The sequence below is a fragment of the Halomonas sp. genome (genome assembly GCF_033549285.1).
Taxonomy (GTDB): domain Bacteria; phylum Pseudomonadota; class Gammaproteobacteria; order Pseudomonadales; family Halomonadaceae; genus Halomonas.
On sequence record NZ_JAWSUJ010000002.1, the window covers coordinates 53,706 to 110,837 of the forward strand.

A 57,132-nucleotide genomic window follows, 5' to 3' on the forward strand; every position below is an offset into this window, starting at 1 on the left:
CCCCCCCCGCTGGCCCTCGACGTGGGCTGGGAGTATCGCTGGGGGGACTCCCCTTTCCGGGCCGACGGCACCCCGGCCTGGGTCGACGACCCGGCATCCCAGGGCGAGTGGCAGCCGATCGCCTTCCCCTCCAACCCGCCCGGCCGTGGCGGCAGCAAGCACGCCTGGTTTCGCATTACCCTGCCCGAGGGGGAGTGGCGCGACCCGGTGCTCTACATCTACAGCGTCGACCTGATCACCCAGGCCTGGCTGGAGGACGAGCTGATCTACCAGTACGGGCACTTCGATGCCCGCGGGGAGGGCCGCTTCGAGGGGTGGCCCTGGCACATGATCAGCCTGCCCGAGGACTTCGCGGGCAGGACCCTCCACTTCCGCGTCTTCTCCGACTACACCGACATCGGCCTGTGGGGCGAGGTCAAGCTGATGGACCGCCTCGACCTGCTGCACTACATCCTCGAGCGATCGGCCGGGGACCTGGTGGTCAGCGCCTTCCTGCTGCTGCTGGCCCTGTTGGCCTTCATCTTCGCCCTCATCCAGGCCGACCGGCGCAGCTTCCTCGGCATCGGGCTCTTCGCCCTGGGGGCCGGCAGCATGCTGCTGGCCGAGACCCAGGCGAGCCAGCTGCTGTTGGAGATCCCCCTGCTGTGGGACTACCTGGCCGCCGTGGGCTACTACACCCTGCCGGTGGCCATGGGGCTGATGCTGGAACACTGGTTCGCCGAGCAACGCCCGACGCTGCTGCGGCGCATCTGGCAGCTCCACCTGGGCTACCTGGTGATGGCACCGGGGCTCGCCCTGGCCGGCGTCGTCGACCTCTCCAGTACCTTCCCGCCCTTCGATGCGCTGCTGCTGGTCACCCTGCTGGTGATGTTCACCACCATCGTCGTTCACCTGGGCGCCCTCAACGCCGAGCAGAAGCTGATCATCGCCAGCTACGGGCTCTTCGCCCTGCTGCTGGTGGTCGACATGGCCGTGGCCCACGGCCTGCTGCCCTGGCGCCGTGTCCCGGTCAGCGGCGCCGCGCTGGGCTTCGCGCTGGCCATCGTGATGATCTCGCTCTGGCACTACCGGCACACCCAGCGCGAACTGCGCCGCCTCAACCTCTCCCTGGAGAAGCAGGTCGCCGAGCGCACGCGGGCGCTGGAGCAGACGGTCGAGAAGCTGCAGGCCTACTCCTACCAGGACGCCCTGACCGGGCTGCACAACCGTCGCTACTTCGACGAACTGCTGCAGCACGAGGCGGCAGTCGCGCGCCGACACCAGACGCCGCTGACGCTGGCGATGATCGATATCGACCACTTCAAGCAGTTCAACGACCGCGAGGGGCACGAGGCGGGGGATACGGTGCTGGTCGGCGTGGGACGGGTGCTGACCCATCACTTCCGCGATGCCGACGTGGTCTGCCGGATGGGCGGCGAGGAGTTCGTGATCATCATGCCGGGGGCCACCGCGGCCATCGCCGAGGCGCGCCTTGCCGAGCTGCTGGAGGTGCTGAGCCGGACGCGTTTCCGTCACCGCGACCGGGTGCTCGGGCCGCTGTCGATCTCCTGCGGCATCGCCACCTACCCCGAGCATGCCGGCGACCCGCTGACGCTGATCGGGCTCGCCGACAAGGCGCTCTACTCGGCCAAGCACCGCGGGCGGGCGAGGATCGAGACCTACGCCTGAGGCCCCGTGACATCCGTCCCGAGGCATCCGATGGCCCAAGGCGTCGTGCCGAGCTCAGAAGCGCGCCACCTCCTCCTCGGTGAGTTCCCGCCACTCCCCGGGAGCCAGCTCGCCGAGGGAGAGCGGCCCGATCGATTCGCGGTGCAGGGCCACCACGTGGTGACCGATGGCCGCGAACATCCGCTTGACCTGATGGTACTTGCCCTCATAGAGGGTCAGCTCGGCCACGCGCGGTGAGCGCATCGCCAGTTCCGCGGGACGTGTCGGCTTCTCCTCCCCGTCGAGCAGCAGCCCTTCGGCGAAGCGGGCCACGGCGTCATCCCGCGCCGCACCCTCCAGCGGCTCGGCGAGCGTGACCGCGTAGACCTTGCCACAGCGTCGCTTCGGCGAGGTGACCCGGTGGGACCACTGGCCGTCATCGGTGAGCAGCACCAGGCCGGTGGTGTCGACGTCCAGCCGGCCCACCGTCTGCAGGCGCTCCACATGGGGCAGGTCGACCAGTTCGCGGACCAGCGGGTAGAGGCCGCGACGGGCGCTGCACTCGACGCCCTCGGGCTTGTGCAGCATCACGTAGCGCAGGCCGACCAGGGCCAGGCGCTCGCCGTTCCAGGTGACCTGGCTCTGCTCGTCGACCTGGGTGGCGGGGTTCTTGATCACCTCGCCGGCCACCCGGACCTCCTCGCGGTGCAGGGCCTTCTTGGCCAGGCTGCGCGTCAGGTCGGTGGTCTCGCAGAGGAAACGGTCCAGGCGCATCAGTAGCCCACCCCGTCGGCGAGGCCGAAGTGGTCGGCATCGCGCCAGGCGGGAAACTTCTCGCGGAAGCGTCGCAGTTCCTCGAGCGAGAGGCTGCCGGTCTTCAGGAAGGGGGTATCCCGGGGCTCGTCGATCAGCGTCTCGCCCTTGGGGTCGACCAGCATGGAATCGCCGGCATAGGCGAGTCCCTTGGCATCCTCGCCGACCCGGTTGACGCCGATCACCGGGCACAGGTTCTCGATGGCCCGGGCCTGCAGCAGCACCCGCCAGGGGTGGCGACGCGGCGCCGGCCAGTTGGCCACGCAGAGCAGGGCGTCATACTCGAAGTGCTCGTCGGGCCCGGGCTGCTGGCGCAGCCAGACGGGGAAGCGCAGGTCGTAGCAGACGCTGAGCAGGATCCGGAACCCCTTGAGCTCGACGATCACCCGCTCGTGGCCCATGGCGTAGCGTTCGTGCTCCCCGGCCATGCGGAAGAGGTGACGCTTGTCGTAGGTGACCAGGCTGCCGTCCGGGCGCGCCCAGACCAGGCGATTGAAGTAGTCGCCATTCTCCACCACCGCGACACTGCCGGTGACCACGCAGCCGCGGCGGGCCGCCTGGTCCTTGAGCCAGGCCACGGTCCGGCTCTCGGCCATGGGCTCGGCCATCTCCCGGGAGTTCATGGTAAAGCCGGTGGCGAACATCTCCGGCAGCACGATCAGGTCGGTGTCATCGGCGCCGAGCCCGCCCAGGGTCTCCTCGAGCATCCGGCAGTTGGCGTCGGGGTCTTCCCAGCGCAGGTCACACTGCACCAGGGTGATTCTCAGTTCGCTCATGGGGGGACTCCCGTCCAGATAATATGCCCGGACCCAGCCTACCCCACGAGCCCCGTCATCGTCAGCCGCCGCACGTGGCCCATGGCGGCGATGCCAATAGCCTGCTAAGGTCCAGGGATTTTGGATCGAGGCCTTCATGACCCACCACCCCACCTCTGCCCCGCAGCACGAGACCGGCAAGGGCGTCGCCTTCGGCCTGGCCGCCTATATGGCCTGGGGCTGCTTCCCGCTGTTCTTCGCCCTCTTCCAGGGCGTGCCCGCCTTCGAGATCCTGCTGCACCGGGTGATCTGGTCCTGCCTCTTCCTGGTCGGGCTGGTCACCCTGCTCGGCCGCTGGGCGCCCATCCGCCGGGCGATTGCCGAGCCCAGGCGCCTCGGCCGGGTGCTGGGTTGCGCCCTGCTCATCGCCCTGAACTGGGGGCTCTACATCTACTCGGTGGAGACCCGTCACGTGCTCCAGGCGAGCCTGGGCTACTTCATGACGCCGCTGGTCAACGTGGGACTGGGCATGCTGGTGCTGCGCGAGCGCATGGCGCGCCTGCAGGGTGTGGCGGTGGGACTCGCGGGACTGGCCATCGCGATCCAGCTGGTGATGCTGGGCGAGTTGCCCTGGATCAGCCTGGCCCTGGCCTTCTCCTTCGGCACCTACGGCCTGCTGCGCAAGCAGGTGCCGCTGGACGGCCTCTCGGGCCTCTTCGTCGAGACCCTGCTGCTGCTGCCCCTGGCCCTGATGGCGCTGGGCTGGCTCACCCAGGCCGAGCTCTCCCACTTCCTCGATGATGGCCGCACCACCGGCCTGCTGGTGGCCAGCGGCGTGATCACCGCCCTGCCCCTGCTGGCCTTCGCCGGCGCCGCGCGCCGCCTGCGCCTGGCCACCCTGGGCTTCCTGATGTACCTCAACCCGACCATCCAGTTCTTCATCGCCCTGCTGGTCTTCCACGAACCCCTGGCACCGGTGCAGCTGACCACCTTCGTGCTGATCTGGACCGGACTGGCCCTCTACTCCTGGTCGGCCTGGCAGTCGCGTCCCCGGGAGGCGAGCACGCCGGCGCCCTCATCGCGTTGACCCGCCCCGGGCGCCGCGGCCTGTCAAGCCGGGCGCCCGTGTCGCCTGACCCGCGCCTTTCCGCTACCATCGCGGGATGACTCCCACACCTCCTCGCGCCGGACGACCCCACCTGCTGCTGGTCGGCGCCGGGCATGCCCACCTGTACCTGATCCGACATCGCCAGCGTCTCGAGGGCGCCGAGGTCACCCTCGTCGACCCCGGCAGCTTCTGGTATTCGGGGCGGGCCACCGGCATGCTCGGCGCCTACCACACCGCCGCCGAGGATCGCCTGGACCCGACCCGCCTGGCGAGCCACTTCGGCGTGCAGGCCCTGAGGGGCCGCCTGGCATACCTCGACCCGGAGGCCCGAGTCGCCCGGCTGGAGGACGGTCGCGAGCTCGATTTCTCGCTGCTCTCGCTGAACCTGGGGTCGCGTACGCCCTCTCCCCCACGGCGCACGCCGGGGCCCCGTGTCTGGGCGGTCAAGCCGATCCCGCGCCTGCTCGCCCTGCGCCGCTGCCTGGAACAGGAGTTCTCCCGTGGGCTCACCCCCCGGCTGGTCGTCGTCGGGGGTGGCCCGAGCGGCGTGGAGGTGGCCTGCCAGCTGCGCGAACTGGCTCGTCGCCATGGCACCCGCCCCGAGATCCTGCTGGTGAGCCGCGGCGAACGACTGCTGGAAGGCGCCCCCGTGGGGGCCATACGTTGGCTGATGCGCCAGCTCGAGCGCCGCGAGATCCGGGTCCGCTTCGGCCTGGACGTCAATGGCCATGCCGCCGGCGGCGTGACCTTCGCCACCGAGGCCAACGCCTGGGGCGAGGACAGCCTGCAATGGCTGCCAGCCGACCATGTCGTGCATGCCACGGGGCTGGCACCACCCGAGGTGGTCGAACGCCTGGGCCTGCCGCTGATTCCCGGGCGCGGCCTGGCCGTGGAGGCGACCCTGCAGAGCCCCGGCCATCCCGACATCTTCGCCGCCGGCGACTGTGCGGCCATGTTGCACCACGCGCTGCCGCGCCTGCGCATCCACGGCCTCCGCCAGGCCCCTGTGCTGCTCGACAACCTGGCGGCGCGCCTGGCCGGTGGTCCCCTGAGACCCTATGTTCCCCAGCGGCTGGCCCTGGCGATCCTCGACCTGGGCGCCGGCCAGGGGCTCGCCATCCGCGGCCGCCGCTGGTGGGGCGGTCGCCTGGCCCTGGCCTGGAAACGGCGAATGGATCACCGCTTCCTTCGCCAGTTGCGGCCCTGAGGGGGGGAAACGGCACCGACAGCGAGCATGGCATCGGGGAACGGGTAATCTGCACCAGACAGCAAGATCTCGATCACTGCAGGAGAGAGGCACCAATGGAGCCGGCACGTCGGGAAAAACGCAATGTGGCCATCCTGGTCAGCAGCCAGGTGCTGTTCATGGTGGCCTCGATCACCGTCATGACCCTGAGCGGCGTGGTCGGTCAGCAACTGAGCCCCGACCCGGGCCTCGCCACCCTGCCGATTGCCATCATGATGCTGGGCACCGTGGTCTCCACCCTGCCGGCATCCCTCTACATGAAGCGCATGGGCCGGCGCCGTGGCTTCATCACCGGAGCCACCCTGGGCGGCGTGGGTGGCGGGCTGGTCAGTTTCGCGGGCATCGCCACGGGCTCCTTCTGGCTGTTCTGCGTCGGCAACCTGCTGCTGGGTCTCTACCAGGGGTTTGCCATGTACTACCGCTTCGCCGCCGCGGATGTGGCGAGCCCCGCCTTTCGCACCCGGGCGATCTCCTTCGTCCTGGCCGGTGGCGTGGTGGCGGCCTTCCTTGGCCCCTGGAACGCCAGTGCCGCCCGGAACCTGATCGCTGGCGTACCCTCGGGTGGCCCCTACCTGGTGATCGCGCTGCTCGCCCTGCTGGCCATCGGCCTGCTGAGCCAACTCAGGGTGCCTGCCAGTGGAGAAGCGCAGCCCGGCGACAGTGCTCGCCCCATGGCGGACATCGCGGCTCGGCCGAGCTTTCGGGTGGCGGTACTGGCCGGGTCGCTGGGCTACGCCATCATGGTGCTGGTGATGACCGCCACGCCCCTGGCCATGCGCGCCCGGGGCTTCGAGATGGGCCAGGTCGCCGTCATCATGCAGTGGCACGTGCTGGGCATGTTTGCCCCGTCGTTCATCACCGGCAGCCTGATCGCCCGCTTCGGCGTGCCGCGCATCCTGCTGACCGGCACGCTGTTGCTCACCGGCTCGGTGCTGGTGACCAACCTCGGCGCCAGCCTGGCGCACTTCTGGGCGGCCCTGGTGCTGCTGGGCGTCGGCTGGAACTTTCTGTTCGTGGGCGGTAGCGCCCTGCTCTCCTCGGTCCACTCCGAGGTCGAGCGCGGCAAGGTGCAGGGCATCAACGACCTGACCATCTTCTCGCTGGTGGCCCTGGGATCGCTGATGTCGGGGGCACTGCTGCACCACCTCGGCTGGGAGGCCCTCAACCTGGCCATGCTGCCGGCCATCCTGCTGGTGGTGCTGGCCACGCTCTGGTTGCGCCTGGTCGCCGGCCGGCACTCGACATTCGATGCGTCTGGCAAGACCTGACCTGAAGGGTCATGGAAGCGGTGGCCTCCGGGCCCCACTGCCCGCTCGTCGCATCCCTTCACGGCGTTCGACCTCGAGCAGCGCGGCACGGGGGAGAGGCGACTGTCCGATACCGAATCAGGCCTGGCTGGCGGACAGGGCCTGCTCCAGGTCGGCGAGGATGTCGTCGACATGCTCGATGCCGATGGAGAGGCGCACCATGTCGGGCCTCACGCCGGCGGCCTTGAGCTCCTCGTCGTTGAGCTGGCGGTGGGTGGTGGCGGCCGGGATCGACGAACAGGTCTTGGCGTCGCCGATATTGACCAGGCGCAGGATCATGCCCAGCGCGTCATAGAAGCGCGCCCCGGCCTCGCGACCGCCCTGGATGCCGAAGCTGAGGATGCCCGAGGCACGCCCGCCCATGTAGCGCTGCGCCAGGCCGTGATCCTTGTGGCTCGGCAGGCCGGCATACTGCACCCAGGTCACCGCGGGGTGCCCCTCGAGGTACTCGGCCACCTTGAGGGCGTTGTCGCAGACGCGCTCGATGCGCAGCGACAGGGTCTCGAGCCCCTGGAGCAGGTTCCAGGCCGCCTGGGCGGAGAGTGCCGCCCCCATGTTGCGCAGCGGCACGACCCGGGCCCGGCCGATGAAGGCGGCCTCGCCCAGGTCGCGGGTGTAGCAGACGCCGTGGTAGGAGACGTCCGGCTCGTTGAGCAGGGGGAAGCGGTCGGGGTGCTCGGCCCAGGGGAAGCGGCCAGAGTCGACGATCACCCCGCCCACGGTGGTGCCATGGCCGCCGATATACTTGGTGGCCGAGTGGATGACGATGTCGGCGCCGTGCTCGATGGGCCGCCACAGGAAGGGGGTCGGCACGGTGTTGTCGACGATCACCGGCACGCCGTGGCGATGGGCCGCCTCGACCAGGGCCACCATGTCCACCACGCTGCCGGAGGGGTTGCCGACGCTCTCGCAGAACACCGCCTTGGTGCGGGCGTCGATCAGCGACTCGAGGCCGGCGATGTCGTCCTTGTCGGCGAAGCGCACCTCGATCCCCTGGCGCGGCAGGGTGTGGGCGAAGAGATTGTAGGTGCCGCCGTAAAGCTCGCTGATGGAGACGATATTGTCCCCGGCCTCGGCGATGGTCTGGATGGCGTAGGTGATGGCCGCCATGCCCGACGCCACGGCCAGCCCGGCGATGCCGCCCTCCAGGGCCGCCACGCGCTGCTCGAGCACCGCACAGGTGGGGTTCATGATCCGCGAGTAGATGTTGCCCTCGACCTTCAGGTCGAAGAGGTCCGCGGCATGCTGGGCGCTGTCGAACGAGAACGAGGTGGTCTGGTGGATGGGCACCGCCACGGCGTGCTGGTCATCGGGGGCATAGCCGTGGTGCAGGGCGAGGGTCTCGGGCTTCATGGCGTGTCCTTCTGCGTTGTCTTGGGGTATCCACTGTTTTACCCGATGCTAACCAACCCTGAACCCGGCGACCAATATCGTTTAGTCTGGTAGCCATGCCTCGGGTCCGCTCCCGTCGACCCTGCCACCGACATGGCGAGTAAGGATGCTCAAGCGCTACCTGCCGATCCTCACCTGGCTGCCCCACTACACCCGCCGACTGGCCGGTGCCGACCTGCTGGCCGGGGTGATCGTCACCGTGATGGTGATTCCCCAGTCGCTGGCCTATGCCCTACTCGCCGGCCTGCCGGCGGTGGTCGGCCTCTATGCCAGCATCCTGCCAGCCATCGCCTACGCCCTGCTCGGCACCAGCCGCACCCTGGCCATCGGCCCGGTGGCGATCATCGCGCTGATGAGCGGCGCGGCCCTCTCGGGGGTGGCCACTCCCGGCAGCCCGGCCTATCTGCAGGCGGCCCTGGTCCTCTCGCTACTTTCCGGACTGATGCTCACGGCCATGGGCCTGCTGCGCCTGGGCTTCTTCGCCAACTTCCTGAGCCATCCGGTGATCGCCGGGTTCCTCTCCGCCTCGGCGGTGCTGATCGCCGCCAGCCAGGCGGCCCATCTGCTGGGCATCCAGGCGAGCGGCTTCACGGCGCTGGACCTGCTGATGAGCCTAGGCGCCGAGCTGGGGCAGACCCACTGGCCGACCCTGCTGCTCGGCCTGGGCTGCCTGGCCTTCCTGGTCGGGATGCGACGCCACGGGGAAAAGATGCTGCGGGCCCTGAGGCTGCCGAAGGGGCTCGCCTCCCTGCTGGCCCGGGCCGGCCCGGTGATCGCGGTGGTGGTGACGACCCTGCTCAGCTGGTGGCTGGGGCTCGAGGAGTGGGGCGTGGCGGTGGTCGGTGCCATTCCCGGAGGACTGCCGCCCCTGAGCCTGCCGCCGCTGGACCTGCCGCTGTGGCGCGCCCTGCTGATTCCCGCCCTGCTGATCAGCGTGGTGGGCTTCGTCGAATCGATTTCCATGGCCCAGATGCTGGCCGCCAAGCGTCGCGAACGGATCTCCCCCAACCAGGAGCTGGTGGGCCTGGGCGGCGCCAACCTCGCCGCGGCCTTCTCCGGGGGGATGCCGGTCACCGGGGGGCTGTCGCGCACGGTGATCAACTTCGAATCCGGGGCCCGCACGCCCATGGCCGGGCTCTTCGCGGCGCTGGGCATCGGCGCGGCGACCCTGGCGCTGACTCCGCTGCTGCAGCACCTGCCCATCGCCACCCTGGCGGCCACCATCACCGTCTCCATCCTGACCCTGGTGGATATCCCCCTGGTGCGCCAGACCTGGCGCTACTCGCGCAGCGACTTCTCGGCCATGGCCGTGACCATCGCGCTGACCCTGGTGGAGGGGGTCGAGGCCGGCATCATCTCGGGCGTACTGCTCTCCATCGCCCTCTTCCTCTACCGCACCAGCCGTCCCCACAGCGCCCTGGTGGGTCGCATCGAGGGCACAGAGCATTTCCGCAGCATCCAGCGCCACGAGACCGAGACCGTCAGCCACCTGGCCATGCTGCGCGTCGACGAGAGCCTCTACTTCGCCAACGCCCGCTACCTCGAGGACACCGTCTATGCGCTGGTGGCAAGCCGCCCGGAACTCGAGCACGTGGTGCTGATCTGCTCGGCGGTCAACCTGATCGACGCCTCGGCGCTGGAGAGCCTCGATGCCATCAACGCCCGGCTCGAGGACTCCGGTGTCACCCTGCACCTGGCCGAGGTCAAGGGACCGGTGATGGACCGCCTCAAGCACAGCGACTTCCTCGACGACCTGACCGGACGGGTCTTCCTCAGCACCTACGCGGCCTGGGTCGAGCTCAGCCGTCCCTCCGGGACGGGCTGACGGCCGCGCCCTCAGCCGGCCTCCACCTGCTCCTTTACCTTGTCGACGATGTAGCGCCCGATGGGCAGTGCCGAGGTGGCCGCCGGCGACGGCGCATTGCAGACGTTGACGGTGCGCCGGGTGTTGACGAACAGGAAGTCATCAATCAGCCGCCCATCGCGGGAGACCGCCTGGGCACGCACGCCGGCAGGCCAGGGCTGGAGGTCATCGAGGGTCAACTCGGGACAGTAGCGGCGCACCAGCGCCAGGTAGCGGCGACGGGAGAAGGAGTTGCGCAGCTCCTCGATCCCCGGGCGCACGTTATGGGCCAGCATCCGCCATACCCCCGGATGGGTGAAGAGCCTTGCCAGGTCCGGCAGCGAGACGTCCGACTTGCGATACCCCTCGCGGGCCAGCGCCAGCACGGCATTGGGGCCGAGGGTCACGCCGCCGTCTATCAGCGGCGTCAGGTGCACGCCGAGGAAGGGCGTGGCCGGATCGGGGATGGGGTAGACCAGGTGGCTGACGATGCCGTCGCGCGTCTCCGGCAGGCGGAAGTACTCGCCGCGGAAGGGACAGATGATGAAGCCGGGATTGCGCCCCAGCATCCTCACGACGCGGTCAGACATCAGCCCCGCGCAGGAGATCAGGTAGCGGGAAGAGAATTCGTCATTGCGGGTCCTGACCACCACCTCGCCGGGGCGCTCGTCGATCCCTGTGACCTCCTGTTCGAAACGGAGCATCCCGCCACGCTGCTCGAACTCCTCGGCCATGGCCCGGGTGACGCGGGCATAGTCGACGATGCCGCTGGAGGGCACGAAGAGCGCGCCGACACCGCTGATCGACGGCTCCCGCTCGCCAAGTGCCTCGACGGAGAGCCACTCGCGCTCGAGACCATTCGCGCCGGTGCGCTCCCAGAGCCCCTGCATGCGCTGAAGCTCCAGGTCGTTGGTGGCCACCAGCAGCTTGCCGCAGGTGCGGGTCTCGATGTCGTGGGCCTCGCAGAACGCCCGGGTGGCCCGGTTGCCCTCGCGGCAGAAGCGCGCCTTGAGGCTGCCGGGGGCGTAGTAGACCCCGGCATGGATGACGCCGCTGTTGCGGCCGCTCTGGTGGAAGGCCGCGCCCGACTCCTTCTCGAGCAGCAGGATGCGGCGGTCGGGAAAGGTCTCGCTGAGCTGCATGGCGGTGGACATGCCGAGGATACCCCCGCCGATGATGATGAAGTCGTACAAGGCTCACCTCGGGATGACGGGCATGTGACCGCAGAATATCCATCATCCCTGGATGTTTCCATTTTTCGATGAGCCACGACACGATTCACCGCAGTGGCGATGATTGGGTATGATGGCACCACATCCGGAACGACAGCGCGCCATGGACACCACCTCGAAACAGAACCTGGGCGTCAGTGCCTACCACTGGCTGAAACGCGACATCATCCGCGGCGTCTTCACGCCCGGCGAGAAGCTGCTGATGAGCGGTCTCAAGGAGCGCTACGGGCTGGGCATCGGTCCCCTGCGCGAGGCGCTCTCGCAGCTGGTGGCCGAGAGCCTGGTGGTGGCCATCAGCCAGCGTGGCTATCGGGTGGCGCCCATGTCGCTGTCGGAGCTCGCCGACCTCTATGACGCCCGGGCCCAGCTCGAGGGGCTCATCCTGGAACTCGCCATCCAGCGCGGGGGCGACGACTGGGAGGCCGACATCCTGGCCAAGGCCCATACGCTGGCCAAGGTGACGGAGGTCAACAGCTCCGAGGAACTGCTCGACGTCTGGGACACCCGCCACAAGGCCTTCCATACCGCCATCGCCGCCGGCTGCAACTCCCCCCACCTGCTCAAGGTCCGCGATAGCCTGTTCGACCAGGTGGAGCGCTATCGCCATCTCTGGCTGCGCGAGACGGTCTTCTCCGCCGAGGCCCTGGAGCGCAAGCGGCGCGAGCATGCTGCCCTGGTGGAGGTCATCCTCTCCCGCGACGCCCCGCGCGCCGCCGAGATGATGCGCGAACACCTGATGACGCCGGTTCCCATCATCACCGAGGTCATGCGCCGGCGAGGGCTGGCCTGAGTCCGCCCCCGCCCAGGCGGGCTGAGCGATGTCATGCCGACGTCATCACCAGGCATGAAACTTCCCGACAGGCATCACCGGACGAGATGCCAATGTTACACTCAGGATACATTCCATGCGCCCGGGGATCCGGCGCCAGTCCCAGGAGAGAGACCATGCCCCACCTGCTGAGATTCCCCCGCGACCTGGAAACCCGCCTGGAGCGTGCCAGCCACCACACCGGCATCGCCAAGGCCGATCTGATCGAGCGCCTGGTGCAGGATGGCCTGGCCGACCTGGAGACCCAGCTGCTCATCGAGGGCGAGGCGCCCCGCGTCGAGCGCAGCATCGACCAGCTGCTGCGCGAGAGCGGCCTGGGCGCCTGATCGCGACTCAGTCGAAAATGGCGCGAAAGTCTCGGTAGGCCGCCAGGGCCTGCTCGGTCGCCACCGCCCTCAGTCGTACCTCCTGCCCCGGCAGGCACTGGGCCAGCCGTGAGCAGGCCAGCGGCGTGAGCGCTCCGAGCCGGGGGTAGCCGCCGATGGTCTGGCGGTCATTGAGCAGGGCAATGGGCTGGCCGTCCGGCGGCACCTGCACCGCGCCCAGGCCGATCCCCTCGGAGATCATGCTGGCCATCCGGCAATCGAGCCGGGGGCCCGTCAGGCGCACGCCCATGCGATCGGCGCGATCATCCACCCGCCAGGATGCATTGAACGCCTGGAAGAGACTCTCCCCGCTGAACTCGCCTACCTGGGCGCCCGGCAGCAGCGCCAGCTCGGCCGGCCGGCGATAGTCGCATGGCACCTCCCGGGGAGCCTCGCGGCCGACAGCGGCACGCCGCGGCGTGACCCGCAGGGTGTCGCCCTCGGCCAGCCGGTGACCCTGGCCATCATGGCCGCCCAGCCCCTCGCGCACCACACAGGCCACGCTGCCCAGCACCGGCGCCGCCGCGAAGCCACCGGCCACCGCCAGGTAGGCCCTCAGGCCATTGGCGGGTGCCGCGAAGGCGAGCCGCTGGCCCGCCTTCGCGGTGAACGAGCGCCAGCCGGCGAGCGGCTCGCCATCCAGGGTCGCGGAGAGGTCCGCCCCCGCCACGGCCAGCACCAGGTCCCGTTCGGCCACGAGCTCGAGGCCGCCGAAGGTCACCTCCAGGGCCGGGGTTCCCCAGGCGTTGCCCACGAGATGGTTGGCCCAGGCCCAGCCATGCAGGTCTACCGGCCCGCCCTGGGTCACCCCCAGCCGCCGCACGCCGAAGCGCCCGGCATCCTGGAGTAGCGCCAGGGGGCCGGCACGGGACACGCTCAGTCCGGCAATCGCCTGCGTCATCTCCCCTCCTCCATCGGTCGGGTATCGCCCCCCAGGCGCTCGAACTCGGCACGTTCGATGGGCACGAAGCGAACCCGGTCGCCCACCTGGAGCAGGCTGAAGCCCTCCCGATCCCGATCGAAAAGGACCGCCGGGGTCCGGCCGATGAGATTCCAGCCGCCCGGCGTGATTGCGGGATAGGCCGCAGTCTGGCGCCCGGCCACGGCCACGCTGCCCGCCGGCACGCGCCGCCGCGGAGTCTCCAGCCGTGGTGCCTCGAGCCTGGCATCGACGCTGCCCATGAAGGCGAAGCCGGGCGCGAAGCCCAGGGCGAAGACCCGGTAGCTGCGCTCGCTGTGACAGGCCACCACCTCCTCGAGGCTCATGCCGGCCAGCTCGGCCAGGCGCGACAGTTCGGGCCCCACGGAGGCGTCATACCAGACCGGCAGCTCCTTCACCGGTGCGTCCGCCACCTCCTCGTCGGGCTGTAGCCGCTCCAGGATCTCGACCAGGCGTCGCCTGGCCTCGTCGGGCGAGCATCGCAGCGGGTCGAAGACCACCAGCAGGGTGGTATAGGACGGCACCAGGTCGACCAGGTGGTCGCCGAAGGCCGTCTCGCACCCCCTCACCAGGGCGGTCAGCCAGGGCATGTTGGCCTCGTCGATAGCATCGAACAGCCGCACGATCCAGCCATCCAGCCCGGCGGACTCGAGGCGTGGCAGTCCCGGCGGAAACGTATCGCTCATGAGGCGCTCACCAGGCCGTCGAGCGCCTCGCGGATCGCCTTGATGGCGGCGATCGACTCGGGATTGTCGCCATGCACGCAGAGGGTATCGGCGGCCAGCACGAGGTCGCTGCCGTCGCTGGCCGTGAGCGGCTCGCCACGGGCGATGCGCTGCGCCTGGTCGACGATCACCTCGGGGTCGTGGTGCACGGCCCCCAGCTCTCGACGGGAGACCAGCCGTCCCTCGGCATCGTAGGCGCGATCGGCAAAGGCCTCGAACCACAGGGTCACGCCATGCCGCTCGGCCAGTTCCCGGGGCGCGCTGGTGTCCCGGGTAGCCATCACCATCAGCGGCAGGCGGACGTCATAGGCCACCAGCGCACGCATCACGGCATCGAGGATCTCCGGGTCGCGCATCATGTCGTTGTAGAGGGCACCGTGGGGCTTGACGTAACCGACCTCCAGGCCCTCGGCCCGGCAGACCCCGGCCAGGGCACCGACCTGATAGAGCACCAGGTTCTCGACCTCCTCGGCCGAACAGGCCATCGAGCGGCGCCCGAAGCCGACCATGTCCGGATAGGCGGGATGCGCCCCAACGGTAACGCCATGGCGCTTGGCCAGACGCACGGTCATGCGGATCACGTCCGGGTCGGAGGCGTGGAAACCACAGGCCACGTTGGCCAGGTCCACGTGGGGCATCACCTCGTGGTCCAGCCCCATGACCCAGGGACCGAAGCTCTCGCCCATGTCGGCATTGAGCAGCAGGGTCTTCATCATTCACCTCCTTCGGGTTACGCATTGAAGAGAATTTATCAACGTTTTATCGACAAGACATCGATCTTTAGTCTACACATCGTTGACCAGGCGTCGACCGGCCGCTTAACCTTCCTCGCGAACACTCGCTAGACTCATTCTTGACGGCCCGCTGTCCGACGACCCGCAGCGACAACAAGAACCCGACTCGAGGAACCGCACATGACTGCCCGCTTCCCCCTTGTACCTTTGACCTCGGCTGCCGCCATCGGTCTCAGCCTAGCCACCCTGGGCGGCACCGCCCAGGCCGCCACCGAATGGGACATGCCCACGCCCTATGGCGACATGACCTTCCATACCGTCAACATCCGGGAGTTCGCGGACGACGTGCGCGAGGCCACCGATGGCGAACTGGACATCACCGTGCACTCCAACGGCTCGCTGATCGGCCATGCCGAGATCAAGAACTCGGTGCGTCGCGGCATCGTGCCCATCGGCGAGCTGATCATGTCCCGCCTGGCCAACGAGAACGCGATCTTCGAGGTCGACTCGGTGCCCTACCTGGCCTCCAGCTACGAGGATGCCCAGGCCCTGTGGGAGGCCTCCCGCGAGGTGATCGCCGAGGAGCTCGCCGAACAGCAGCTGCGCCTGCTCTTCGCCGTCCCCTGGCCGCCCCAGGGGATCTACACCAACCAGGCCATCGAGTCCGGCGACGACCTCAAGAACCTCAGCATGCGCGCCTACAACACCGCCAGCGAGCGGATCGCCCAGCTGGTCGGCGCCGTGCCGACCCAGGTCGAGGTGCCGGACATCCCCACCGCCTTCAGCACCGGCCGCGTCGACGCCATGATCACCTCGCCGGCCACCGGCGCCGACACCAAGGCCTGGGACTACCTGAGCCACTTCAACCACGCCCAGCTGTGGCTGCCCAAGAACATGGTGATCGTCAGCGAGAAGGCCTTCTCGCGCCTCGACGAGGCCACCCAGCAGGCGGTCCTGGACGCGGCCGCCGAGGCCGAGACGCGCGGGTGGGCGATGAGCCGTCAGGAGACCGACGATGCCCTCGCGGTGCTCGAGGAGAATGGCATCGAGGTCAGCGAACCGACCCCGGAACTCGCCGAACTGCTCCAGGAGGTCGGCGAGACCATGACCGAGGAGTGGGCCGGCCGCGCCGGTGACCAGGGCGCCGCCATCCTCGAGGCCTACGAGGCCGCCCGCGACTGAACCCGCCACCCGCCGGAGCCTGGGTGCCTGTGCGACTTGGCGCTAATGCACTGCGAGACCGCCCAAGTCCAAAGGCGCCCCACGCTCCGGCCCTGCTTCCGGTTTCCGCCATGACCTACCGTCTGCGACCGCTCTACCACCTGGGCGGCTACCTGGCCGCCCTCTGCCTCTGCCTGATCTGCGCGCTGATCACCGCCCAGATCCTCGGGCGCATCATCGATCGCATTGCCACCGGGATCGGCGGCGACCGCATCGGCCTGGCGATTCCCGGCCTCTCGGAAATCTCCGGCTTCCTGCTGGTCGGTGCCAGCTTCCTGGGGCTCGCCTACACCTTCGTGCATGGGGGGCATATCCGCGTGACGCTGCTGATCGGACGGCTCCCCGCCGCGCCTCGCGCCTTCGTCGAGCTCTTCTGCCTGAGCATTGCCCTGGTGCTCAGCCTCTATCTCGGCTGGTACCTCTACTGGCTGCTGGACGACAGCATCGCCTTCAACGAGACCTCCTACGGCCTGCTGAGCATCCCGCTGTGGATTCCCCAGTCGGCCATGCTGAGCGGCGTGGTGCTGTTCTGCCTGGCCCTGGCCGAGGCCTGGCTGGCCACCCTGGTGACCGCCGTGACCCGGCCCTCCAGCTTCACCATCGACGACAGCGGCCAGGAATGAGCCCGGGAGACATACCATGCTCGTGATGATGACGGTTCTCTTCGCCACCCTGCTGCTGCTGCTGGGCAGCGGCGTCTGGGTGGCCTTCTCCCTGCTGGCGCTGGGCTGGCTGGGGCTCTCGCAGTTCACCTCGGTGCCCACCGGCGACGTGCTGGCCTCCAATATCTGGGGCGGGAGCTACAGCTGGGAGCTCACCGCCCTGCCGATGTTCATCTGGATGGGCGAGATCCTCTTCCGCTCGCGGCTCGCCGACGACATGTTCACCGGCCTCTCGCCCTGGATGCAGCGCATCCCGGGGCGCCTGCTGCACACCAACGTGGTGGGGTGCGGCCTGTTCGCCGCCGTCTCCGGCTCCTCGGCGGCCACCTGCGCCACCATGGGCAGGATGACCATCCCCGAGCTCACCCGCCGCGGCTATGACGAGGGGCTGGTCATCGGCACCCTGGCCGGCTCGGCGACCCTCGGCCTGCTGATTCCGCCCTCGATCATCCTGATCGTCTACGGCGTGGCCACCGACCAGTCCATCGCGCGCCTCTTCATGGCCGGTATCTTCCCCGGCCTGCTGCTGATCTCGCTGTTCGCCGGCTACCTGATGCTCTGGGCCTGGCGCTTCCCGGACAAGATACCGCCCGCCGAGACCGGCCTGCCGCTGGGCGAGAAACTGCGCCGGGCACGCCGCCTGATTCCCCTGCTGGCGCTGATCGTCGGCGTCATCGGCTCGATCTATGCCGGCCTGGCCTCCCCCACCGAGGCGGCCGCCGTGGGTGTCGTGCTCTCGCTGCTGCTGGCCAGCACCCAGGGCTCCATGGACGGCACGGTGTTCCGCGACGCCCTGCTCGGGGCGGTGCGCACCTCGACCATGATCGCCTTCATCCTGGCGGGTGCCGCCTTCCTCACGGCGGCCATGGGCTTCACGGGGCTGCCCCGCGAGCTCGCCGCCTGGATCGGCACCCTGGGGCTGTCCCCCTTCATGCTGCTCGCGGCGCTCACGGTCCTGTTCATCCTGCTGGGCTGCTTCCTGGACGGCATCTCGGTGGTGGTACTGACCACCTCCATCATGCTGCCCATGGTCGAGGCCGCCGGTATCGACCTGATCTGGTTCGGCATCTTTCTGGTGATCGTGGTGGAGATGTCGCAGATCACCCCGCCGGTCGGCTTCAACCTCTTCGTGCTGCAGGGCATGACGGGGCGCAATATCCTGTCGATCGCCTGGGCGGCCATGCCGTTCTTCTTCCTGATGATGCTCGGCGTGGTGCTGATCAGCCTCTTCCCCGGCATCGTCACCTGGCTGCCACAGGCCATGGGCAACTGAGCAAGCAAACCAGGGACAAGGAGCACCACGTGACAAGCGCAAGGACACCTCGCGGCCCCATCGTCTCCTCGGAGCACCTGTCGCGCAGCAGCCAGGAACTCTCGGAGTTCGAGTTCGGGCTGATCATCGCCGGCCATGCCTTCGACCGCTGGATGGTGCGCTGCATGACGGCCAGCGGCTATCCGGAGCTCGGCGCCCTGGACGTGCTGGTGCTGCACAGCGTCAACCATCGGGAGCGCGCCAAGCGCCAGGCGGACATCTGCCTGGTGCTCAACGTCGAGGACACCCACACGGTGACCTATGCGCTGAAGAAGCTGGGCCGCCTGGGGCTGGTGGCCGGCGAGAAGCAGGGCAAGGAGACCTTCTTTCGCACCACCGACGAGGGGCGTGAGGCCTGCAGCCGCTATGCCGAGATCCGCGAGGCCTGCCTGGTCGACTCGCTCTCCTCCATGGGCATCGAGCGCGAGGAGATGAGTCGCCTGGCGGGGCTGCTGCGGGCGATGTCCGGGCTCTATGACCAGGCCGCCCGATCCGCCGCCTCGCTCTAGCCGGATGGGGCTCCCGGGCTAGGCAGACGCGCGCGGGTAAAGCCGGCGGGCCCGCCACAGGCTGAACATGAACAGCAGGAAGCTCGTCGCCATCGACGCCGCCAGGGACAGGGCGAAGACCAGCATGCCCGGCAGGTGGCCCACGCCGAGATAGCTCACGGCGCAGAAGGCAAGCAGGCTCAGCATGCCGCGCTGGGTCATGCTGACGGTCATGCGTGCCACCTCGGCCCCATAGCGCTCGTGCAGCGCCCAGGCGATGGTCAGGATACCGACCGGAAACCCCAGAATGACACCGGACAGCTCGGGGCCTGACCTCGCCGCCAGGGTGGTCGCGAGGCTCACCACCGCCCCCGCCAGCAGCCCGCGCAGCAGCAGGTCGAGCCAGCCCGAGCTTGCCACCACCACCGGCTGCCCCAGTCGCTGCCAGCGATTGACGCCCTCTGCGACCAGCAGCACCGCCAGGTAGGCGGCAAGGGCAGCGAGCAGGCCTCCCGGCAGCTGCGTGAACAGCAACGCGCCGGGCACCCAGAGCAGGCTGGCAAGCGTCAGGCTGTGCAGGGCCGAGAGTCGCGCCGCGGTCAGCACGAAGCACACCGTGAACAGCAGGGTCGCCACCAGGGCGTGCAGGGTGGAAAGCACGGCGTCCTGCACGAAGCCCGCCGGTTGCTCGCGCAGCATGAAGAAGTAGCCAGGACCGAGGATCACCGGCGTGCCGGCGAGTATGCCGCCCAGCCGCGGCCCCATGCGGCCCACCGAGAGCGCCACGAGAATGACGATGCCGGCAGTCGCCAGCAGCTTGATCAGCATCAGCTGGAGCATGGATGACGATCGACCTCCCTGTCGGACCAGACCGGAGAGTCTACTCGCTCTCCCGGATCGCCGACAGCTCGGCCACCTGCCGAGGATTGCGCGGATAGAAGCGTTCGGGCTGGCGCTCGATATGGGCGAAGAAGCGCGTGTCCTTGTAGGGCATCTTCATGAAGCCCGACACCCCGAGCCCCTCGATCAGCCCCACCGCCTCGAGGATGTCATCCAGGCGGCGCCGGAACTCCGCCTCCCGGGAGGGATCGAGCAGCCGGTAGTGGCTGTGGATCTTGAGGTGCTGGGGCAGCGCCTCGAAGATGATCATCCCCGTGTGGTGGATCTCGTTGAGGGCCTCCAGCGAGGCGATGATCGCCTCGGGCAGGACCAGGAACTCCTCCGGGTCCGGACCATCCTCGAAGTAGCTGTGCAGGCGCGAACGGTCCTCCAGCTCGGGCACGGCGCTGACCTCGTAGTGCAGCCGCATCCCCGGCAGGATCTCGAAGGGCTGATCCACGCTCTCCCGGTCCAGGTGCAGGGTGTCGCGGGCATTGAACAGGCAGCTCTTGAAGATGCCACGACGGTGGATCGCCCGGGCCAGGGTCACCATGTTGTTGACCGCGGCGATGAAGGCCTGCTTCAGGGCCGGGTCGTGCAGGTTGAGCGAGGTGTCGATATAGACCCCTTCGGCCTCCCAGCGCACCGCCAGCCCGCCCACCACCGGGTACTTGCCGAGCCGGCTCACCGCCGCCAGGAAGGCCTTCTCGGTCTCGCCCATGTTCTGCATGAAGTTCTTGTAGTAGCGATCGAGCTGGACGTCGTTGACGTCGTTGAGGGTCTCGCGCCCGCCCTCCTCGCGCAGGAAGGACTTGCGCGAGCTGTAGACCACGGTGTCGATCTCGCGACCGGCCGGGCGACTCCATACCGGCACCAGGGGGGGCTCCTGGGGCGTGGGCAGGTCGAGCATCACCAGGCGGCCAAGCCTCGGCATCTCGCGGATGAAGTGGTCGCCGGCGCGCATGCGGGTGCGCGGGTCGGGATCGAGCATGCCATCGAGCATGCGCGCGAACTCCATGGGCAACCCCAGGGAGGTGGCGGGGATGGCACGGTGGCCGAAGCGACAGGACTGGGCCGAGGCCAGGGCGTAGAGGGTGGCCGCCGCGCCCTGCTCGTCGAAGCGCGGCGATGACAGCGCCCCGTTGAGCTGCTCCTCGCCGATGAAGTAGACATCCCCCAGCCGGGCGTTTGTCTGTTGCAGGTTGTCCGACATCAGCTCCATGACGTTGGTCGCCACGAACTGCAGGCTGGCGTCGAGCTGGGCGAACACCGAGGAGCCCCAGTCGATCAGCGCGATGGTCTCGTGGGTATCGTCGAAGACCAGGTTGGAGGGCTTGATGTCGCCATGCACCACCGGCCTGCCGGCCGGCCCGCTCTCGCGGCGCAGGGTGCGCAGGATATCGGCCAGCTGGTCGGCGATGCGCACCACCAGGCGTGGCGAGAGCCGCCCCGCGCGCAACGAGACCTCCTCCATGTTGAAGCCCGGGGCGCGCTGCATCACCAGGATCGACTGGCTGCGCACCCGCTGGAAGACGATCAGCTTGGGCACCCGCGGATGGTCGACCTGCTCCAGCATGAAGGCCTCCTCCTCCAGGCGGTCCTGGAGGTGCTGGGGCAGGTTGACGCGGGTGAACTTGAAGACGTACTGCTCGCCGACCCCGGTAAGCCCGGCGAAGACGAAGCCGTAGGCGCCCTTGCCGATCAGTTCGATGTTCCGGTAGCCCAGCTGTTCCAGCTGGGCCTGGCACAGCGCCACCCACGCCTTGAGCTTGCGGGCGTCATCGTGGCTGAGCAGGTAGATCGACTGCTCTTCCGGGATGTAGAACTGCTGCAGGGACGCCTGGGTCATGGGATCAGCCGAGATGCAGGAGCATCGTCTCCGGCGCTTCGAGATAGCCCTTCCAGGCGTTGCAGAAGCGGGCAATGGTGCCGCCATCGATCAGGCGGTGATCCCCCGCCCAGGTGACGGTCATGATCGCCCGCTTGACCACCCTGTCCTGCTCATCGAAGCGCGGCAGCCACTGGGTCTTGCCGATGGCGACGATGGCCACCTCCGGGGCATTGATGATCGGCGCCGCATAGGTCCCGCCCAGTGCACCGATGTTGGAGATGCTGATGGTCCCGCCCTTCAGGTCGGCTGCCGCCACCCGGCCCTCGCGGGCCTCATGGGTCAGCCGCTGGATCTCGCCGGCGATCTCCAGCAGGGTCAGCCGCTCCACCCCCTTGACGTTGGGCACCATCAGCCCCGCCTTGCCGTCCACGGCCATGCCGATGTTACAGGACGGCAGATAGTGGATCTCGTCACCTGCCTCGTTGAGGCGGCTGTTGAGGATCGGGAAGTCGCGGATCGCCAGCGCCATGGCCTTCATGAAGAAGGGCATCAGCGTCAGGCGCGCCTCACGGGCCTGGGCCTCGGGCTTGAGGCGCTCGCGCAGCGCCAGCAGCTCGGTGACATCGAGCTCCTCGCCGTACTGGAAGTGCGGGATCGTCGAGGCCGCGGCCACCATCTGGCGGGCCATGGCGGCCCGAACGCCGCGCAGGGGCTCGACGCGAACCTCCGCCTCGCCGGTCGATGGCCGCGCCGAGGGTGTCGCTTCCCCGGCAGGCGCCGGCTCCGCGGCGCTCGTGCCGTCGCGCTCCAGGAAGGCCTGAATATCTTCCTTCAGCACCCGCCCCTGCTTGCCGGACCCCGGGACCTGCTCGAGGCGCAGGCCATGCTCGCGCAGCAGGCGCCGCACCGCCGGACTCGCCGGGATCCGCCCGTGGGGCCCCAGCCCACCGGCCGGCGGGGTCTCGGCCCTCGATGTCGCGGCGGAGGCCGCGGGCGCTGCCGCCTCGGAGGGTGCAGGCGCGGCCGTGGCGGTCTCGTCCGTCTCCTCGACGTGCTCCGGGGCATAGGCGAACAGCGGGGCATGGACGCGGGCGATCTCGCCCTTGGGCACGTGAAGCCGGGTGACCCGCCCCGCCTCGGGGGCGGTGATCTCCATCATGGCCTTGTCGGTCATCACGTCCACGACCGGCTGGTCCTCCTCGATGGTGTCACCCTCCTTGATGCGCCACTCCACCACCTCGCATTCGACGATCCCCTCGCCGAGGTCCGGCAGGATGAAATCCTTGCTGGCCCCACTCGATGGCGGTGCCGCCTGAGCCCCCTCGGTGCCCCTGGACTCCCTGCCTGCCTCATCGCCAGAGCCGCCATGAGACGTGTCGGACTCGTCGGACGTCTCGCCCTCGGCCTCATAGGCAAAGAGCGGCGCATGCACCCTGGCGATCTCGCCCTTGGGCACATGAAGCCGGGTGACCCGCCCCGCCTCCGGCGCGGTGATCTCGACCAGCGCCTTGTCGGTCATCACCTCGACCACCGGCTGGTCCTCCTCGATGACGTCACCCTCCTTGATGCGCCACTCCACTACCTCGCACTCCACGATACCTTCGCCGATATCGGGCAGCTTGAACTCTGTCATCTTGTCTCTCCTGTCCTGAACCCGGTCGTCAGAAATTCACACTGGCGCGGATGGCCTCGACGATCTTCAGGTGATCCGGCAGGTACTCCTTCTCCAGCGTCAGCGGGAAGGGGGTATCCAGGCCGGTCACCCGGGCAATGGGGGATTCCAGGTACAGGAAGCAGCGCTCCTGGATGGCCGCGGCGATCTCGCCGGCGAAGCCCCCGGTGCGCGGCGCCTCATGGGTGACCACCAGCCGGCCGGTCTTCAACACCGACTCGGCGACGCTGTCCTGGTCCCAGGGCAGCAGGGTGCGCAGGTCGATCACCTCACAGGAGATGCCGTCCTTCTCGGCCAGCTCCACGGCGCGGTCGATCACCTCCATCTGGGCCCCCCAGCCCACCAGGGTCACGTCGGTGCCCTCCTTGGTCACCTCGGCCTCGCCGATGGGCAGCTGGTAGTCCTCCTCCGGCACCTCGCCGACCGCAGCCCGGTAGAGGCGCTTGGGCTCGAAGAAGATCACCGGGTCGGGGTCGCGGATGGAGGCCAGCAACAGGCCCTTGGCCTGGTAGGGGTCGCGGGGCACGACGATCTTGAGGCCGGGCGTATGCGTGAAGTAGGCCTCCGGCGACTGGGAGTGGTAGTGGCCGCCGGCGATGCCGCCGCCGTAGGGGGCCCGGATGGTCAGGCCGCCGACGTTGAAGAGATCGCCGGAGCGATAGCGGAACTTGGCCGTCTCGTTGACGATCTGGTCGAAGGCCGGAAAGATATAGTCGGCGAACTGGATCTCCGCCACCGGCACCGAGCCCTGGGCGGCCAGGCCGTTGGCGAAGCCGATGATGCCCTGCTCCACCAGCGGCGTATTGAAGCAGCGCGCGCGGCCGTACTTCTCCTGCAGATGGCTGGTGGCACGGAAGACGCCGCCGAAGCTGCCCACATCCTCGCCGAAGCAGAGTACCTTGTCGTCCTCGCCCATGGCGATGTCCAGGGCGTTGTTGATGGCCTGCAGCATGTTCATGGTCGGCATCTCACTCCCCTCCCTTGGCCGCAACGTCATCACCGGCGCGCACGTCCGGATCCAGGGAGCGCGCCCCCTTCGGGTAGGCCTCCGGGTACTGGCGGATATGGGTCTTCAAGGCGTCGAGCTGGCGCTGCAGCTCCGGGGTGACATCCGCATAGACATCGGTCACCAGGCTGTCCAGGGGCGGCGGCGGACGCTTCTCGGCACGCTTCATGGTCTCCAGTACCTCGCGGCGCAGGCTCTCCTGAAGGGCCTTCTCTTCCTCCTCGCTCCACCAGCCCAGGTCGATCAGCCAGCGCTGCATGCGCAGGATCGGATCCTTCTCGCGCCAGGCCTCCTCCTCCTTCTTCGAGCGGTAGCCGGAGGGGTCGTCCGACGAGGAGTGGGCGGCCAGGCGGTAGCTCATGGCCTCGATGAGCACCGGCTTGTTGTGCTCCACGGCGATCCGGCGGGCCTCCCGGGTGGCGGAGTAGACCGCCAGGATGTCGTTGCCGTCGACGCGGATCACGTGCATGCGATAGCCGAAGGCCCGCGGAGCCACACCATCGGCGGCGAACTGCTCGATGGACGGGGTGGAGATCGCATAGCCGTTGTTGCGGCAGAAGAAGATCACCGGCACCTCGTGGACCGCCGCCATGTTCAGGGCGGCGTGGAAGTCGCCCTCGGAGGCGGCGCCCTCGCCGAAGAACACCGTGGTGCACTGGCCGTCGCCGGCGAGCTTCTGGCCGTAGGCGTAGCCGGTGGCCTGGGGAATCTGGGTGGCCAGCGGCGAGGAGATGGTCATGTAGTGGAGCTTGCGCGACCCGTAGTGGATCGGCATCTGGCGCCCCTTGCCGTAGTCCAGCTCGTTGCCGAACAGCTGGTTCATGAACTCGTCGAAGGTGAAGCCGCGATAGACCAGGGCGCCCTGCTCGCGATACTGGGCCATGATCATGTCGGCATCATCCAGCGCCGCCGTGGCGCCGATCACCGCGGCCTCCTCGCCGGTGCACTGCATGTAGAAGGAGAGCCGCCCCTGGCGCTGGGCGGCGAGCATCCGCTCGTCGAGCACACGGGTGGCCACCATGGCGCGGTAGATGGCCAGCGCCTTGTCGTGTTCGAGGTCGGGTGCCGTGGCGCCCTCGTGGAGGGTGCCATCCTGCTTGAGCAGCCGGAAGGTGGGAATGCTGAACTCGTCACCGGCCAGGAAGGTCGGCTCGTGGATATCCGCTGTTGTTGTCATCGTCGTGATCCTTGCCCCTTTTGGGGGCAGTGTTGTCCTTAATGTTCCGATCCGCCAGGGGGTCACCCCGGGGCCGGTCAACGCAACATGATTGACGTTAACGTAAACTGATGGCGTTGACCAGACACCCGATACTGCAAAGGGAATCATGACTCACTGTAGGAGCGCTGCTCGCAGCGCGATTCGCGACGGGCACCCCCATCAGCAAAACCGCTAATCGCCGTGCAAGTCGAGGTCGAGGCGTCGAACCGACGGCTCCGACAAAACCTCCTTGCCCAGCCTGGCTCCGGAGACACCTTGTGGGGGTTCCCCCTCAGCAGCGGGAACCGGCCAGCGGCAACCGACTGAACAGGCTGTCCACGCTGATGGCCAGCAGCCCGATCAGCAGCGCCCCCTGCACCACATAGGCGGTGTTGCCGTTGACGATCCCCGAGATGATCGGGTCGCCCAGGTTGCTCGCCCCCACGGTGGCACCGATGGCCGCCGTGGCGATGTTGATGGTGACCGAGGTACGGATCCCGGCAAGGATCACCGGTGCGGCCAGCGGCAGCTCCACCTGGCGCAGGATCTGGCCGCCGCTCATGCCCATGCCACGCGACGCCTCCATCACCCCGGGGTCGATGCCCTCGAGCCCGGCCAGGGTGTTGCGCACGATCGGCAGCAGGCCATAGAGCAGCAGCGCCACGATGATCGGCAGGGTGCCGAAGCCCAGCACCGGCACCGCCAGCGCCAGCACCGCCACCGGCGGGAAGGTCTGGCCGATAGACGCCAACTGGCTGACCAGTGGCAGGAAGTCCCGCCCCCAGCGGCGGGTCGCGGCGATGGCGGCGCCCACCCCCAGCAGGATGGCCAGCAGCGCCGCCACGCTCACCACCAGCAGGTGGCGACCCAGCAGGGTCAGGAAGTCGGCACGCGCATAGATCACCTGGCGGCTGTCGGACTCGATCCAGCGAAACAGCCCCTCCAGCTGCCCCATGCCGAGCGTTGCCGCCAGCAGTAGCGCCAGCCAGCCAAGCGGCACGACCCAGCGGCGAAGCTCAGTCATCGTGGCGTGCTCCCACCAGGCGGCGCAGGGAGAGCTCGCCCACCGGCCGGCCGTCGTCGTCCACCACGGTGAGGCGCTCGGCATGACGCCACAGCATCACCGAGAGGGCCTCGCGCAGGCTGGCGTGCTGGCCAATCCGCTCGCCGCTGGAGGAGTGCGACCCCAGCGGCAGCATCCGCTGGCTGACCGGTAGCAGCGCCGCCTCCTTCAGGCCGCGATCCTCGCCTCCGAGCAGCGACTCGACGAAGTCGTCCGCCGGTTCGCGAAGCAGCTCCAGGGGCCGCCCCTGCTGCACGATGCGCCCCTGATGCATCACCACCAGGTGATCCGCCAGGCGCAGCGCCTCGTCCATGTCATGGGTGACGAAGACGATGGTCTTGTGAAGCCGGGACTGCAGCTCGCGCAGCTCCTCCTGCAGGCCCTCCCGGGTGATGGGATCCAGGGCGCCGAAGGGCTCGTCCATCAGCAGGATGTCGGGGTCGGCGGCCAGCGCCCGGGCGACCCCCACCCGCTGCGCCTGGCCGCCGGAGAGCTGGTGGGGATACTTGCCGGCGAACTCCGCCATGGAGAGCCCCAGCAACGCCATCAGTTCCTCGACCCGCGCCTGGATCCTCTCCTTCGGCCACTTGAGCAGCCGCGGCACCAGGCCGATATTGCGGGCTACCGTCCAGTGGGGAAAGAGCCCGGTGCTCTGGATCGCATAGCCCATGCGCCGGCGCAGGGTCTCCTCGCGGAAGCGGCGGATCTGCTGGCCATCGATGTGGATCTCGCCCTCGCTGTGCTCGATCAGCCGGTTGATCATGCGCAGCGTGGTCGACTTGCCGCAGCCGGAGGTCCCCACCAGCACACAGAGTTCCCCCTGGGCCACGCTCAGCGAGATATCGTCCACTGCGGTGGCGGCGCCGAAGCGCTTGGTGACATGGATCAGGTCGATCATTCGGCCCCTCCCGGGCGCAGGACGTCGGTCAGGGCGCCAAGCAGGGCATCCACCAGCAGCGCCATCACCAGGATGGGCAGGGCGCCCAGCAGGACGAGATCCATGGCGGCCTGGCCGAGCCCCTGGAAGATGAAGGTGCCGAGCCCCCCGGCACCGATCAGCGCGGCCACGGCGGTCAGCCCGATGGCCTGTACCGTAGTGATGCGGATGCCCTCGAGGATCACCGGCAGCGCCAGTGGCAGGCGCACCTGGCGAAGTACCTGGCCGCGGCTCATGCCCATGCCGCGGGCGGCATCGATCACCCCGGGGTCGACGGCCTCCAGGGCGACGAAGGTGTTGCGCACCATGGGCAACAGGCTGTAGCCCACCAGCGCCAGCAGGGCCGGCGCCCAGCCGATGCCGCTGACGCCCAGCGCCGACAGCCACGCAACGTTCGCCGACAGCCAGGCGAGCGGCGCCAGCAGCAGGCCGAAGAGCGCGATGCTGGGTATCGTCTGCAGGAAGTTGAGCACACCGAAGCCGGCCTTCTGCACCCCGGGCCAGCGGCGCATGGCCAGCGCCAGGACCACGCCGATTACCAGGCTCGTCCCCACGGCCACCCCGACCAGCAGCAGGTGCTCGCCGACGGCGCCCAGGAACTGGCCACTGCGACTGCGATACTCCTGCCACAGCGCCAGGGGCTCCAGCCAGAGGGCGAGGCAGAGCCCGGCACTGGCCACCGGGGGCAGCAGCAAGGCCCAGCCCATGAGCCGCGACATCATGAGGCGACTGCGCAGCTCGATCATGGCCAGCAGCAGCAGGAAGAGCACCACCCAGATGCCACCCCCGATGCCCAGCCGGGCCTGGGCGCCGTCGACCAGGGTGACGGCCGAGAGCGACAGCCAGGCCGGCAGGCCCGAGAGCATCACTACCACCAGCGCGAGCGACAGGGCGAAGCGACCCTGGCTGGGTCGCCAGGCGAGCCCCGCCAGTGCGAGCCAGGGAAGGCTCGTGGCCAGGGCGCCAGCCCAGCCGATGGTCTCGTCGACACGATAACCGGTGCCAGGCACGATGCGGTTGGCGGCCACGCTGACCGTGTCCAACCCCAGCCAGGCCGCCAGGGCGACCAGCGAGAGGCTCAGCAGGACGACGTTGGGACCGGTTGTCTCCGGGCGCAAGACGACCTCAGTCGTCCAGAGTGTCGAGGAAGTCGGCGGCGACCGCCGCGGGATCCCGACCGTTCACCGCCACGTCGCCATTGAGACGCTGCAGGGTCTCGAGGTCCAGGGCCTGGAAGACCGGTTCGAGCAGGGACTCGATCTCGGGGTAGCTCTCGAGTACCTCCTCGCGCACCACCGGCGCGGGCTGGTAGACCGGCTGCACCCCCAGGGTGTCGTCCATGACCACCAGGTCCAGGGCCTGCAGGCCACCATCGGTCCCGTAGGTCATGGCCGCATTGACGCCACTGGTCTGCTGTGCCGCGGCGCGCATGGTGGCCGCGGTATTGCCGCCGGAAAGCACCAGCAGCTGCTCATCCGAGAGCTCGAAGCCGTAGGCCTCCTGGAAGGCCGGCAATGCCTGGGCAGACTCGACGAACTCGGCGCTGGCGGCCAGCTTGAACTCGCCCTCGTCGTCGAGGTAGGCCGCCAGGTCCTCCAGGCTTGCAAGCTCGTGCTCGCGGGCGAGCTCGCCGCGCACGCTGATTGCCCAGGTGTTGTTGGCCTCGGCCGGCGTCAGCCAGACCAGGCCGTTGGCCTCGCGATCCTTCTCGCGTACCGTCTCGAGGGCCTGGTCGGCATCGTTCCACACCGGACTGTCGGCCATGTCGAAGAAGAAGGCGCCGTTGCCGGTGTACTCGGGGTAGAGGTCGATCTCGCCGGCGATCAGCGCCTCGCGCACAATGCTGGTTGCCCCCAGCTGAAGGCGATCCTCGACCTCGATGCCACCCTGCTCGAGGCGCTGCAGGATCAGCTGACCGAGCACCGCCCCCTCGGTATCGATCTTGGAGGAGACCACCACGGGGTCCTGCGCCTGAGCCGAGAGGGCGATGAGGGTACCCGCAGCCAGGGCCGCGCAACGAGACACTGGGCTGGAAATCAGCGTACGGATCATCATGTTCACCTGGTTCCTTGTGAATGGATCCTGAGTATAAGGTCTGTACAGCGTGTCTGTCAGACCCGCCCTTCAACATCTGGACATCGCCATGGCCCCACCCGGAAGCGGACTCCTCGATCGCTGCTATCACCCGCTGGTTCGCGACCTCGCGTGGATCGTGCTGGCCCCCGACCTGATCGCGATGTCCTGGCCGGGGCGCCCGTCGCGCCGGGAGCTGGGCCTTGAGGATGACGACCGTCTGGCGGCCTGGCTCGAGGCGCTGGAAGCGGCGCCCGATGCCCTGGAGGCACACCTCGCCCCGGCGCTCAAGGGGCGCATGGGGCTCTACCACGAGCGGCTCTGGCAGTTCCTGCTCGAGGAGGCACCGGGTACCCGGCTGCTGGCCCACAACCTGCGCATCCACCAGGGCAAGCGCACCCTGGGCGAGCTGGACCTGCTCTACCGTGGACGGACGGACCCCAGCCTGGTGCACCTGGAGGTCGCCATCAAGTTCTACCTGGGCCTTCCCCAGGGGCCGGGAGCGGCGGACAGCCAGGCGCGCTGGATCGGCCCGGGCGGGGCCGACAGCCTGGCCGCCAAGCGCGAGCACCTGGACCGCCACCAGCTCAGGCTCGCCGGCTCCCCCGAGGCTCGCGAGGCCCTGTTACCGCTGCTGTCGCCCCATTTGCCTCCTGGGCAGGACGGGTCGGCGCCAACCATGGCCGTGCGGCTGGCGATCCCGGGGGTGCTCTTCTATCCCTGGCATGCCCCCCTGCCGGCCCCGCGAGAGGCCACTCCCGACCACCTCCAGGGGCGCTGGCTCTTCGCCCGGGACTGGCACCGCGTTCGCGACGGCCTGCCCCGGGGCACCCGAGGCGCCTGGCTGCACAAGCCCCACTGGCTCGCCCTCCCCCGGCGCGAGGCGCTTGCGCCGCTTCGTGACCTGGAGGCCAGGCTGGCACAGCACTTCAGCGCGCCGGCCTCCCCCACCCAGCTGGCCCTGTGGCATTCCGACATGGGCTGGCGGCGGGTGTTCGTGGTCGCCGATGACTGGCCGCGGCAGATTCCGCTACCGCCCTATCCCTGATGTCCAGGCGGTAGTCGGAGATCCGCCAGCAGCGCATCGATCAGTTGCTCCTCGTGGAGGGCCCGGCCGCGCTGTTCCATGGCAGGGCGTAGATGGGGATCCCAGCGGGCATCGACAGGCTTGCCCTCCAGCGGCTTGCCCGCGAGATGGGCACTGGCCTTCAAATCCGCTCTTTCCATCCGCCACGGCCGCATGGCAAAACGTTCCAGCAAGGCGTTGGCGATGCCGATACCCGCCCAATCGAAATCACCGTGATAGTGGAGCACGGCCCCGACGGCCTCCAGTTGCTCCAGCAAGGTAAGCACGGCGGCACCGGGCTGGCCCCAGGTGGCGATCAGCGGCGCGCAGTCGATCCTCAGCCGCTCGGCGGCCTCGGCCAGCACGGCGGGATTCTCGCAGACAAAGACATCCTGACCAGCACAGTCCCAGGCGGGGGGATGCCGCAGGAGTTGCCGCAGGGTCACCCAGCTGGGCTCTGCGTGATGGAAAAACTGGGACAGGGCTTCATCCAGCCCAGACCCGTGGCGCACGGGCAGCCGCAAGGTCAGCACCGCACTGGTGACCTCACCCCCCATCAGCACGCCGGCATGGGCCCAGACACTGCGTTCATCGGGATTCACTCGGGCAACCCCGCCCTGCCAGTGACGCGCCAGGGCTCGACGCACCAGGGCCGCTACAGGGCGACCGGCATCCAGGGCGTGGGCATCACCCAGGCAGTCGGCAGCCAAGGTGCTGAGCGTCATGCCCTGTGCCGGCAACCGTTCAAGCACAGCCAGCGATTGTTCCAGCAGGAGACGCCCCTGCCCTTCGCTAGCCCCCGCCAGGCGCTTCAGCTGTCCAGCACCGCGTAGATCCTCCAGCCAGGCACTGACTCCCAGCCGTTCCGACTCGCAACGATAGGCATCAAGCAGTTCGTGCCAGCGCTGTCGCGTCTCCTCCCGCTCGGCGCGGGCGTCCACCAGGGGGCCATCCAGGACCTCCAGCGCGCTCCGCAAATCCTGCGCCACCCCGGCCCTGGCCAGCGTCTGGGAGAGTGCCTCGAGCTCTATGCTCAGTGACCGCCCCTGGCGTGGGGCGCGTCCCACCAGTCTCTCGATGGCGGCGCGCTCGCTGTCGCTGACCCGACTGAGGATGAGCCGCCCGCCACCATCGCGCAGCAGCTTGCGCGCCAGCCGCTGTCGCAAGCGAGCAAGCTCTGGCCCTCCCAGCAGTCGCTGCAGGCGTAATAGATCCATCAGAACAGGCTGTCCATGCCACCCGGCGCTGAGGTGTCCGCGCTCTCTGCGACCGCCTGAGGCGCCTGGCTAACCGGCACGTCGTCTCGCACTCGACGCTTGCCATCCCACCGCCAACGCGTGACGTGGACCGCATCGACCCCTTCGCGGCGCACCAGCTGGGCGATGGCGAGCCCCGGCACGTCCGGGTAGCAGCCCCACTCCCGCTCCGAGGTCATCACGGCGTCCAGGTCGAACTGGGCCAGCAGGCCCATGCTCTTGGCCCGCGCGTCATCGTCGATACCGGCGAACACCTCGTCGAGCATCACCAGGCGCGGCGCCTGGTGATGGGCGCTGCCGTAGTGGCTGGCCGCGGCCGCGAACAGCGGCAGGGTGATCACCAGCGCCCGCTCGCCCCCCGAGGCAGGACCATAGGCCGGACGCCACTGGCCGTTCTGATGGCGGTCAACCACGAAGCGATGCCAGAAGCGGTAATCCAGGGCGCGCTCGAGGATCTCCTGCAGGGTGCCGCCCTCGTCGCTGGCCCGTGCCTCGTCGATACGCCGCCGCAGGAAGTCGCCCACTACCTGGCGATCCTCCGGCGACCAGGCATCCAGGGCCTGACGCCGCAGCCGGTGGCAGACGTCCTCCAGCCCCGCCGGTGCCGTCATGCCGCCAGCGCTCTGCCCCTCGGTCAGCGACTGCCAGCGGATGCGCAGCCGCATGCCGGTACTGGTGGGGCGACGCTCCAGCTCCCCATTCATCTCTCGCACATGGCGCTCGGTGTCGGTGATGCGCTCCTGGATATGGCTGGCCACCTCGTCGATCAGGTAGTTCTCGAGCAGCTCCCGCTCCCGGGCATTGAGCAGCGCCTGGCGCTGACTGATCTCGTCGTTGAGCTGGCGATGCAGGGCATCCGGGTCCTGGCGCCTACCCTGGAAGACGATGCGCACCAAAATCAGGTCATCCTGACTTTCTGCCTCACAGTTGTGCCCACCCCGAGACATGACATCACCCAGCACCTTGATATGCTCGTATAGATGCCCTTGGTGGCTACGCCAGCTCTCATCATCGGCATTGACGGCGGCGGTGGCCTGGGCGGCGGCCCGGGCCAGGCGCACGGCAGGATCCGCCGCCCAGGAGGTCGGGGTCTCCTGGTCCATGAATCGCTCCGGAGCGGCCACGCGCAACAGCCCCTCCTCCACCAGGGACCGGAAGTCGGCGATCCTCTCTGACCGACGTTCGTCCAGCTCGGCCAGGCGCTGTTCGCCCTGGGTCACTTTTTCGGCAAGGCGCGCCACCTCGCCGAGCAGCGTCTCGTAGCGCGAGGCGAGCTCACGCTGCTCCAGGGCCAACGCCTCGCTGCGCTCCTGAAGGGCCGCCAGCTGGCGCTCCAGTTCCTGCACCTCGGCGCCCATGGTGTCGCGCAGGGTATCCCGGCGCACCTCCGCCTCGCGAGCCTGCTCCTCGGCCTCGGCGTGTTCCCGCTCGGCCTGGGCCAGCACCTCGCCGGCTGCCTGGTACTCCTCCTGCCGCTCGTCATGGCGGCGCCTGGCCTGCTGCCAGGCCGTGATGGCCTGCAACAGCTCGCTGACAGCGAGCCGGTAGTCGTTGAGCGCGGCCTGAAGGCGGGCCAGGGGCTCGCGCTCGGCGGGGAGACGCAGATCCTCGGCGGCCAAGTAGAGCTCGCCGCGCTGGACCTCCAACACCTCGCGCGCCTCCTCCCGCGCCAGGCGCGCCTGCTCCAGACGCTCGGCCTGGGTATCCCGAGCGCGCCGCGCCGCCGCCTCGTTGGCGTGGGCATCGCGCAGCTCCTGGGCGCTGGGGCGGCGCTGCCACTCCTGGTCGGCGACCTGCTTGCGCGACTCGAGATGATCGAGCTCGGCGGAGATCTCGGCGGTCTCTGCGACAAGCCCCTCCAGCGCCTGCGTAATCTCCGCCAGCCGGTGCTGGCGTGCCGCTTCGCGGGCGGCGTGGCCGATATAGACCGCCTCGTCTTTACCCCACTGCCCGCTGAGCAGTCCCAGCTGCCAGGCGCCCTCGGGACTCACCCAGGCGAGGGCCTCGGAGGCCCTCAGACCGATGCTGGCCAATAGCTTCTCGACTACCGCCAGGCTCACCGGGGAGTCTTCGGAAAGATCGGGGCGCAGGACCTCGGCCAGGCTGGCTTCCCCGGGAGGTGCGGCGCCATCGGTGAGCGGCGCCAGCAGGGTGTCCCAGGTATCAGGAGCGAGCAGCTCGCCTTGCGGCAGCACCCAGGCGTCCAGCAGCCCCGAGGCCTCCAGGGCCGCCTCCAGCCCGGCACGCTGAGTCGCATTGAGGTCCGGCTGGAAGTCCACCAGCTGCCAGAGCGGGGCGCCCGGGCGAGCCGCGCGGCTCGCCTCGCCCCGAGTGTAGGGCACCGGCGGCACCCGCGACTCTCCGGCCTCCAGGCGGAGACGCTCCGCTTCCAGCTCGGCGCGCTGGGCGTCGAGTTCCTCTTGGCGCCGGACCCATGTATGGCGCATATGCCCCAGTGCTTCTCGCCGGGCATCCCGCGCCGCCGAAAGCCCAATCTCGGCCGGGTCATCGCCGCTCAGGTGATCGCACCAGGGAGCGAGCTCGGCGAGCAGCGCCTCGGGATCTTCCGGGGTCAGCTCCTCCAGGGCAGCAAGGTGCTCGCGCCATCCTGCCTGCAAGGTCTCGGCAGCTTCGGCACGCGCGCTTATCGCCTCCTGCCACTCCTCCTCGCGGCTCGCCAGGGTCTCCTCCTCCCGGCGCGCTTCATCTTCCACCCGGTGGTAGGCCCGCTCCGCCTTGTCGACCTCATCGAGGCGGCGGTTGAGGTGTGTGACACCCTCCTCGCGGCGGCGGTGAAGGTTTCGCAACGCCTGCTGCAGGGCCTCGACCTCCCGGGCATCGGGAGGCGTAGGCTCGTTCGTCTCGCCCGGCAGCCGGGCGGCGATTTCTCGGCGGTGGTCGCCCCCCACCCCCGCCGCATGGGCCAGATTATCGCTCTCCTCGCGGCGCGCCTCCAGGGTCGCGACGCTACTCTCCAGGGCAGTGTCGGCCTCCCGAAGGCGGTCCTCTGCGCGCCGGTCAGCCTCGCGCTCCCTGCCCAGCCGCTGGCCTTCCAGGTCGGCGCGGGTACGGCGCTGGCGCGCCAGCTCGTCGGCATTTCGCAGCGCCTCGGCCGAGCGCATGGCGTCGCTGGCCTCCAGGGTACGCTGGCGTGCCGTCAGCTCCCGTTGCTGCTCGGCAAGCGCCTCGCGTGACTCACCCAGCGCCTCCCGACTCGCCAGGGCCTCATCATGAGCCTGGCGATCACGGCCCAGTTGCAGGCGCACCTTCTCATAATCGGCGTGGGCACCGGTCAGAAAGTCGGCCCGGCGGCGCACCGCAATACCGGCATATTGGCGGTAGTGGCCCAGAAAGGCCTCTACCGCGCGGGCCGTTTCCTCAAGCCCCTGGATCTCCTCGCGGTAGACATCCAGGCTGCGATAGGCCTCGGCCACCTCGCCGATCAGTCCGCGACCCAGCGGTGGCAGGGCGTCGCTGAGCGCCTGGGAAAGGCGATTGGGGTCGGGCTTCTTGGCCAGCTGCGGCTGGCGCAGCTGCAGCAGCAGGTCGAGCAGGGCGCCATAGCGCTGCTCTCCCAGGCGGAACAACCGCTCGTCGATGGCACGCCGGTAGTCCACGGCACGATCATACAACTGCCCCTGATGTCCCAGCGCCTGACCAAGCCTTTCGCGATTGACGCTGCGACCACCCTCGATCAGGAAGAGGTCGCGCCCGACACGCTGCCGCGTGGTGAAGAACCAGGAGCGCACCGGTCGCCCCGCCACTGCCTTGAGTCCGCAGCCCACCGTGAAGGTCTCTGGCCCCTCCTCACCCAGGCGTCCGAACTCCAGCCAGGTGTAGCCCAGGCGCTCCTGGTACTCGCCCACCAGCAGGTTCCACTCCATGCGCTTGGCACTGTCACCGTCGGGCTCCACCCGGGAGGGAATCAACTGCCCATCGAGCAGAAACGGCAGGGTCAGCGCCATTACCTTGGACTTGCCGGTGCCGTTGTTGCCACGCAGCAGCAGCCGGCCATCGTGAAAGTGGAAGGTCTCCTCGTCGTAGTAGAAGATCTCCACCAGGCCGCAGCGCAAGGGCTGCCAGCGCTGGCCTTGCGGTTCGGGAAGCTCACTCATGGGACGACGCTCACTCATCGAAAGATGACTCGGCCAGATCGGGTTGAGAATTGACGGGCGCATCGGGAAGGTGGGGCGTGTGAACGCGAAAGCGTCCCAGCGCCGGCAGCGGAATGACGACCTCGCCCTGCCGTTCCACCAGGCGCAGCGAGGCCAGGCGGGCCAGGGTCTGCCGAGCCAGGCCATGGGCGGCGCCGGGCTCACAGGCGGACTTGCGCCAGTAGCGGCGGAACGATGTCTGCCACTCCCGAATCCAGCCCTCGGTCTCCTCGAGGGCGACGCCCTCGGGGCCAGCCACGGCCAGCCGCTCGGCCATCAGCAACGCCAGGTGGCCCTCGGTGCCCTCGGCCGGCATCTTCTCGTCGGTCAGCTCGCCGTCGGGATCCACCAGCGCCAGCCCCTCGGCGCGCACCTCGGCCACCAGCCCTGTGGCCTGATGCAGCCGGCGCAGCAGGGGCCCGCGCTGATTGACCAGATAGGCGACCTCGTCCTCGTCAAGGTCCTCCCGGTAGACCACCGGGTCATCCAGCAGCCGCCGCACCAGGCGGTGGCGCAGCTCGCGGTTGCGCCCGTCGGGGGTATCCGGCACGAAGGTTTCGCTCAAGGCATGCAGGCGCGCGTCCAGGTCGAGCTCGGCGTCGGCGCCGTTCAGCGCCACCAGGGAGGGCCCGCGGGCGGTGACCAGCAACGCAGCGAGCAGTCGGCGGTCCACGTCGTAGAGCACGTCGCCCTCCAGGCCGCGGCGCAGGAACTGCTCCTCGTCGCCGGCCACACGCACCAGCACCCCGAGCTCCATCAACAAGCGCACGACCACCACCAGATCCCGCCGCGCCTCCTGGTGGTCCAGCGAGAAGGCCAGGCCACGCTCGGCCAGGGCGGGATCGCTGACCGCCTGGCCCAGCCCTTCGCCCAGGCGCCCCAGGGTGATCTGGGCATCGCCGCGCTCGAGATCCGCCAGCAGCAGGCAAAACAGCGCATAGCGGCGTCGATTGAAGGTCTTGCGCTGGATTCCGCGTCCCACCGTCGCCGGACGGGTGGGGTCGTCACGATCGGCGGGACGCTTGTGCAGGCGCACGAAGTCACGCTCGCTCTGCAGGTGCCAGCCGGCCTCCCGAGCCAGCCAATCGCGAAGCATGGCCGCATGGCGGCGAATCAGGGGAAAGGCGCTGTCATCACTGCGGATCAGCGGTCGCGCCAGCAGGACGCGCAGGGCGCGGCGTTGCTCTTCCTGGCGCTGGCGCGTCAGGGCATCGCTCAGCTCCTCCATGTGTCCTCCTCCAGATCGATGATCTCAAGGCGGTAGTCGCGGCCGCTGAGTATCCCGGCCTCCGTGCGCAGCGTCGCGGTGGTCTCGGGCCCCAGTGGCGCCAGGGTGATACGCAGGCTGCCGTCCCCGGTGGTGGTGGTCACGGGGGTGTCATCGCCTGGGCTTGCCGCCAGGGCTTCGCCGAGCAGGTTGAGCAGCAGGCGGAAGGCACCGTCGTCCAGCTCGCCAAGCTCCGAGAGGCGCTTGGCGCGACGCTCCACCAGCTGACGCCGTGCGGCCCGGGCCGCACTGGCCTCCTCGGCCAGCTGACGGGCCAGCAGCTCTCGCTCCCGGGCACGGCTGCGCAGCTTGGGCGGCGCCCCGGGCTTCTGGTAGCTGCCGGTGGCGCGCAGCCGCGCCTGCACCTGCATGCCTGGTGCCTCGGCCCAGGGCGTGGCGGCCGGCACCGGGACCTGTTGCCACGCCTCGGCCGTCGCGACATCGATCACCAGGTGGCGGGCCGGCGTCAGGCCGAAGGCGGTCCGCCACAAGCGATGTGCCTCGCCGTCGCTGTCACACTCCAGGAACCAGCGCGCCAGGGTGCGGAAATCCGCGGAGCGGTCGCTGCGCGCCATGCGACGTTCGTTGAGTCGGCCGACCATCTCCAGCAGCTGGGTCACGGCGCGCCGGGCGCTGCTGCGCAGCAGGCGGGCCTGGGCCTGCCGCCCCGGCTGGTCGAGGAACCAGGCGCGCAGCCCTTCCCAGTGGCCGTGCCAGCGCCGCCACGCCTCGGCGAAGGCCCGGGCACGTTCCTCGTCATCGGGTGACTCCCCGGGGGCCAGGTCGAGAAGCTCGCGCTCGGCGGCCTGGCGCAGCAGTCGTGCCACCGGGGCCTCCCCCTCACCGGTTTCAACGCCAACTTCTCGGCCACCGTCACCCTCAAGGGCACGGATCAGCTCGGCGATCTCGCCGGAAGCGGTGGTCAGGTCGCCCAGGAAGCGCTCGATATAGCCGATCACGCGCTCCTTGTAGAGCAGGAAGGCATCGGCATCGCTGCCCCGCCCCTCCAGGGTGCGGTTCAGCCCGGTCATGAAGGCCCGGGCATTCTCGGCCAGGTCGGCGAAGACGCCGGCCAGGTCGCGCAGCAGCAGCTGACTCTCGGTGGCCGAGGGCGCCTCGCTTCTCGCCAGGGTCAACAAGGCGCGCAGGCGGGTGCGAATATCCTCCAGGGCCACGCTCTGCAGGGCACCACGCCTCCCCAGCGCCTGCTCGAAGGAGGCCAGAGCGGCCTCAACGGCTTCGCCCTGGCGGGTGATCTGGTAGACATAGAGGGCACGGTAGTAATCCTCGACGCTGGTCACCCGGGCGTTGTCTCGCTCGGCGGCCAGGTTGCCCCAGGTCACCAGCTGGGTCAGCGCCGCCTGCACGGTGGCAAGCTCCGGCTCACCGATCTGCTGCTGCACATCCTCCGGCCGCAGGTGGACCAGGAAGTGCGACTTGGCCTCCACGAAGGCGCCCATCACCCGCCGGTAGAGATCGGCCTTCTCGGCGGTGACATAGCTGAAAGAGGTATAGTCCAAGCGGGCTCCCGTTTATTCGGTAAGCTTAAACGCCTGCTGAAGCAGGCTGCGCTTGCGCGGCAGCAAGCTGACCTCCAGCCCCAGGGGTCGGAAGGTGCGATTCTTCAACTCCAGGGTGACATTGCCCTTGTCCCCCTCCAGATCCGACAAGGTGCGCCGACTGATGCCGACCAGGCTCGCGTACCGTGCCTGGGAGAGCCCCAGCACGTCCCGGCGCAGGGCGCGCAACAGCTGACCGTCACTGAGCTCACCGGCATAGAAGCGCTTCAGCAGTGCCACTAACGCCGCTTCCCGATCATCGACATTGCGGAGTTTCACAGCATCCCCCAGCGCTTGAGTCGCGTACCCAGCGAGCGCAAGCCTACCGACGGCATATCCAGAATGCGAGGGGGAACGCCTCGCGCGGCCAGGCGCTCATCCAACCCATCGAGGTCGGCGGCCAGCCGGCGGAACGTCTCCATCAACTGCTCGGGGTCCACAAGGTCTGACAGGGATTCGGCAATGGCATGCCAGTCATACTCCCTCCCGGCTTCAAGCGGCGGGCCCCATTGGGTGGTACGCGTGCCCCCATCAGGGTCGGCCCGCATGGGGGCAAAATCATAGACCGGCGCCAGCCCGATGCCTTCAGGGCGCTTGAGCAAGGCCATATTACGACCATGGTTATCGGAGTTACCAAAGGCGATATTGAGCAGGTCGCGCCGCACCCACTCGATCACGAAGGCTTGGGTATCGAAGGCTTCGCCGAGTTCGCGGACGCGATACTGCGCCTGCAGCAATCCCACTAGCCGGCGCAAGGTCTCGCCGTGGCGAAGAAAGGTGCCGGGTGCCGCCCCCATCAAGGAGTAGACAGACTCCAGGCCGTAGCGAGCCCAGGCGCCGTAACGGTAGTGCCTATCGAAGCGAGGCAGCCAGAGCGAAGGATATCGCTCACCCTCGATCAGCCGCATGGACGTTGTATCGATGGTATCGATGCCCAGGGCAGTCAGCTCCTGATAGTAGTAATACTCGGCACGCAGGATATCGCAGTCGTCAGCGGAGCGGCTGCCGCGCGGAAACTTGACCAGCATCGGCAGATCCGGTCGGTGAACCTCGTCCTGCCAGGTATCGATCCAGACCTGCTCATCACCGGCGAGCCTGAGCAGCAGTTTGGGGGCCTCCCCACCGGCGCCGGTCGCCCCCCCGCTGGCTGCCCCCATCTGCTGGGCATACTCCAGGAAGTCAACATCGCGTTCCACGACGCTCTGCACCGGAAAGCGGCACTCCCCCAGCACCTCCCTGAGGCTGTCGTCGGGTACTGCCTCCTTGATGCGCAGGTTGCCTACCGGCGCGATGGTGCCGCGGGCCAGCAGCTCCGCGTCCTGGCGCCCGACCGGAAGATCATGAATGCCGAGATAGTCCACCCAGAAGCGACGACTCGCCCCAGCCGGCATGATGTCTTCCAGGAAGCCGAACCAGCGTGGACACTCATGAGCCAGCATCAGCTCCACGGGGAGCAACAGACTGCTGGCATGCAGGTCGTCATGGAACATCCATTCGACGGCATAGTCGGCCGCATAACGCAGCCGAGACGCACCATGTATCCCCCGCTCCGGGTCTGGCAAGGAGACCTCGGCAGCATCGTGCCAGTGCTGATCGAAGTGTATTTGCAGCGTGAGTTTCATGGCAAACCTTGTGCATCATTCTGCTCATAAATGGCACTATGCCATGCAGTATGGGAAGTATTCTGCACACTTTCCATAGGTTTTTTATTTATTGAGCATAATAACGCACTTACTGAAGGGCTCTTATGCGTAGACGCCCGGCCCCCATGGAGGGACCGGGCGTCTGCTGGCTTTCAGCCAGGGGCTTCCAGGCTGCCGTCAGCCTTCCGGTTTCTCGAACACCCAGGTCGTACCCTCGCGGGCATCCTTGAGGATGATGCCGAGTGCTGCCAGCTCGTCGCGGATGGCGTCGGCGGCAGCGAAGTCCCTGGCCTTCTTGGCCGCGGCCCGTGCGTCGATCTTCGCCTGGATCTCCGCTTCCGAGAGCGGCAGGTCATCGGCGCCACCCTTGAGGAAGGCAACCGGGTTCTGCTGCAGCAGCCCCAGGACGGCGCCCAGGCGCCTGAGCTCGGCGGCCAACGCCGGCGCCTGCTCAGGGGCGTCCTTCTTCGTCCGGTTCAGCTCCCGGGCCAGGTCGAAGAGCACCGAGAGCGCCTCGGCGGTGTTGAAGTCATCATCCATAGCCGCGGTAAAGCGCTCATCGAAGCGACGATCCACCGTCCCTTCCCCAGGCTCGATGTCGTCGAGGGCCAGACCTTCGAGTGAGTTGTAGAAGCGCTCCAGCGACTTGCGCGCCTCGGCCAGGGACTCCGGCGCATAGTTGATCGGGCTGCGGTAGTGGCTGGCCACCAGCAGGTAGCGCACGACCTCGGGGTCGTGGTGCACCAGCACCTCGCGGATGGTGAAGAAGTTGCCCAGCGACTTGGACATCTTCTCGTGGTTCACCCGCACTGCCCCGGCGTGCATCCAGGTATTGACGTAGGCATGGCCGGTGGCCGCCTCGCTCTGGGCGATCTCGTTCTCGTGGTGGGGGAACATCAGGTCCGGCCCGCCCCCGTGAATGTCGAAGGTCTCGCCCAGGCAGCAGGTCGACATGGCCGAGCACTCGATATGCCAGCCGGGCCGCCCCTCGCCCCAGGGCGAGGGCCAGCTGGCCTCGCCCGGCTTGGCCGCCTTCCACAGCACGAAGTCCAGCGGGTCCTCCTTGTGCTCGTCCACCTGGATGCGGGCGCCGGCGCGCATCTCGTCGGGGTCGCGGTTGCTCAGCCGGCCATAGCGCTCGAAGCGGCGCACCCGGTAGTAGACGTCGCCGTTGTCGGCGGCGTAGGCGAAGCCCTTGGCGATCAGCGTCTCGATCATGGCGATGATCTCGCCGATATGCCGGGTGGCGCGGGGTTCGCGATCCGGGGGCAGCACACCCAGGCGCGCCTCGTCCTCGTGCATGGCCGCGATCATGCGCTCGGTGAGCGAGGTGATCGACTCGCCGTTCTCCTCGGCGCGCCGGAGGATCTTGTCGTCGATGTCGGTGACGTTGCGCACATAGGTGACGTCATAGCCACGGGCGCGCAGGTAGCGGGTGATGACGTCGAAGGCCACCATCACCCGGGCGTGCCCCAGATGGCAGAAGTCGTAGACGGTCATGCCGCAGACATACATGCGCACCTTGCCCGGCTCGATGGGCGTGAAGGGCTCCTTGCGGCGGGTCAGCGTGTTGTAGATCTGCATATCAGCCCTTCTTCTGTGCTTCTTGCTTCTGGACCTTGGCCCAAGTGTCCTTGAGCCCCACGGTGCGGTTGAACACCAGGCGGTCGCCACGGCTGGCATGGCGGTCGGCGCAGAAGTAGCCCACGCGTTCGAACTGGAAGCGGCTCTCCGGATCGCTACCGGCCAGGCTCGGCTCGCCGATGGCCTGCACGGTGACCAGCGACTCGGGATTGAGGTGCTCGAGGAAGTCGGCATCCTTGTCCTTGTCGGGCTGCTCCTCGAGGAAGAGGTTGTCATAGAGCCGCACTTCCATGGGCACGCCGTGCTCGGCGCTGACCCAGTGGATCACGCCCTTCACCTTGCGCCCCTCGGGGTTCCTGCCGAGGGTGTCGAAGTCCACGGAGCAGCGCAGTTCCTCGATCTCGCCGGCGGCATCCTTGACCACCTCGTCGCAACGGATCACGTAGCTGTTGCGCAGGCGCACCTCCTTGCCCGGTGCCAGGCGGAAGAACTTCTTGGGCGGCTCCTCCATGAAGTCATCCTGGTCGATGAAGATCTCCCGGGTGAACGGCACCTTGCGCACCGCCATGTCCTCGCGGGCGGGGTGGCCGGGCACCTCGTAGGTCTCCTCGAACTCCTCCGGCACGTTGGTCAGCACGACCTTCAAGGGCCTCAGCACCGCCATCGCGCGCGGCGCGTTGTCCTCGAGATCCGAGCGGATGGCATGGTAGAGCATGGCGATATCAACCAGGCCGCCGTCGGCGCGGGTGACACCGATCATCTCGCAGAACTTGCGGATCGAGGCCGGCGTGTAGCCGCGACGGCGCATGCCGGAGATGGTCGGCAGGCGCGGGTCATCCCAGCCGTCGACGATGCCCTCGTCCACCAGCAGCTTGAGCTTGCGCTTGGAGGTCAGGGTGTAGTTGAGGTTGAGCCGCGCGAACTCGATCTGGCGGGGCTTCGCCGGCACCGGCAGGTTGTCGAGGAACCACTCGTAGAGCGGGCGGTGATCCTCGAACTCCAGTGTGCAGATCGAGTGGGTCACCCCCTCCAGAGCGTCGGACTGGCCGTGGGTGAAGTCGTAGGAAGGGTAGATCTTCCACTTGTCGCCGGTCTGGTGGTGGCTGGCGTGGCGGATGCGGTAGAGGATCGGGTCGCGCAGGTTGATGTTCGGCGCGGTCATGTCGATCTTCGCCCGCAGCACCTTCTCGCCCTCGGCGAACTCGCCGGTGCGCATGCGCTCGAGCAGGTCGAGGTTCTCGTCCGCGCTGCGCTCGCGATAGGGGCTCGGCCGGCCCGCCTCGGTCAGGGTGCCGCGGTACTCGCGGATCTCGTCCGGCGAGAGGTCATCGACATAGGCCTTGCCCTCGCGCACCAGGTGCTGCGCCCAGGCATAGAGCTGGTCGAAGTAGTCCGAGGCGAAGCGCACCGGCCCCGCCCACTCGAAGCCCAGCCAGTGCACATCCGCCTTGATGGCGTCGATGTAGGCCTGCTCTTCCTTGGCCGGGTTGGTGTCGTCGAAACGCAGATGACAGTCGCCACCGAAGTGCTCGGCGAGCCCGAAATTCAGGCAGATCGACTTGGCATGGCCGATATGCAGAAAGCCGTTGGGCTCCGGCGGGAAGCGGGTCACGATCTTCCCGCTACGGCCGGCCTCGATCTCCTCGCGGATCTGGTTGCGGATGAAATTCGGCGCGCTGGTGGTGTCGGTGGACATGTCGAAAAAACGACCTCTGGTTTGGGAGGGAGGCGGGGCAGTGCTGCAGGAGACGCCTGCTCTGCTCGGGGCTGATCCGGCGACAAGCCCCCGGGGTGCCGGACCACCGAGGAGGCGCTGTGAACCCATCCCTGGGCGCTACCGACGCCATCCCTAGCGTAGGACCTCCTCTTCGGCTTATCCCCGGCGCCCCTGGCTGCAGGCCTCCGCAAACACCTCCGGTTCGAGCGGACTCGCTTCGCGCATGGAAGCAAAACCGTTATTATAGCGCCACAGCCATGGGCAACGCCAAGGCAACTCTCCTTTACCGCACAGGAACTTATCGATGATCGTACTGCAGACCAATTTCGGCGATATCACCATTGCCCTGAACCACGAGAAGGCGCCCAAGACCGCCGCCAACTTCGAGCAGTACGTCCGCGACGGCTTCTACGACGGCACCCTCTTCCACCGCGTGATCCCGGGCTTCATGGTCCAGGGCGGCGGCTTCGACACCGACTTCAACCAGAAGCCGACCCGTGACCCGATCGAGAACGAGGCCGACAACGGCCTGAAGAACTCCACCGGCACCCTGGCGATGGCCCGCACCCAGGACCCGCACTCCGCCACCGCGCAGTTCTTCATCAATGTCGCCGACAACGACTTCCTCAACCACAGCGGCAAGAACGTCCAGGGCTGGGGCTACTGCGTGTTCGGCGAGGTGGTCGAGGGCATGGACGTGGTCGAGAAGATCAAGGCCGTGCCCACCACCCGTCGCGGCATGCACGCCGACGTGCCCGCCGAGGACGTGGTCATCCAGAAGGCCTACGTGAAGGACGAGCCGGAGGCCTGATCCTCACCTGTCTTCCCACACGCCCGCCCATCGCTTCCCGATCGAGGCGGGCGTGCTTCGTTTCACCGTCTGAACAGGGCCGCCCATGACCACCCTGCTGATTTCCGACCTGCACCTGCACCCCGGCGCCCCCGAGATCACCGAGGGGTTCCTGCACTGGCTGGACGAGCGTGCCCGGGGCTGTGATGCCCTCTATATCCTCGGCGACTTCTTCGAGGCATGGATCGGCGACGACCTGCTCGACCTGGGCGAGCAGGACCCCACCGGCAACGCCATCCTGGCAGCGCGCATCGCCGCCGCCCTGAAGCGCCTGGCCGACGGCGGCACGGCCATCTACCTGATGCACGGCAACCGCGACTTCCTGCTGGGTGAGCGTTTCGCCAGCGAGGCCGGCGCCTCCCTGCTGCCCGACCCGAGCGTGGTTCGACTCGGTGGCACGCAGGCCCTGCTGATGCACGGCGACAGCCTCTGCACCCTAGATGAGGCCTACCAGGCCTTTCGTGCCCAGGCCCGCCACCCGCTCTGGCAGGAACAGGTGCTGTCGATGCCGATCCAGGAGCGCATCGCCCTGGCCAGGCAGCTGCGCGAGCAGTCCGGGGAGGCCAACTCCAACAAGGCCGAGGACATCATGGACGTGACTCCGGGCGAGGTGGCGAAGGTGATGGCCGAGCACAACGTCAGCACCCTGATCCACGGCCATACCCATCGCCCCGCGGTGCATGAGATAGAGGTCGATGGCCAGCCTGCCAAGCGCTATGTGCTGGGCGACTGGCAGCCCGATAAGGGGTGGGAGATCATCGTCGAGGAGGGTGGCGAGCCTCGGCTGCAGCCTTTTTCGCTCTCCTGAATCGCGCGGCAAGTCGAGACGTCGAACCGAGCGCTCCCGCAACTATCTCCCGTGCTTGGGCCATCGTGTGGGAGTGCTGCTTGCAGCGCGATTGTTTTTCTCCAAGCTGTATCCGCAAGCGATGGGGCAACGCTCCGAAATCACAGCGTCACTTAGGGGTCAGGCACTCCGCCAGCTTCGCTTCCAGCGCCTCGGCCGCCGGCAGGCTGCCCGCCTCGCCGATCAGCTCCAGTCGTGAATCCCGCCGCCAGGCGGTATCGGAGAGGCTGACCGTGCCCTCGGCGCGGTTGTAGAGCTTCCAGCCCTCAGTAGTATTCAGCTCGCCCTTCACGCGCAACCCGGCGGGCAATGCGCCCAGCAGCGTCGTGACCCGGTCGAGGTCGAAGACCTCGGCGGCATGCCAGCGCCACCCCAGGGTGGCATGTCCCAGCGAAGCGCCCTCCTCCCGCAGCGGCCTGCCGGGTGCCGGCTCGCGACACGCGACCTCGTCCAGCACCAGGTTCGCCGCCGCCGGACGGGCCGCCTGGTGAACGGACGAGGCAGCGCCGGTCGTCCTTGCATGCCGGCGGCTATCCAGCAGCAGGGAGAGTGGAAGCGCCCCGTGGGGCGCCTCGGCGATCCAGCGCTTGGGCGGCCAGAACTCGCCCAGCCAGGCGCGGGCCGCCTCACGCTGCTCGCGAGTGGCCAGGTCGGTCATGGTCAGGGCCACCCCGTCGGCCATGGCCAGCTGGTCACGGAAGGTCTCGTGATCCCGGGCGCGCGAGTCGTCCAGGCGCCGGGGATCGAGCAGCGCGATGATGTCCCGCACGTCCAGGACCCCGGCGAAACCCTCGCCGCGAAGCACGTCCAGCAGCCCCGCCGGATGGCCGAGCCCCGAGGGCTCGATGATCAATCGATCCGGCCGGTGGCGATGCAGCAGGTTGACCAGCGAGGCCTGCAACACGAAGGCCAGCTGGCAGCAGAGGCAGCCGCCCGGCAGCCCCTTGACCACCAGGTCGTCGCGCTCGGCAAACATCGCCTGGTCGATGCCTACCCGACCGAACTCGTTGATCACCACCGCCCAGCGCTCCCCGTTGGGCTTTTGCTCGATCAGACGGCGAATCAGGGTGCTCTTGCCGCTTCCCAGGAAACCGGTGACCAGGTGGACGGGGACATTGGCCAGGGGAGCGGGCATGGATGGCCTCCGGAAGTGGCGAAAGTGTTATAAGATAACATAATGAGCCAAGCGGCCAAGCGGCCAAGCGGCCAAGCGGCCAAGCGGCCAAGCGGCCAAGCGGCCAAGCGGCCAAGCGGCCAAGCGGCAAGACAGTATGATTAAACGCAAAAGGAGCAAGCCAAGGGATTTCCTTGTCGCTTGCTCCTTGTAGCTTGCAGCTGGCCGAAGGCCTTAGCGACGAATCTCAGCCTCCTCGCGCAGGTCGTCGAGCAGCCCCTGAATGGCGGCCTGGGCACGAAGCCGTTCCGCCATGCGGGCCACGAAGGACTCGATCTGCTGGTTGGGCTCGCCGGGCTGCACCTCGTCCAGGGCGATCAGCACCACGCGCTGGCCGTCCACGGCATGGCCATAGACCGGCGCGTCACCCTCGGGATGCGGCAGGCGGAAAGCGGCCTCGATCAGCGCATCGGCGAGGTCGCTCCCGCCCTGGCGGCTGACGGCTTCGGCCTGCTGCCACGCGATCTCCAGGGATTCGCCCGCGCGCAGGCGCTCGACGCGTTCCGCGGCCAGCTCAACCAGCGCCTCACGGGTCTTCTCGCGGCGCACCGCGACCTCGACCTCGTCGCGCACCTCGGCCAGCGGCAGGGTGGTCGCCTCGCGATGCTCGGCCACCCGCAGCACCAGGCGGCGATCCTCGTCGAGCTCGATCACCTCGCTGTTGTAGCCCTCCTCCAGCACATCGTCGCTGAAGGCCTGCTCCATCACGCCCGGCTCGGAGAGCACGCCGTCAGCGCCGCCGCGACCGACCCAGTCGCTCTGCTGCAGCTCCAGTCCCAGGTCCTCGGCCACGCTCTCCAGGTCCTCGGCGGCGAAGCTGTCATCGATCAGGCGCTGGGCCTGCTCGTTGAAGGCATCGGTGACCTGCTCGCGGGCCAGCTGACGCCGCAGCTGGTCGCGGCTCTCCTCGAACGCGGGACGGTCCAGCTCGGTGACCTTGACCAGGTGCAGGCCGTTGTCGGTCTCGACGATCTCGGACACCTCGCCCTCGCCCAGTGAGAAAGCCGCCTCCTCGAAGGCCTGGCCGAAGAAGCCGCGGGAGATGATGCCCAGGTCGCCGCCGTCGTTGCTGGTGGAGGTATCCTCGGAGACCTCGGAGGCCAGCTCGGCGAAGGCCTCGCCCTCGGCGAGGCGCTCCTGCACCTGCTCGAGAAGGGCCTCGGCCTCCTCGCGGCTGCGCGCATCGCCGAAGGTCACCATGATATGCGATACCCGGCGGTCCGCCTCCGCCGCACCTTCCTCCCAGGCCTCGCGAAGTGCCTCCTCGCTGACCTGGGCCTGCTCAGCCATTTCCTGGCGGTCGAGGACCACATAGTTCAGCCTGACCTGCTCGGGACGCCGGTAGTCCGCCTCGTGGGCGTCGTAGTATTCCTCCAGCGCCTGCTCATCGACCTCGGGCGGTGTCTCAAGGTCAGCCGGCACCAGGGCATGATGGCGGAAGCTGCGGGTCTGGCGCTGCAGCGCGGCCAGGCGCTCGCGCTCCTCCTCCAGGGTGAAGTCGCTCACCGCCAGGCCCTGCTGGAGCTGCTGGCGTTTCACGTCGACGCTGAGCTGCTGGCGGAACGAGAGCGGCGTGAAGCCGGCGCTGGCGAGGCGGTTGCGGAACAGGTCGCGGTCGAAACGGCCGTTGGCGTCCTGGAACTCCGGCAGGTTCACGATCAGCTGGTCGAGCTGCTCCTCGGAGACATGCAGGCCACCCTCCTCGGCATACTGGGTCAGCAGGCGGTCGGTGATCAGCATGTCGAGCATCTCGGCCCGCAGGGCGCGCTCCTGCTCGGGCGGCACCTGCCCGCTGCGGATCGCGCGCTGGACCTCCAGTTCCAGCTGGTGGCGGGTGATCGGCTCCCCGTTGACCTCGGCGACCTCGTCGCCACTGTTGCCCAGCAGCCCGACCAGCGATTCCACGCCGAAGAGCGCCATGGTCACGACCACGGCGCCGATGATGATCTTCGCGCCCCAGCTCCTGGAGCGGTCACGAATACTTTGCAGCATGCAGGCCTCTGCGGATCAAGTGAGTCGGGTCGCGCCACATTATACGCATCACCGGGCATCACGCGACGCCAGCAGCGGTGAGGGTGGGCGAAAAAGGGATAACCGACAAAAGAACAGGCGCACCGCCGGGGCGATGCGCCTGTTATGGAACCAACCGTCAGTGGTGCGGCAGGCGCCGTCGACTCAGTTGACGGAGTCCTTGAGCGCCTTGCCGGCCTTGAAGCTGGGCACCTTGGCAGCGCTGATCTCGATCGGCTGACCGGTCTGCGGGTTACGGCCGGTGCGGGCGGCGCGCTCCTTCACCTGGAAGGTACCGAAGCCCACCAGGGAAACGCTGTCACCCTTCTTGAGGCTGTCGGTCACGGTCTCGACCATGGCATCCAGCGCACGAGAAGCCGCTGCCTTGGGAATGTCGGCAGACGCGGCAATGGCTTCGATCAGCTCGGATTTGTTCACACTTCACCCCTTGACGTTTTCGTAAATTGGCTCTAATCGGCGAGACTTTCGGCTGACTGACGCGATCACAGCATGGCGGTAGTTTATAGCAATGCGGTGAAAGACCTGTCAAGCAACCTTCCTTGCCAAACCCCGCCATACCGGGATTCTGTGACCGGCATGGCGGGGAAATTATCGTTAGTGCGTACTGACCATCGACGCCGCGGAGGTGGAGTCTTCCGCTCTGGGTTCCTCCTTTTTCGGCGCCGGCTTGTCGGCCAGGGCCACCTCCAGGACATCATCGATCCAGCGAACCGGGCGAATATCGAGGGCTTCCTTGATATTGTCCGGAACCTCCTTGAGGTCGCGGCGGTTCTCCTCGGGTATTAGCACTGTCTTTATACCACCGCGCCTGGCGGCCAGCAATTTCTCCTTCAGCCCGCCGATCGGCAGCACCTCGCCGCGCAGGTTGACCTCGCCGGTCATGGCCACGTCGCAACGTACCGGCCTCCCCGTGTAGGCCGAGACCATGGCCGTGACCATGGCGATGCCCGCGCTGGGACCGTCCTTGGGCGTGGCGCCCTCGGGCACGTGGATGTGCAGGTCCTCCTTCTCGAAGCGATCCGGGTCGATGCCCAGCGCCAGGGCCCGGGCGCGCACCACCGTCTGGGCCGCGCTCACCGACTCCTTCATCACGTCGCCGAGCGAGCCGGTCTTGTCCAGGCGCCCCTTGCCGGGCGTGATCACCGACTCGATATTGAGCAGCTCGCCGCCCACCGAGGTCCAGGCCAGGCCGGTCACCCGGCCGACCTGGTCCTCCTGGTCGGCCAGGCCGTAGCTGTAGCGGCGCACCCCGGCATAGGGCTCGATGTCGGCCGCCGAGAGCAGCACCGGCGCCTGGGCACCCTCCTGGCTCTCCTTCTCGAGGCGCTCGCGCAGCACCTTGCGGCACACCTTGGCGATCTGGCGCTCCAGCTCGCGCACCCCGGCCTCGCGGCTGTAGTAGCGGATCAGCTCGAGCAGGGCATCGTCGGAGAACTCCAGCTCCTCCGCCTTGAAGCCGTTGGCCTTGAGCTGCTTGGGCACCAGGTAGCGACGGGCGATGGCAAGCTTCTCGTCCTCGGTATAGCCCGGCAGGCGGATCACCTCCATGCGGTCGAGCAGCGGGCCGGGGATGTTCATCGAGTTGGCGGTGCAGATGAACAGCGTCTCGGAGAGATCGTAGTCCAGCTCCAGGTAGTGGTCGCTGAAGGTATCGTTCTGTTCCGGGTCCAGCACCTCGAGCAGCGCCGAGGAGGGGTCGCCGCGGTGGTCCATGCCGATCTTGTCGACCTCGTCGAGCAGGAACAGCGGGTTCTTGACCCCGGCCTTGGCCATGCGCTGGATCATCTTGCCCGGCAGCGAGCCGATGTAGGTGCGGCGATGGCCCCGGATCTCGGACTCGTCGCGCACCCCGCCGAGGGCCAGGCGCACGTACTTGCGGTTGGTGGCCCGGGCGATGGACTGCCCCAGCGAGGTCTTGCCCACCCCGGGCGGCCCCACCAGGCAGAGCACCGGGCCCTTGAGCTTCTTGACCCGCTTGTGCACCGCGAGGTACTCGAGGATGCGCGCCTTGACCTCCTCGAGGCCGTAGTGGTCCTCGTCGAGCACCTTCTGGGCGTGCACCAGGTCATGCTTGATGCGGGTGCGCTTCTTCCACGGCACCGCCACCAGCCAGTCCAGGTAGGAGCGCACCACCGTGGCCTCGGCGGAGTTCGGCGACATCATCTTCAGCTTGCCCAGCTCCTGGAGCGCCTTGTCGCGGGCCTCCTTGGGCATGCCGGACTCCTCGATGGCCTGCTCGTACTTCTCGGCCTCGTTGGGCACGTTCTCGAGCTCGCCCATCTCCTTCTGGATGGCCTTCATCTGCTCGTTGAGATAGTACTCGCGCTGGGACTTCTCCATCTGGTCCTTGACCCGCGAGCGGATGCGCTTTTCCACCTGCAGCAGGTCGATCTCGGACTCGATCAGCGCCATCAGGTGCTCGATGCGGTCGCGCACCCGGTCCATCTCCAGCAGCTGCTGCTTGTCGTCGATCTTCAGCGACAGGTGCGCGCAGATGGTATCCACCAGGCGGCTGGGGTCCTCGATGCCGGAGAGCGAATTGAGCACCTCGTTGGGCACCTTCTTCGACATCTTCACGTACTGCTCGAACTGGTTGAGCAGCACGCGTACCAGCGCCTCCTGCTCGCGCTCGCTGAGCGGCTCGCTCTCGCGCAGGCTCACCTCGGCACGGCTGTAGCCGCCATCGACGGCGACGATCTCGCGGATATCGGCCCGGGACTCGCCCTCGATCAGCACCTTGACGGTGCCATCGGGCAGCTTGAGCAGCTGCATGATCTCGGCCACGGTGCCGATGGCGAACATGTCCTCGTTATCGGGGTCGTCCTTGCTGGCCTCGCGCTGGGCCACCAGCAGGACGCGCTTGTCGGCCGCCATGGCGGCCTCGAGCGCCTGGATCGACTTCTCGCGGCCGACGAACAGCGGGATGACCATCTGCGGGTAGACGACCACGTCCCGCAGCGGCAAAAGGGGCAGACTCAGGGTCTGTTCGGCGTTCTGCTGCATCGCAGACGTTCCTCACACGAAATCGGATGGATACCCAAGGAGTGGGGGCGAACCGGCGCCATTGCAAGGCAGCACGCACCGGCGCGCAAAAGAAGGGGAGCGGGTCCATCGCCCGAGGCGCCGACCGGACACCTCGCGGATGAAGCCGCTCCCTCATCGGGGGCGTGGCGCCCGTTGGTTCAGCCGTCGGTGCCGTCGACCCGCTGCGCTTCCTGCTGGGAGTAGATCAGCAGCGGCTCGCTCTCGCCCGCGATGACCGAGGCGTCGATCACCACCTTCGACACCCCCTCCAGGGAGGGAATCTCGTACATGGTATCGAGCAGCACGGACTCGAGGATCGAGCGCAGGCCGCGGGCGCCGGTCTTGCGCGCCATGGCCTTGCCGGCCACCGCCCGCAGGGCGTCCTCGCGGAACTCCAGCTCCACGCCCTCCATCTCGAACAGCCGGGCGTACTGCTTGATCAGCGAGTTCTTCGGCTCGGTGAGGATCTGGATCAGGGCATCCTCGGTGAGCTCGGTCAGGGTGGCGATCACCGGCAGGCGACCCACGAACTCGGGGATCAGGCCGAACTTGACCAGGTCCTCGGGCTCCACGTCGAGCAGCAGGTCACCCACGCCCTTGGTCTCGTCCTTGCTCTTCACCACGGCGTTGAAGCCGATGCCGCCCTTCTCGGCGCGATCACGGATCACCTTGTCGAGACCTGCGAAGGCGCCGCCGACGATGAACAGGATGTTGCCGGTATCGACCTGCAGGAACTCCTGCTGGGGGTGCTTGCGCCCGCCCTGGGGCGGCACCGAGGCGGTGGTGCCCTCGATCAGCTTGAGCAGCGCCTGCTGCACGCCCTCGCCCGAGACGTCACGGGTAATGGACGGGTTGTCCGACTTGCGCGAGATCTTGTCGATCTCGTCGATGTAGACGATGCCGCGCTGGGCCTTCTCCACATCGTAGTCGCACTTCTGCAGCAGCTTCTGGATGATGTTCTCGACATCCTCGCCGACATAGCCCGCCTCGGTGAGGGTGGTGGCGTCGGCGATGGTGAAGGGCACATTGAGCAGCCGCGCCAGGGTCTCGGCCAGCAGCGTCTTGCCGCTGCCGGTGGGGCCGATCAGCAGGATGTTCGACTTGCCAAGCTCGACGTCGTCGTCCTTGGCGCCGAAGCGCAGGCGCTTGTAGTGGTTGTAGACCGCCACCGACAGCACCATCTTGGCGCGGTCCTGGCCGATCACATAGTCATCGAGGGTGTGACGAATCTCGCGGGGAGCGGGCAGGCGCTCCTCGTCGGTCTCGGCATCGGCATCGAGCACCTCCTCGCGAATGATGTCGTTGCAGAGGTCGACACACTCATCGCAGATATAGACGGACGGGCCGGCAATCAGCTTGCGTACCTCGTTCTGGTTCTTGCCGCAGAACGAGCAGTAGAGCAGCTTGCCGCCTTCGTCCTTGCCTTTGCCGTCGGCCATTCGCGTACCTCTTTCATAGTGACGCCCCCACAGTATGGCTCATGGGGCGTCGGGTTCACCACGGCGGTCTCGGCCGCCGGGAAACGTCTCAGTGTGTAAAGCTCACTCGGGTGAAATTCACGCTATCAGGATGTCGGCCGCTGTTCCAGCACCGCATCGATCAGGCCGTACTCGGCGGCCTGGGGGCCGTTCATGAAGTTGTCGCGGTCGGTATCCCGGGCGATGGTCTCGATGTCCTGGCCGGTGTGATGGGCCAGTATCTGGTTCAGCTTGTCGCGGATGCCGAGGATCTCACGGGTATGGATCTCGATGTCCGAGGCCTGCCCCTGATAGCCGCCCAGCGGCTGGTGGATCATCATCCGCGAGTTGGGCAGGCAATAGCGCTTGCCGGCGGCACCGCCGGCCAGCAGCAGTGCACCCATGCTCGCCGCCTGGCCGATGCACACCGTGGAGACGTCGGGCTTGATGAACTGCATGGTGTCGTAGACCGACATGCCGGCGGTCACCGCCCCCCCCGGCGAGTTGATGTACAGGTGGATGTCCTTGTCCGGGTTCTCGGACTCCAGGAACAGCAGCTGTGCCACCAGCAGGTTGGACATGTAGTCTTCCACCGGGCCCACCAGGAAGATCACGCGCTCCTTGAGCAGGCGAGAGTAGATGTCGTAAGCCCGCTCGCCGCGCGCGCTCTGCTCGACCACCATAGGCACCAGGCCACCGGCGGATTGGATATCGAACGGGTTGCTCATCTGGGTGATGTCCTTGGATCCGATGAATGGAAGCGTAGGGTAAATTCCCGCCCGGCCGCGAGGCCGGGCAGGATGCGCCGCAGCGCGATCAGGCCTGCTTCTCTTCGCCCTGGGGCTCTTCACCCTGAGACTCGGCCTCGGCCTCTTCGCCTTCCTCGTCGGCCTCGCCCTGCTGCTGGGCGGCGGCGAGGGCCTCCTGATAGCTCATCTCCACGTCCTTGACGCTGGCCTGCTCGAGCAGGATATCGACGGCCTTCTCTTCGAGGATAGCCGACTGGACCTGGGTCTTGAGCTGGTCGTTGCCCATGTAGTACTCGACCACCTGCTCAGGGTCCTGGTACTGCTGGGCCAGCTCCTCGACCTTGGCCTTGATCTCGTCGTCGCTGGCGGCGAGCTCGTGGCGCTTGATCACCTCGGCCAGCAGCAGACCGACCTGCACGCGGCTCTTGGCCTGCTCGGCGAACAGCTCGTCGGGCAGCTGGCTGACGTCGAAGTCCTCGCCGAGGCCGAACTGCTGGGCCGCCTGGCGCTTGAGGCCCTCCGTCTCCTGCTGCACCAGCGCCTGGGGCACCGGGATGTCGTTGGCCTTCTTCAGGGCCTCGAGCACCTGCTGCTTGACGCGGTTGTCTATGGCCTGAGTCGCCTCGCGGGTCATGTTCTTCTTGACCTCGGCGCGGAACTTGTCCAGATCGCCGTCCTCGACGCCGAACTTCTCGACGAACTCGGCATCCACCTCGGGCAGGGCCTGGCCCTTCACGGCGTGGACCTTGACCCTGAAGGTCGCTTCCTGGCCGGCCAGCTGCTCGGCCTGGTAGTCCTCGGGGAAGGTGACCTTGAGCTCCTTCTCCTCGCCCGCCTTGGCGCCGACCAGCTGCTCCTCGAAGCCGGGGATGAAGCTGCCGGAACCGATCACCAGCTCGTGACCTTCGGCGCTGCCGCCCTCGAAGGGCTCGTCGCCCAGGAAGCCCTGGAAGTCGATCGTGACCTGGTCACCCTCCTCGGCGGCACGCTCGACCTCTTCCCAGCCGGCGTTCTGCTTGCGCAGGGTATCGATCATCTCGTCGACGTCGGCCTCGGTCACCTCGACCACCGGACGCTCGACCTCGGTGCCCTCGATGGAGGAAAGCTCGACCTCGGGATAGATCTCGAGGGTCGCGGTAAACTCCAGGTCCTTGCCCGCCTCGTTGACGGTGGCCTCGATCTGCGGATAGCCGGCCGGGTTGAGCTCGTGCTCGGAGATGGCACGCACGTAGCGCTCGCGCATCACTTCGCCCACCACCTCGTCGCGCACGCCGCGCCCGTAACGCTGGCGGATCACCGACATCGGGACCTTGCCCTTGCGAAAGCCGTCCATGCGCACGGTCTTGGCGGCATCCTTGAGACGGGCGGCAACGGCCTCGTCGACCTCGGCGGCCGGCACCTGGACCTTGATGCGGCGTTCAATCTGGGAGGTCGTATCGACGGAAACTTGCATGAAATGTCCTCTACCGACTGGGGCGTTCTGTGAAAGCGTGAAAGGGTCAACGGAGAGATTCTAAGAATCCCGCCCGGTACTGGCAAGCGCCGTGCCTGAACAGATGGGGGCCTGACGACACAATACAAGGGGCGTGACCGGGATTTTTCCGTGCTGGCGACTGCCGCGGGAGGCAACGGGAAGTCGGGCGCCATGGCACCGAAAAGGCATCAGGGGATGAACCGGGATAAGCGGGAACTGCTGAAGGAGGCAATGGGGTGGATGATGGGGATCGAACCCACGACCACCGGAGCCACAATCCGGGGCTCTACCACTGAGCTACATCCACCACTGCCTGGGGGTCATGTCGAGATGGGGTGGATGATGGGGATCGAACCCACGACCACCGGAGCCACAATCCGGGGCTCTACCACTGAGCTACATCCACCACTACGACACGGGTCTTGCTGAAGGCTCAAACGCGTCGGCCGAACCGCTACCGGCCACTCCATGGAACCCATGGCGCGCCCAGCAGGACTCGAACCTGCAACCTACGGCTTAGAAGGCCGTTGCTCTATCCGGTTGAGCTATGGGCGCATTCTACGTCTCAGAGCGCCTGACCGCAACCCGAAATGAGAAATAAAACTTCCCAATCAATAGGTTGTGGTCGGGGTGGAGGGATTCGAACCCCCGACATCCTGCTCCCAAAGCAGGCGCGCTACCAGACTGCGCTACACCCCGCCGGCTCTTGCACGGCCCTGACGCCGCCGCAGGGGCCTCGTCAAGCGCTGCGTATTCTACGGAACTTTCCCCTCGGGTCAAGCGAGAAGCGCGCCACTGCCGCCCGCCAGCTTTGCCTTGGGCCCCGGGCATGCGAAAATCCCCCGCCCCGACCACCCACCAGCAGAGGGAAGCTCGATGACCGCCCAACTGATCGATGGCAAGTCCATTGCCGCCCGCGTCCGCCAGCAGGTCGCTCGCCAGGTGCAGGCACGCCGCGAGGCCGGAGGGCGCATTCCCGGACTGGCCGTGGTCCTGGTGGGCGAGGACGCTGCCTCCGCCGTTTACGTGCGCAACAAGCACCGCGCCTGCGAGGAGGTCGGCATCCGCTCCTTCAAGTACCAGCTACCGGCGGACACCAGCCAGCAGGAGCTAGAGACCCTGGTCGACCAGCTCAACGCGGATCCCCGCATCGACGGCATCCTCGTGCAGCTGCCGCTTCCAGAGCACCTGGACGCCCGCCCGATCCTCGAGCGCATCCTGCCCCACAAGGATGTCGACGGCTTCCACCCCTACAACCTCGGCCGCCTGGCCCAGCGCCTGCCGCTGCTGCGCCCCTGCACCCCCAAGGGCGTAATGACCCTGCTGGAGGCGAGCGGCCTCGAGGTCCGCGGCCTGGATGCCACCGTGGTCGGCGCCTCCAACATCGTCGGCCGCCCCATGGCGCTGGAGCTGATGCTCGCCGGCTGCACCACCACCGTCTGCCATCGCTTCACGCAGAACCTGGAGGCACATGTCCGGCGCGCCGACCTACTGGTGGTCGCGGTGGGCAAGCCCGGCCTGGTCAAGGGCGAATGGATCAAGCCCGGTGCCATCGTCATCGACGTGGGCATCAACCGCCAGGAGGACGGCCGCCTGATCGGCGACATCGACTTCGCCCCGGCCACCGAGCGCGCCAGCTGGATCACCCCGGTCCCCGGCGGCGTCGGCCCCATGACCGTGGCCACCCTGCTCGAGAACACCCTGCAGGCCGCCGATATGCACGATGCCGAGCAGTAGCAAGGAGCGTCGTGCACCTTTCGTCGAATTCGGCTAAAATTGCCTGCCCATTTTTCCCGACTCGCGAGGTCTCCCGATGACCGACCAGAAGATGAACGTCGAAAGCTTCAATCTCGACCACACCAAGGTGAAGGCGCCCTACATTCGCCTTGCCGACATCAAGACCGGCGAGCACGGCGATACCATCCACAAGTACGACATGCGTATCTGCCAGCCCAATCAGGACCACATGGAGATGCCCGGCCTGCACTCCCTTGAGCACCTG

At 67.9% G+C, this 57,132-nt stretch carries 47 protein-coding genes and 4 tRNA genes (2 of these 51 running past the window's edge); 16 read left to right on the forward strand and 35 right to left on the reverse strand.

What is annotated here, in order from left to right; genetic code table 11:
* Positions 1-1,668: the 3' portion of a diguanylate cyclase gene (locus SCI24_RS00960; RefSeq protein WP_318723504.1), read on the forward strand. The gene continues 75 nt to the left of window position 1, outside the view; only the last 1,668 of its 1,743 coding nucleotides appear in the window; its start codon lies off the left edge, out of view; it ends in the stop codon at positions 1,666-1,668.
* Positions 1,669-1,722: 54 nt separating this feature from the next.
* Here the strand turns inward: SCI24_RS00960 and SCI24_RS00965 are convergent, their stop codons facing one another.
* Together SCI24_RS00965 and SCI24_RS00970 are read right to left on the reverse strand one after the other, a co-directional pair.
* Positions 1,723-2,421, reverse strand: a complete 699-nt coding sequence (locus SCI24_RS00965; RefSeq protein ID WP_318723505.1) for a pseudouridine synthase — start codon at positions 2,419-2,421, stop codon at positions 1,723-1,725.
* Positions 2,421-3,236 (reverse strand): amidohydrolase, encoded by an 816-nt coding sequence (locus SCI24_RS00970; protein ID WP_318723506.1) that lies wholly within the window; start codon positions 3,234-3,236, stop codon positions 2,421-2,423. The genes SCI24_RS00965 and SCI24_RS00970 overlap by 1 nt, the downstream gene beginning before the upstream one ends.
* Positions 3,237-3,372: 136 nt before the next feature.
* Between SCI24_RS00970 and rarD the strand changes: the two genes are divergently transcribed.
* The 3 genes from rarD (at position 3,373) to SCI24_RS00985 (ending at position 6,837) form a co-directional block, all read left to right on the forward strand.
* Complete coding sequence (gene rarD, locus SCI24_RS00975) at positions 3,373-4,302, forward strand: EamA family transporter RarD (RefSeq protein WP_318723508.1); 930 nt, start codon at positions 3,373-3,375, stop codon at positions 4,300-4,302.
* Between the two features lie 76 nt (positions 4,303-4,378).
* A complete protein-coding gene (locus SCI24_RS00980; RefSeq protein ID WP_318723509.1) occupies positions 4,379-5,530 on the forward strand; it encodes an NAD(P)/FAD-dependent oxidoreductase in 1,152 nt (383 codons plus the stop codon).
* A 95-nt stretch (positions 5,531-5,625) separates the two neighbouring features.
* Positions 5,626-6,837: an MFS transporter gene (locus tag SCI24_RS00985; RefSeq protein ID WP_318723511.1), complete on the forward strand. Its 1,212-nt coding sequence runs from the start codon at positions 5,626-5,628 to the stop codon at positions 6,835-6,837.
* A 117-nt stretch (positions 6,838-6,954) separates the two neighbouring features.
* On the opposite strand, the gene SCI24_RS00990 is transcribed toward SCI24_RS00985, so the two are convergent.
* Positions 6,955-8,229: an O-acetylhomoserine aminocarboxypropyltransferase/cysteine synthase family protein gene (locus SCI24_RS00990; protein ID WP_318723512.1), complete on the reverse strand. Its 1,275-nt coding sequence runs from the start codon at positions 8,227-8,229 to the stop codon at positions 6,955-6,957.
* Positions 8,230-8,374: 145 nt separating this feature from the next.
* On the opposite strand from SCI24_RS00990, the gene SCI24_RS00995 reads away from it, so the two are divergent.
* Positions 8,375-10,093 carry a sulfate permease gene (locus SCI24_RS00995; protein ID WP_318723513.1) on the forward strand — a complete coding sequence of 573 codons (1,719 nt, stop codon included), beginning with the start codon at positions 8,375-8,377 and terminating at the stop codon, positions 10,091-10,093.
* A gap of 11 nt (positions 10,094-10,104) precedes the next feature.
* On the opposite strand, the gene lhgO is transcribed toward SCI24_RS00995, so the two are convergent.
* Entirely contained in the window at positions 10,105-11,304 is a 1,200-nt protein-coding gene (lhgO, locus tag SCI24_RS01000) for an L-2-hydroxyglutarate oxidase (RefSeq protein ID WP_318723516.1), read from the reverse strand.
* A gap of 142 nt (positions 11,305-11,446) precedes the next feature.
* Here lhgO and csiR point away from each other — a divergent pair, with 142 nt between their 5' ends.
* Together csiR and SCI24_RS01010 are read left to right on the forward strand one after the other, a co-directional pair.
* A complete protein-coding gene (gene csiR, locus SCI24_RS01005) occupies positions 11,447-12,133 on the forward strand; it encodes a DNA-binding transcriptional regulator CsiR (RefSeq protein ID WP_318723567.1) in 687 nt (228 codons plus the stop codon).
* A gap of 155 nt (positions 12,134-12,288) precedes the next feature.
* Entirely contained in the window at positions 12,289-12,498 is a 210-nt protein-coding gene (locus tag SCI24_RS01010; protein WP_318723517.1) for a hypothetical protein, read from the forward strand.
* A gap of 7 nt (positions 12,499-12,505) precedes the next feature.
* Here the strand turns inward: SCI24_RS01010 and SCI24_RS01015 are convergent, their stop codons facing one another.
* From SCI24_RS01015 to SCI24_RS01025, 3 genes are read right to left on the reverse strand one after another with little or no spacing between them, the layout of a single operon-like run.
* Positions 12,506-13,438 carry a biotin-dependent carboxyltransferase family protein gene (locus tag SCI24_RS01015; protein WP_318723518.1) on the reverse strand — a complete coding sequence of 311 codons (933 nt, stop codon included), beginning with the start codon at positions 13,436-13,438 and terminating at the stop codon, positions 12,506-12,508.
* A complete protein-coding gene (pxpB, locus tag SCI24_RS01020) occupies positions 13,435-14,163 on the reverse strand; it encodes a 5-oxoprolinase subunit PxpB (RefSeq protein WP_318723519.1) in 729 nt (242 codons plus the stop codon). Before pxpB ends, SCI24_RS01015 begins: the two co-directional genes overlap by 4 nt.
* A complete protein-coding gene (locus SCI24_RS01025) occupies positions 14,160-14,915 on the reverse strand; it encodes a 5-oxoprolinase subunit PxpA (protein WP_318723520.1) in 756 nt (251 codons plus the stop codon). The genes pxpB and SCI24_RS01025 overlap by 4 nt, the downstream gene beginning before the upstream one ends.
* Positions 14,916-15,116: 201 nt before the next feature.
* Here SCI24_RS01025 and SCI24_RS01030 point away from each other — a divergent pair, with 201 nt between their 5' ends.
* The 4 genes from SCI24_RS01030 to SCI24_RS01045 all read left to right on the forward strand — a co-directional run bounded on the left by SCI24_RS01030 (position 15,117) and on the right by SCI24_RS01045 (position 18,640).
* The gene (locus SCI24_RS01030) at positions 15,117-16,118 is read left to right on the forward strand and encodes a TRAP transporter substrate-binding protein (RefSeq protein WP_318723521.1); all 1,002 of its coding nucleotides are present in this window, start codon (positions 15,117-15,119) and stop codon (positions 16,116-16,118) included.
* A gap of 110 nt (positions 16,119-16,228) precedes the next feature.
* Complete coding sequence (locus SCI24_RS01035; RefSeq protein ID WP_318723522.1) at positions 16,229-16,780, forward strand: TRAP transporter small permease; 552 nt, start codon at positions 16,229-16,231, stop codon at positions 16,778-16,780.
* Positions 16,781-16,796: 16 nt separating this feature from the next.
* Positions 16,797-18,092 carry a TRAP transporter large permease subunit gene (locus SCI24_RS01040; protein ID WP_318723523.1) on the forward strand — a complete coding sequence of 432 codons (1,296 nt, stop codon included), beginning with the start codon at positions 16,797-16,799 and terminating at the stop codon, positions 18,090-18,092.
* Between the two features lie 29 nt (positions 18,093-18,121).
* On the forward strand, positions 18,122-18,640 hold the full coding sequence (locus tag SCI24_RS01045) for a winged helix DNA-binding protein (protein ID WP_318723524.1): 519 nt from the start codon (positions 18,122-18,124) through the stop codon (positions 18,638-18,640).
* Positions 18,641-18,658: 18 nt separating this feature from the next.
* Here SCI24_RS01045 and SCI24_RS01050 read toward each other — a convergent pair whose 3' ends face one another.
* The 9 genes from SCI24_RS01050 to SCI24_RS01090 all read right to left on the reverse strand — a co-directional run bounded on the left by SCI24_RS01050 (position 18,659) and on the right by SCI24_RS01090 (position 29,260).
* Positions 18,659-19,459, reverse strand: coding sequence for a hypothetical protein (locus tag SCI24_RS01050; protein ID WP_318723525.1), 801 nt, complete (start codon positions 19,457-19,459; stop codon positions 18,659-18,661).
* A 40-nt stretch (positions 19,460-19,499) separates the two neighbouring features.
* Positions 19,500-21,347 (reverse strand): protein kinase domain-containing protein, encoded by a 1,848-nt coding sequence (locus SCI24_RS01055; RefSeq protein ID WP_318723527.1) that lies wholly within the window; start codon positions 21,345-21,347, stop codon positions 19,500-19,502.
* A 4-nt stretch (positions 21,348-21,351) separates the two neighbouring features.
* On the reverse strand, positions 21,352-22,962 hold the full coding sequence (locus SCI24_RS01060; RefSeq protein ID WP_318723528.1) for a dihydrolipoyllysine-residue acetyltransferase: 1,611 nt from the start codon (positions 22,960-22,962) through the stop codon (positions 21,352-21,354).
* A 28-nt stretch (positions 22,963-22,990) separates the two neighbouring features.
* The gene (locus SCI24_RS01065) at positions 22,991-23,968 is read right to left on the reverse strand and encodes an alpha-ketoacid dehydrogenase subunit beta (RefSeq protein ID WP_318723529.1); all 978 of its coding nucleotides are present in this window, start codon (positions 23,966-23,968) and stop codon (positions 22,991-22,993) included.
* 1 nt (position 23,969) lies between these two features.
* Positions 23,970-25,184: a thiamine pyrophosphate-dependent dehydrogenase E1 component subunit alpha gene (locus tag SCI24_RS01070; protein WP_318723530.1), complete on the reverse strand. Its 1,215-nt coding sequence runs from the start codon at positions 25,182-25,184 to the stop codon at positions 23,970-23,972.
* Positions 25,185-25,497: 313 nt separating this feature from the next.
* Positions 25,498-26,229 carry an ABC transporter permease gene (locus SCI24_RS01075; RefSeq protein WP_318723532.1) on the reverse strand — a complete coding sequence of 244 codons (732 nt, stop codon included), beginning with the start codon at positions 26,227-26,229 and terminating at the stop codon, positions 25,498-25,500.
* A complete protein-coding gene (locus SCI24_RS01080) occupies positions 26,222-27,166 on the reverse strand; it encodes an ABC transporter ATP-binding protein (protein ID WP_318723534.1) in 945 nt (314 codons plus the stop codon). The genes SCI24_RS01075 and SCI24_RS01080 overlap by 8 nt, the downstream gene beginning before the upstream one ends.
* Complete coding sequence (locus SCI24_RS01085; RefSeq protein ID WP_318723536.1) at positions 27,163-28,323, reverse strand: ABC transporter permease; 1,161 nt, start codon at positions 28,321-28,323, stop codon at positions 27,163-27,165. The genes SCI24_RS01080 and SCI24_RS01085 overlap by 4 nt, the downstream gene beginning before the upstream one ends.
* A 7-nt stretch (positions 28,324-28,330) precedes the next feature.
* Positions 28,331-29,260, reverse strand: coding sequence for an ABC transporter substrate-binding protein (locus SCI24_RS01090; protein ID WP_318723538.1), 930 nt, complete (start codon positions 29,258-29,260; stop codon positions 28,331-28,333).
* An 88-nt stretch (positions 29,261-29,348) separates the two neighbouring features.
* Between SCI24_RS01090 and SCI24_RS01095 the strand changes: the two genes are divergently transcribed.
* Positions 29,349-30,326: a DUF1853 family protein gene (locus tag SCI24_RS01095; RefSeq protein ID WP_318723539.1), complete on the forward strand. Its 978-nt coding sequence runs from the start codon at positions 29,349-29,351 to the stop codon at positions 30,324-30,326.
* Here SCI24_RS01095 and SCI24_RS01100 read toward each other — a convergent pair.
* The 8 genes from SCI24_RS01100 to SCI24_RS01135 all read right to left on the reverse strand — a co-directional run bounded on the left by SCI24_RS01100 (position 30,317) and on the right by SCI24_RS01135 (position 43,503).
* Positions 30,317-31,561: a TIGR02679 family protein gene (locus tag SCI24_RS01100; RefSeq protein ID WP_318723541.1), complete on the reverse strand. Its 1,245-nt coding sequence runs from the start codon at positions 31,559-31,561 to the stop codon at positions 30,317-30,319. The genes SCI24_RS01095 and SCI24_RS01100 overlap by 10 nt on opposite strands.
* On the reverse strand, positions 31,561-35,715 hold the full coding sequence (locus SCI24_RS01105; RefSeq protein ID WP_318723543.1) for a TIGR02680 family protein: 4,155 nt from the start codon (positions 35,713-35,715) through the stop codon (positions 31,561-31,563). The genes SCI24_RS01100 and SCI24_RS01105 overlap by 1 nt, the downstream gene beginning before the upstream one ends.
* Positions 35,716-35,725: 10 nt before the next feature.
* On the reverse strand, positions 35,726-36,982 hold the full coding sequence (locus SCI24_RS01110) for a TIGR02678 family protein (RefSeq protein WP_318723544.1): 1,257 nt from the start codon (positions 36,980-36,982) through the stop codon (positions 35,726-35,728).
* Positions 36,970-38,541, reverse strand: a complete 1,572-nt coding sequence (locus SCI24_RS01115; RefSeq protein WP_318723545.1) for a TIGR02677 family protein — start codon at positions 38,539-38,541, stop codon at positions 36,970-36,972. The genes SCI24_RS01110 and SCI24_RS01115 overlap by 13 nt, the downstream gene beginning before the upstream one ends.
* Before the next feature lie 12 nt (positions 38,542-38,553).
* Entirely contained in the window at positions 38,554-38,820 is a 267-nt protein-coding gene (locus SCI24_RS01120; RefSeq protein ID WP_318723546.1) for a helix-turn-helix domain-containing protein, read from the reverse strand.
* 35 nt (positions 38,821-38,855) lie between these two features.
* The gene (locus SCI24_RS01125) at positions 38,856-40,202 is read right to left on the reverse strand and encodes a type II toxin-antitoxin system HipA family toxin (RefSeq protein ID WP_318723547.1); all 1,347 of its coding nucleotides are present in this window, start codon (positions 40,200-40,202) and stop codon (positions 38,856-38,858) included.
* 198 nt (positions 40,203-40,400) lie between these two features.
* Entirely contained in the window at positions 40,401-41,807 is a 1,407-nt protein-coding gene (cysS, locus tag SCI24_RS01130) for a cysteine--tRNA ligase (RefSeq protein ID WP_318723548.1), read from the reverse strand.
* 1 nt (position 41,808) lies between these two features.
* On the reverse strand, positions 41,809-43,503 hold the full coding sequence (locus SCI24_RS01135) for a glutamine--tRNA ligase/YqeY domain fusion protein (RefSeq protein ID WP_318723549.1): 1,695 nt from the start codon (positions 43,501-43,503) through the stop codon (positions 41,809-41,811).
* Positions 43,504-43,828: 325 nt separating this feature from the next.
* Here SCI24_RS01135 and SCI24_RS01140 point away from each other — a divergent pair, with 325 nt between their 5' ends.
* Positions 43,829-44,335, forward strand: a complete 507-nt coding sequence (locus SCI24_RS01140; RefSeq protein ID WP_318723551.1) for a peptidylprolyl isomerase — start codon at positions 43,829-43,831, stop codon at positions 44,333-44,335.
* Positions 44,336-44,420: 85 nt separating this feature from the next.
* On the forward strand, positions 44,421-45,182 hold the full coding sequence (locus SCI24_RS01145; RefSeq protein ID WP_318723552.1) for a UDP-2,3-diacylglucosamine diphosphatase: 762 nt from the start codon (positions 44,421-44,423) through the stop codon (positions 45,180-45,182).
* Between the two features lie 148 nt (positions 45,183-45,330).
* On the opposite strand, the gene SCI24_RS01150 is transcribed toward SCI24_RS01145, so the two are convergent.
* The 11 genes from SCI24_RS01150 to SCI24_RS01200 all read right to left on the reverse strand — a co-directional run bounded on the left by SCI24_RS01150 (position 45,331) and on the right by SCI24_RS01200 (position 55,829).
* Positions 45,331-46,356 (reverse strand): CobW family GTP-binding protein, encoded by a 1,026-nt coding sequence (locus tag SCI24_RS01150; RefSeq protein WP_318723553.1) that lies wholly within the window; start codon positions 46,354-46,356, stop codon positions 45,331-45,333.
* A gap of 213 nt (positions 46,357-46,569) precedes the next feature.
* Positions 46,570-48,387, reverse strand: coding sequence for a SurA N-terminal domain-containing protein (locus SCI24_RS01155; RefSeq protein ID WP_318723554.1), 1,818 nt, complete (start codon positions 48,385-48,387; stop codon positions 46,570-46,572).
* A gap of 183 nt (positions 48,388-48,570) precedes the next feature.
* On the reverse strand, positions 48,571-48,843 hold the full coding sequence (locus SCI24_RS01160) for an HU family DNA-binding protein (RefSeq protein WP_106231210.1): 273 nt from the start codon (positions 48,841-48,843) through the stop codon (positions 48,571-48,573).
* A 177-nt stretch (positions 48,844-49,020) separates the two neighbouring features.
* Positions 49,021-51,429, reverse strand: coding sequence for an endopeptidase La (gene lon, locus SCI24_RS01165; RefSeq protein ID WP_318723555.1), 2,409 nt, complete (start codon positions 51,427-51,429; stop codon positions 49,021-49,023).
* Between the two features lie 179 nt (positions 51,430-51,608).
* The gene (clpX, locus tag SCI24_RS01170; RefSeq protein ID WP_318723556.1) at positions 51,609-52,889 is read right to left on the reverse strand and encodes an ATP-dependent Clp protease ATP-binding subunit ClpX; all 1,281 of its coding nucleotides are present in this window, start codon (positions 52,887-52,889) and stop codon (positions 51,609-51,611) included.
* 125 nt (positions 52,890-53,014) lie between these two features.
* Entirely contained in the window at positions 53,015-53,635 is a 621-nt protein-coding gene (gene clpP, locus SCI24_RS01175; protein WP_318723557.1) for an ATP-dependent Clp endopeptidase proteolytic subunit ClpP, read from the reverse strand.
* An 88-nt stretch (positions 53,636-53,723) separates the two neighbouring features.
* Entirely contained in the window at positions 53,724-55,109 is a 1,386-nt protein-coding gene (gene tig / locus SCI24_RS01180) for a trigger factor (RefSeq protein ID WP_318723558.1), read from the reverse strand.
* A gap of 253 nt (positions 55,110-55,362) precedes the next feature.
* Positions 55,363-55,437 (reverse strand) — tRNA-His (locus SCI24_RS01185).
* Positions 55,438-55,461: 24 nt separating this feature from the next.
* A tRNA-His gene (locus SCI24_RS01190) sits at positions 55,462-55,536 on the reverse strand.
* Positions 55,537-55,608: 72 nt separating this feature from the next.
* A tRNA-Arg gene (locus tag SCI24_RS01195) sits at positions 55,609-55,685 on the reverse strand.
* A gap of 67 nt (positions 55,686-55,752) precedes the next feature.
* A tRNA-Pro gene (locus SCI24_RS01200) sits at positions 55,753-55,829 on the reverse strand.
* 177 nt (positions 55,830-56,006) lie between these two features.
* On the opposite strand from SCI24_RS01200, the gene folD reads away from it, so the two are divergent.
* On the forward strand, positions 56,007-56,867 hold the full coding sequence (gene folD / locus SCI24_RS01205; RefSeq protein ID WP_318723559.1) for a bifunctional methylenetetrahydrofolate dehydrogenase/methenyltetrahydrofolate cyclohydrolase FolD: 861 nt from the start codon (positions 56,007-56,009) through the stop codon (positions 56,865-56,867).
* A 76-nt stretch (positions 56,868-56,943) separates the two neighbouring features.
* On the forward strand, positions 56,944-57,132 hold the start of the coding sequence (locus SCI24_RS01210; protein ID WP_318723560.1) for an S-ribosylhomocysteine lyase. 279 nt of this gene lie beyond the right edge of the window; only the first 189 of its 468 coding nucleotides appear in the window; its start codon is at positions 56,944-56,946; the stop codon falls past the right edge of the window.

Bases quoted from the DNA above. Each gene is read 5' to 3' on its own strand.
- SCI24_RS00985 (WP_318723511.1), top strand. From the start codon at position 5,626: ATGGAGCCGGCACGTCGGGAAAAACGCAATGTGGCCATCCTGGTCAGC.
- rarD (WP_318723508.1), top strand. From the start codon at position 3,373: ATGACCCACCACCCCACCTCTGCCCCGCAGCACGAGACCGGCAAGGGC.
- SCI24_RS01150 (WP_318723553.1), bottom strand. From the start codon at position 46,356: ATGCCCGCTCCCCTGGCCAATGTCCCCGTCCACCTGGTCACCGGTTTC.
- SCI24_RS01135 (WP_318723549.1), bottom strand. From the start codon at position 43,503: ATGTCCACCGACACCACCAGCGCGCCGAATTTCATCCGCAACCAGATC.
- SCI24_RS01010 (WP_318723517.1), top strand. From the start codon at position 12,289: ATGCCCCACCTGCTGAGATTCCCCCGCGACCTGGAAACCCGCCTGGAG.
- SCI24_RS01060 (WP_318723528.1), bottom strand. From the start codon at position 22,962: ATGACAGAGTTCAAGCTGCCCGATATCGGCGAAGGTATCGTGGAGTGC.
- SCI24_RS01070 (WP_318723530.1), bottom strand. From the start codon at position 25,184: ATGACAACAACAGCGGATATCCACGAGCCGACCTTCCTGGCCGGTGAC.
- folD (WP_318723559.1), top strand. From the start codon at position 56,007: ATGACCGCCCAACTGATCGATGGCAAGTCCATTGCCGCCCGCGTCCGC.
- SCI24_RS00990 (WP_318723512.1), bottom strand. From the start codon at position 8,229: ATGAAGCCCGAGACCCTCGCCCTGCACCACGGCTATGCCCCCGATGAC.
- SCI24_RS01125 (WP_318723547.1), bottom strand. From the start codon at position 40,202: ATGAAACTCACGCTGCAAATACACTTCGATCAGCACTGGCACGATGCT.
- pxpB (WP_318723519.1), bottom strand. From the start codon at position 14,163: ATGAGCGATACGTTTCCGCCGGGACTGCCACGCCTCGAGTCCGCCGGG.
- csiR (WP_318723567.1), top strand. From the start codon at position 11,447: ATGGACACCACCTCGAAACAGAACCTGGGCGTCAGTGCCTACCACTGG.
- SCI24_RS01095 (WP_318723539.1), top strand. From the start codon at position 29,349: ATGGCCCCACCCGGAAGCGGACTCCTCGATCGCTGCTATCACCCGCTG.
- SCI24_RS00995 (WP_318723513.1), top strand. From the start codon at position 8,375: ATGCTCAAGCGCTACCTGCCGATCCTCACCTGGCTGCCCCACTACACC.
- SCI24_RS01145 (WP_318723552.1), top strand. From the start codon at position 44,421: ATGACCACCCTGCTGATTTCCGACCTGCACCTGCACCCCGGCGCCCCC.
- cysS (WP_318723548.1), bottom strand. From the start codon at position 41,807: ATGCAGATCTACAACACGCTGACCCGCCGCAAGGAGCCCTTCACGCCC.
- SCI24_RS01055 (WP_318723527.1), bottom strand. From the start codon at position 21,347: ATGACCCAGGCGTCCCTGCAGCAGTTCTACATCCCGGAAGAGCAGTCG.
- SCI24_RS01075 (WP_318723532.1), bottom strand. From the start codon at position 26,229: ATGACTGAGCTTCGCCGCTGGGTCGTGCCGCTTGGCTGGCTGGCGCTA.
- SCI24_RS01140 (WP_318723551.1), top strand. From the start codon at position 43,829: ATGATCGTACTGCAGACCAATTTCGGCGATATCACCATTGCCCTGAAC.
- SCI24_RS01065 (WP_318723529.1), bottom strand. From the start codon at position 23,968: ATGCCGACCATGAACATGCTGCAGGCCATCAACAACGCCCTGGACATC.
- SCI24_RS01090 (WP_318723538.1), bottom strand. From the start codon at position 29,260: ATGATGATCCGTACGCTGATTTCCAGCCCAGTGTCTCGTTGCGCGGCC.
- clpP (WP_318723557.1), bottom strand. From the start codon at position 53,635: ATGAGCAACCCGTTCGATATCCAATCCGCCGGTGGCCTGGTGCCTATG.
- SCI24_RS01035 (WP_318723522.1), top strand. From the start codon at position 16,229: ATGACCTACCGTCTGCGACCGCTCTACCACCTGGGCGGCTACCTGGCC.
- SCI24_RS00970 (WP_318723506.1), bottom strand. From the start codon at position 3,236: ATGAGCGAACTGAGAATCACCCTGGTGCAGTGTGACCTGCGCTGGGAA.
- SCI24_RS01025 (WP_318723520.1), bottom strand. From the start codon at position 14,915: ATGAAGACCCTGCTGCTCAATGCCGACATGGGCGAGAGCTTCGGTCCC.
- SCI24_RS00980 (WP_318723509.1), top strand. From the start codon at position 4,379: ATGACTCCCACACCTCCTCGCGCCGGACGACCCCACCTGCTGCTGGTC.
- SCI24_RS01110 (WP_318723544.1), bottom strand. From the start codon at position 36,982: ATGGAGGAGCTGAGCGATGCCCTGACGCGCCAGCGCCAGGAAGAGCAA.
- SCI24_RS01105 (WP_318723543.1), bottom strand. From the start codon at position 35,715: ATGAGTGAGCTTCCCGAACCGCAAGGCCAGCGCTGGCAGCCCTTGCGC.
- SCI24_RS01050 (WP_318723525.1), bottom strand. From the start codon at position 19,459: ATGCTCCAGCTGATGCTGATCAAGCTGCTGGCGACTGCCGGCATCGTC.
- SCI24_RS01155 (WP_318723554.1), bottom strand. From the start codon at position 48,387: ATGCTGCAAAGTATTCGTGACCGCTCCAGGAGCTGGGGCGCGAAGATC.
- tig (WP_318723558.1), bottom strand. From the start codon at position 55,109: ATGCAAGTTTCCGTCGATACGACCTCCCAGATTGAACGCCGCATCAAG.
- SCI24_RS01040 (WP_318723523.1), top strand. From the start codon at position 16,797: ATGCTCGTGATGATGACGGTTCTCTTCGCCACCCTGCTGCTGCTGCTG.
- SCI24_RS01100 (WP_318723541.1), bottom strand. From the start codon at position 31,561: ATGGATCTATTACGCCTGCAGCGACTGCTGGGAGGGCCAGAGCTTGCT.
- SCI24_RS00965 (WP_318723505.1), bottom strand. From the start codon at position 2,421: ATGCGCCTGGACCGTTTCCTCTGCGAGACCACCGACCTGACGCGCAGC.
- SCI24_RS01030 (WP_318723521.1), top strand. From the start codon at position 15,117: ATGACTGCCCGCTTCCCCCTTGTACCTTTGACCTCGGCTGCCGCCATC.
- clpX (WP_318723556.1), bottom strand. From the start codon at position 52,889: ATGGCCGACGGCAAAGGCAAGGACGAAGGCGGCAAGCTGCTCTACTGC.
- lon (WP_318723555.1), bottom strand. From the start codon at position 51,429: ATGCAGCAGAACGCCGAACAGACCCTGAGTCTGCCCCTTTTGCCGCTG.
- SCI24_RS01080 (WP_318723534.1), bottom strand. From the start codon at position 27,166: ATGATCGACCTGATCCATGTCACCAAGCGCTTCGGCGCCGCCACCGCA.
- SCI24_RS01015 (WP_318723518.1), bottom strand. From the start codon at position 13,438: ATGACGCAGGCGATTGCCGGACTGAGCGTGTCCCGTGCCGGCCCCCTG.